This is a genomic window from Thalassospira lucentensis (genome assembly GCF_050516545.1).
Taxonomy (GTDB): domain Bacteria; phylum Pseudomonadota; class Alphaproteobacteria; order Rhodospirillales; family Thalassospiraceae; genus Thalassospira; species Thalassospira lucentensis_C.
This window is the reverse complement of sequence record NZ_CP191544.1, coordinates 4,404,146-4,461,816: the sequence shown is the minus strand read 5'-3', so window position 1 is coordinate 4,461,816 and position 57,671 is coordinate 4,404,146. Positions and strand designations below refer to the sequence as shown.

Sequence of the window (57,671 nt, the reverse complement as noted above, 5' to 3'; positions counted from 1 at the left end):
CATTTGACGCGGTCGTTATAGTCTTTCCAGGTGAATTCCTGCCAAATACCGAATTCCTTTTCGCGCATGGCGGTTTCACCGCCCCAGTTGCGCGCGTTATAGGCAAGGACCTTTGGAAAAGTATCAAGCGACTGAACGTCGGCATATTCCGGGATATTTTTGCTCATGCTCAGGCCACCTGCTCGTCTTCATCCGTCTCGTCGTCTTCTTCGCCGAGATATGCTTTTTTGACGTGTTTGTTGGCCATCACCTCATCGGGAAGGCCTTCGGCAATCTTGCGGCCAAAATCAAGAACCATCACCCGGCTGGAGATATCCATCACCACACCCATGTCGTGTTCGATCATGACAACCGTCATGCCCCATTCTTCATTGAGGTCGATGATGAAGCGCGCCATGTCCTCTTTTTCTTCAAGGTTCATGCCCGCCATCGGTTCATCAAGCAGGATCAGATCAGGACGCAACGCAACAGCGCGTGCAAGCTCAACACGCTTGCGCAAACCATATGACAGGGTGCCTGCTGTCGCCTTGCGGATGTGGGAAATTTCAAGAAAATCGATCACGTCTTCACAGAAACGACGGTGTTCAAGTTCTTCTTTCTGCGCCCCACCGAACCAATAGAGCGGCCCGTTCATGAAGTTGTTCTTCAACAGGTGGTGGCGCCCGACCATGATGTTATCAAGAACATTCATGTGCCCGAACAATGCAAGGTTCTGGAACGTACGGCCGATACCAAGTTCGGCCCGGTCATTCGGCTTAAGCCCGGTAACATCCTGTCCTTTGAAGGATACTGATCCCGTGGTCGGCGAGTAACGCCCGGACACGCAGTTCAGCATGGATGTCTTACCGGCGCCATTTGGCCCGATGATGGAAAAAAGCTCACCCGGCTGAACGGAGAAGCTGACATCACTCAGCGCACGCACACCGCCAAAAACAAGCGAGACGTCGCTAATCTGTAAAATAGGACTCTGTGACGTCATATCGTCGCTTATCCTCCCTGACTTGGGCCGCAAATGCCGCAGAACCGCAATTCCGGTTCTTTATTGGCGAATTATGTAAGCCGCTTTTCAGTTTCCCTGATCATGTGTCGGATTTTTATTCGACCCTGACCTTACGGAAACCGGGCCTGACACATTTAATAAGCATTTAAGTACCAATTTCAGCATATCGCGTCAATGCAATGATCTGCAAGGGGTTGGGACCTTTGTACATATTCGCAATGCACAATTATTTCCGAAATGACCAAGAGACATCTTTCTACCCTTGATTACGTAACGTTATCAGACCACCACTCTAGGGAAATTGCAGCCTGAAAACGCCGCAGTGCAAAATTCATATTCGATCCTGCAGCGCACAATCTTTGCTTGAATATGGGATGGGTTAACCCTGAAACCGCGCATTGAAACGCACAGATCTGCATCGATTCGCCCCGAAAACTGCCGCGTCGGATATCTTTTTGGCGTGGCAATTGCGTTGCCCGCCCACTACTGGGTCGCTTCCAAATGCAGAAGAGAGACTCGGGCCTTGGCATCCACCTATTGAAAGGTGAATAGCTACCGCACATATCGACTAAAGGTTTTTCTTCGCTTGTTGTGATTTGCCAATGTGCTGAGATCAGCGGGTTTTCCCCAATACCCCTTCACTGGGTCTGGACTTTCATAGTGATTTGTGGTGTAACCCCGTTGCTCATGTATATGTAGCCGTGACCCGCGTCACGTAACATAGATAGCCCACCGCTCGGCGCTCCGACGGTCGGGGTGTCTTGTCACGACAAGCCCTTTTAACCACCTTGAGGAGGGTCTGATGTCCATTTGTGGCAAAGACAACCTGAAAACGCGCCGCACGCTGAATGTCGGGGACAAGTCCGTCGATTATTACAGCCTGAAAGTAGCTTCCGAGAAATTCGGCGACGTTTCAAAACTTCCCTTCACGCTGAAAGTCGTTCTTGAGAACCTTCTGCGTTATGAAGATGATTTCACCGTAAAGACCGACGATGTCAAAGCTGTTGTTGATTGGCTCAAAGAGCGCAAAAGCAGCCACGAAATCAACTATCGTCCAGCCCGCGTTCTGATGCAGGACTTCACCGGCGTTCCAGCCGTTGTTGACCTTGCCGCGATGCGCGATGCCGTCGTTAAAATGGGTGGCGACGCCCAGAAGGTGAACCCGCTTTCACCGGTTGATCTCGTCATTGACCACTCGGTCATGATCGACTTCTTTGGCACCGACGACGCACTCGACAAAAACATGGAAGTCGAGTTCGAACGTAACGGCGAGCGTTATGGCTTCCTGCGTTGGGGCCAGAATGCGTTCAACAATTTCCGCATCGTCCCACCGGGAGCAGGCATCTGCCACCAGGTAAACGTCGAACATCTTGCCAAAGTCGTTTGGACCGGCACCGATGAAGACGGGAAAACCGTTGCATATCCTGATACCCTTGTCGGGACCGACTCACACACCACCATGGTTAACGGTCTTGCCGTTCTTGGTTGGGGTGTTGGTGGTCTTGAAGCCGAAGCAGCAATGCTTGGTCAGCCGATCTCGATGCTGATCCCTGAAGTCGTTGGCTTCAAGCTGACCGGCTCCATGAAAGAAGGCATCACCGCAACTGACCTTGTTCTGCGCGTCGTTCAGATGCTGCGTGAAAAAGGCGTTGTTGGCAAATTCGTCGAATTCTATGGCGATGCGCTGGCAAACATGAGCCTGCCGGACCGTGCGACCATTGGTAACATGGCCCCGGAATATGGTGCGACCTGTGGCTTCTTCCCGATTGATGACGAGACGCTTAACTACATGCGTTCGACCGGCCGTGATGAAGACCAGATTGCTCTGGTTGAAGCATATGCCAAAGAACAGGGCATGTGGGGCGACCCGGCACATGAAGCTGAATACACTGCAACGCTTGAGCTGGACATTTCGACCGTCGAGCCTGCCCTTTCAGGTCCGAAGCGTCCGCAGGACCGTGTTCTGCTGAAAGATGCCGTTTCCAGCTTCAACAACACCTTTGCCGACATGGCACCTGGTGTTGATACCAACCGTTCTGTCCCGGTTTCGAATGAAAACTTCGAAATGAAAGACGGTAACGTTGTGATCGCTGCGATCACCTCTTGTACCAACACCTCGAACCCGAGTGTTTTGATTGCGGCAGGTCTTCTGGCGAAAAAAGCTGTTGAACTTGGCCTGACCAGCAAACCGTGGGTGAAAACCTCGCTCGCACCGGGCTCCTTGGTTGTTGCTGATTATCTGCAAAAAGCCGGCCTTCAGGAATACCTGGATAAGCTTGGCTTTAACGTTGCTGGTTTCGGTTGCACCACCTGTATTGGTAACTCCGGTCCGCTTGCAGCCCCGATTGCCGGTGCGATTGAAGACAAAGACATGCTGGTAACGGCTGTTCTGTCTGGTAACCGTAACTTCGAAGGTCGTATCAGCCCGCACGTCAAAGCAAACTATCTTGCTTCGCCGCCGCTGGTTGTTGCCTATGCCCTTGCCGGTAACCTGAAGATCGATCTCAACAACGATCCGCTGGGTACTGACAAAAATGGCAAAGACGTCTTCATGAAAGACATCTGGCCGACCAACAAAGAGATTGCAGACACCATTGCGTCTTCGATCTCTGCCGCGATGTACAAAGATCGTTATGACAACATCTTTGCAGGTCCGAAGCCTTGGCAGGCAATCGAAGTCACCGAAGGCGAAACCTTCCTTTGGGAAGACAAGTCGACCTATGTGCAGAACCCGCCTTACTTCGTCAACATGGCGAAAGAACCGGGTGACTTCACCGATTTCCATGGTGCGCGTCCGCTTCTGATCCTTGGTGACTCTGTCACCACCGACCACATTTCTCCGGCCGGTTCGATCAAGGCAGAAAGCCCGGCAGGTGAATACCTGAAGGAAAACGGTGTTGCTGTTTCTGACTTCAACTCCTACGGCGCACGCCGTGGTAACCACGAAGTCATGATGCGCGGCACATTTGCCAACATTCGTATCCGTAACGAAATGGCACCGGGCACCGAAGGTGGTGTTTCGGTTCATTACCCATCTGGTGAACAGGGCTGGGTTTATGATGTTGCCATGCGTTATCAGGCCGAAGGCACCCCGTTGGTTGTCGTCGCCGGTAAAGAATACGGCACCGGTTCGTCGCGTGACTGGGCAGCAAAAGGCACCAATCTTCTTGGCGTCAAAGCTGTTCTGTCCGAAAGCTTTGAGCGTATCCACCGCACCAACCTTGTCTGTATGGGCGTCTTGCCGTTGCAGTTCAAAAATGGTGAAGGCCGTGCGACCTACAAGCTTGACGGTACCGAAGTCTTCGACGTTATTGGCATCGCCAACGGCATCACGCCGATGCAGGACGTTACCGTTCGCATCACGCGTACAGATGGCAGCACTGAAGAGTGCATTGCTACCTGCCGTATCGATACCGAGAACGAAGTTCTTTATTACCAGAATGGCGGCATTCTGCAGTTCGTTCTGCGTAACATGATGAAAGCTGCCTGATTTCAAACTGAAATCATCAGCTGACTGATATGACACCCTGCCGGTTTCCGGCGGGGTGTTTTTTTGTCTGCAGGAACGATCTTAAAAGTACGGGGAGTTTATCGCGTCCGTCTTTTCCCCTCCCGCCGTTTTCAACGCCTTGTGATTAGCGGGTGATGGTGCTTTTGAGGCATCATGACCGGCATGAAACATACGCGCCCCATCTTATCCGCACTCATATTGGCTGCACTGACCTTTTCCGGCCCGTCACAGGCCGCCGAAGGCATAGTGCCCCGTGCCGTTGTCGAGCTTTATACCTCGCAAGGGTGCAATTCCTGTCCACCTGCTGATCGTGTTCTTTATGAGCTAAATCAGGAAGATCGTGATCTTCTGGTCCTGTCATATCATGTCGATTACTGGAATTATCTGGGCTGGACAGATCCGTTTTCAGATGCCCGTTACAGTGACCGTCAACGCGACTATGCCAACCGCATGCGCGAACGCTATGTCTATACTCCGCAGATCATTATCAATGGCGATAACGTGGTCAGGGCGACGGCAAAGAGCCAAATCGCATCAACAAGTGCGTCGGTTGATCCGCTTTTGGATATGGCTGATATTCAGGTAAATGTTATCGACACCACCCAACCGGCAACAGGGACTGTGTCCCTTCACAATGCCAACGTGGCCTCACGTCATCAGGATGCTCAAATCTGGTTGGTCGGGTTTGACCGCGAACATCAACGCGACGTCCTGTCGGGCGAAAATGCCGGCAAACGTCTGGTCCATGCCAATGTCGTCCGTGAAATGATCAGTCTCGGCGCTTGGGATGGTATGACAAAGCAAATCCCCTTTGCCATGACCGCCGCCTGTGATGGAGGGGTCGCCATTCTTGTTCAAGATGGCCGTGGCGGTCCGATCATTGCGGCATCCATGATCCGGTTCTAACCTATCCCATCCAAACTGCATTCTTATGACATCTGAGTGGTCTGTCACGCGCCAGCCAAGCCGATCACTGTTTGGTGACCCTACCCTATGCAACAGATAAGAATGAGCCCATTGCGCCGTCATCGGTATTGCATGGATTGATTTGAAACAAAGTCAACGCCACCAATGTCGGTTAAAGCATGAATAATAAACCATAACACGTTATAGAATGACCTGAACGCGACTGAGATCGAGACTGGGTTTAAGGCAATTGAACGGGTTACATGGCAGACTTTAAAGGTTCTGATTTGACCTGCCTGCGCGGCGAGCGACTGGTATTTGGCGGCCTTTCCTTTGCTGCCAAATCCGGGGATGCCATCATGCTGCGCGGACGCAATGGTGCGGGTAAATCAAGCCTGCTGCGCGTCATGGCAGGTTTATTGCCCCCCCGTTCGGGGGCCATCCAATGGGACGGTGAAAACATTGCCGATGACAAGATCGCCCATCATGCCCGCTTGCAATATCTTGGCCATCAAGACGCGATCAAACCGGTTTTATCAGTCCGTGATAATTTGCACCTTTGGGGCCAGTTACGTGGCGTTTCCGACCTTGATACTGAAATAGATACCGCCCTTCATGCGCTTGATATCCATCATCTTGCACGGATCACTGGTCGATATCTTTCAAGTGGCCAAAAACGCCGCACCGCCCTTGCCCGCATTCTGATCGGCCAAAGCGATCTTTGGTTGCTTGATGAACCAACTGTTGGCCTTGATCGCGAAAGCTGTGCCGAACTTTCGCGCCTGATTGCAGATTTCCGTGCGACCGGCGGCATCGTGGTTTATTCGACCCATATTGATCTTGATATCGACACCCCCACCATTCTTGATCTTGATGACTTTGCCATCCCGATGGTCGAATGGCTGGCCGAACATTCTGATCAGGAGGAAGACGAACGCAGCCACCACGCCACCTCCCCAAAGGAGGCCGCGCAATGAACGGCTTTGTGGCGATCTTGCAACGTGACTTGCGCCTTGCCATGCGTCAGGGGGCGGATTCCGTGATGGTGGTGGCGTTCTTTATTGTCACGACCACCCTGTTTCCGTTTGGTGTCGGCCCAGAGGCCAACATTCTTTCTCGGATTGCCTCGGGCGTGATTTGGGTTTCTGCATTGCTTGCAGCTATGCTCTCGCTTGAGCGCATTTTTCAAACCGATTATGAAGACGGCACGCTAGAACTTCTTGCACTGTCCCCGGTATCCATGGAAATGCTGGTACTGGGCAAGGTTCTGGCACACTGGCTGACCACCGGCCTTCCGTTAATCATTGCAGCCCCCTTGATGGCGGTGATGCTGAATATGGATCAAAGCGGATTTGTGACCTTAATGATCGCCATGTTGCTGGGCACCCCGGCCCTTAGCCTGATTGGGGCAATCGGGGCCGCCTTGATTTTGGGGGCACGTCGTGGCGGTGTATTGGTATCACTTCTGGTCTTGCCACTTTATATTCCCATTCTGATATTCGGGGCTGGTGCCGTTGAAGCAGCCCTTCTTGGAATGTCGGCAACGCCACATCTGCAAATCATGGGTGCGATCCTTTTACTGACATTGACTGCCACACCGTTTGCGACCGCCCATGCGGTACGATTGGCAATCGAATAACAGACCATAAGATAGAACGACCCACTGCGGTTTACCGCACTACGGACGAGAGAATATGCATCGCTTTGCCAAACCAAGTGTGTTTTTGAAGTTTACCGACCCGGTCCTGCCGTGGCTGGCAGGTGCGACCGCCGCCCTGATCGCAGTGGGTCTTTACTTCGCATTGTTTGCATCCCCGGTTGACTATCAACAGGGCGATACAGTGCGGATCATGTATTTGCATGTTCCGGCCGCCTGGATGGGATTGTTCTGTTATGTCGGGATGGCAATTTGCGGTGCGATGAGTTTGATCTGGAAACATCCACTTGCCGATATCTGTGCCCGCGCAACCGCACCAATTGGCGCGACCTTTACCGCACTTTGCCTGCTTACCGGATCGCTTTGGGGAGCCCCAATGTGGGGAACCTGGTGGGTATGGGATGCGCGCCTGACATCCATGCTGATTTTGCTGTTCCTGTATCTTGGCTATATTGCGCTTGTGAATGCTTTTGATGACCCCGAACGCGGATCAAAAGCCGGGTCAGCACTGGCACTGATCGGGGCGGTCAATGTGCCGATTGTCAAATTCTCGGTCGATTGGTGGAATACACTGCATCAACCCGCATCAATAGTACGTATGGACGGACCAGCGGTTGATCCCAGCATGCAATTGCCGCTGGCGCTGATGATCCTTGGCTTTACCGGCTATTATTTTGTTGTTTTGATCTTGCGGGTACGGTTGGAGCTAAATGAACGGCGTATCCGTGCCTTGCAGCTTTCAGGCATGTTTGATCAAGGCCGTGATCAGGCTGGCAAGCATGATCCAAACTATGACACGGGTCACAACGCGGAGACCAACCAATGAGTGAGTTCTTCTCAATGGGGGGCTATGGCAGCTATATCTGGGGAAGCTATGGGGTCACCGCGATTGCGATGATCGCACTCCTGATTGCAACGCTGCGCGGATTGCGCGCCAGTCGGCTTGAGCGTCAACAGCTTGAAGCCGTTTTGCAATCACACCGCCCACGTAAAAACAAAAAAGCCCCTAAGGCACCCTGACCGGAGACGCATTGTGTCACTTTCCCGTGCAAAAGCCCGTAAACGTCAACGCATGTATATGATAGGGGCTGTTCTTTTGGCCGTTGCCGGTGCTGCAGCCCTGCTTCTAACCGCGTTTGAAGATTCCGTTGTCTTCTTTTTCAGCCCGACAGAGATCGTTGAAAAATCCCCGATAGACCCGGATCAGCGTTTGCGGATTGGCGGGATTGTCGTTGAAGGATCGGTTGCTAAAATGGCGGATGGCCAAACCATTGCCTTTGTCGTGACCGACATGGCGCAATCGGTTCCGGTGTCATTCCGGGGTATCTTGCCTGATCTGTTTCGCGAAGGTCAGGGGGTTGTCGCAGAAGGCCATATGAGTGACGATGGCATCTTTGTTGCGTCAGAAGTTCTAGCCAAGCACGATGAAAATTACATGCCGCCAGAAGTCGCCGAATCCTTGAAGAAAAGTGGCTACTGGGAAGAAATCGAAGCAAAAAACGCCGAACAAATGCGCAATTAAGCCACATTCTGCCGCGATAAAGTCCGGCCATACGCGCAAGAAAACACGGCTGCGACCTTATTCCTGTGATGTAAAATCCAGCAGGTCCATGAGGTCGCCGGGGAACAAATTGGGGAAGCCTTAGACGGAGATGCTTGCAGAGTTCGGACATTTTGCCCTGCTCCTAATTGTGGTGACAGGCCTTGGTCAAGCCGTACTGTTTAGCCCGCTTTGGCTGCGTTCAGCTTTACGCGCGTCTATGCAAAGCACGTCTGTATCTTTGGCGAATGCACCCAACCTGAACAATGATGGCACCGCTTCTCTAACATCTTCTGCAATCGATTTTACCCCACAACCGGCTCACTTCCTGATCCTGCCAATCGGGATCCTTGTTTTGGGTATTGTTGCCGAGGCCGCCCTTTTACATGCCTTTATCGTCAGTGACTTCAGCCTGCCGATTGTTGCCGATGTCAGCCATTCATCCACGCCGCTTTTATTCCGGGTTGGTGCCGCCTTTACCCCAAATGGCGGGGCGATGCTTTTGTGGTTGTTGGCGGTTTCCTTGGCCAATGGGGCACTGGCCGTTCAACTTTTGCGCCAATCAAAACAGATCCCCGCCGTTCAGACCGATGAACAGCTTGCCCATAATGCGCTGTCCATCCTTGGCCTTGTCATCGCGGTTCTTGGCATTGCAACATTGATTGATGCCGATCCATTTGCGCGCATGGCTGTTGCGCCACTTGATGGTCGTGGCATGAACCCGCAAAGTCAGGATGTTTTGCGTGTGTTGCGCGAACCGTTCCTGTATCTCGGCCTCGCCGGACTTGGGGTTATTTATGCCCTTACACTGTCTGGCTTGATTGGTGGCAAGCTTGATCGGCGCACCGCAGAGACCATGCGTTTTTGGACAATTTCATCCTGGCTTGCGCTCAGTGCCGCCATCGCAATCAATGCCTATCGGTCCTATAGCCAACAGGCATGGGGCAATTGGTGGTATTGGGACACAGCAGAAAACAGCCTGCTGTTGCCATGGTTGATCGCAACCGCACTCATCCATTGCCGGGCCGTTCTTGAGAAAACAGAAACCCTTAAATTCTGGACTGCGTTTCTTGGTATATCCGCACTCGCACTTGGTTGGTTCGGTGTGTATCTGACGCGTTCTGATCTTTTCGGCCCCCCGGCTGAAACGCTTGTACAAAGCAGCAACAGCATCGCCCTTTTGCTTGGCTTTTGTGTCTTGTTTGCCGGGGCTTATTACCTGTTCTGGCGACGTACAGAGCAAATGACGGAAACCCGGACATTCGGGCTTGTCTCGCGTGAAAGCGGCATGTTCTTGAACAGTGTCATATTGTCGCTTATTGCTGCTGTTGTTTTGATCGGGACCATCTATCCGCTGGTTCTGCGCTGGGTCAGCGGTGAAAACATTACGGTCGGCGCCCCGTTTTACGTCGAGGTCCTTGTACCCATCGTTGTCCCCATGCTGTTCCTGATGGGATTTGCACCATCCGTACGTTGGCGTCAGGATGAATTGTGGCTGATCGGCGGTCGGATGAAGCTTGCCGCCATCCTGTCCCTGATCATTGTTCTGTTTGTCTCGATCCGCTTTATCGAATTGCCCCCTGCACCGCTGATTGGTATCGGACTGGCGGGCTGGATTTTGACCGCATCGCTAAGCGATCTTTGGGCCCGGCTTTGGCACCAACCCGACCATGGGGAAAGCAAGTACCGCAACCTTCAACTGCTTGGTCCACGCTATATCAGCATGACCTTGGCCCATATCGGTTTGGCTGTTGTGATTGCCGGGGGTGCGGCCAGCAGTCTCTGGGAAGAACAAGTTGTCGTTTCCGCCCGTGCCGGGCAAAGCATTCAGGCTGGTCCCTATAACCTGCAATATGAAGGCGTTTCCCTTCTTGCCGGTGAAAACTACGCCACACGTCAGGCTACTTTTATCCTGTATCGCAATTCTCTGCCTATGACAGAACTTTTCCCTGAAATCCGTTATTACCCGATCCGCGGTGTTGAAACACGCGAAGCAGGCATCTGGCATGGGCGCGATGGGGATTTACACGTCTCGGTCGGGGATCGTGCCGATGATGGTGGTCGGATTGTTTCGGTCCGTTTCCTGCCGATGATGCCATGGGTTTGGACCGGGATGATTTTGATGTTGATCGGTGGCAGCATTAGCATCCTTACACGCATATTCCTGCGCCTTCGGAAGACTGGAGTTTCCACTTCATGAGATTTTCGCTTGCTGTGATCCCACTGGTTCTGTTTGCGGCCCTTGCCGGGGTGTTTTTGCTTAATATCGACAAGGATGCATCTGTCGTCCCATCGGTTCTAATCGACAAACCGGCCCCGGATTTCTCATTACCGCCCCTACCCGGTCGCGAAAATGGTTTGTCGCGCGCTGATCTGATCAAGGGTGAGGTTTCTGTTCTGAATGTTTTTGCCAGTTGGTGCATTCCATGCCGGGCAGAACACCCATTGATCAAACGCCTGTCGCAAGAAGCCGGTGTTTCTGTCTTTGGCCTGAACTATAAGGAAAAAGACCCGCAGGACGGGGCCAAGTGGCTTGATGAGTTAGGCGACCCTTATCAGGCGGTCGGTATGGATCTGTCAGGACGTACCGGGATTGATTTTGGGGTTTACGGCGTTCCTGAAACCTTCATCATCGATGGCACGGGTCAGATCAGATACAAACATGTTGGTCCGGTGACAGCCGATGTGCTTGAAAAGGTTCTCCTGCCCAAAATCGCGGAGTTAAAAGGATGACCAAACGTCTGTTGATATTGATTGCCGGACTTGGGTTATTGCTTCCGGTTTTGGCAACGACACCCGCGTGGGCGGTTAATCCCGATGAAATGCTGACCAACCCCGTTCTTGAACAGCGTGCCCGTGACATCAGTCAGGAGCTGCGCTGTCTGGTCTGTCAAAATCAGTCGATTGATGATTCGGATGCCGAACTTGCCCGCGATCTTCGCATCCTTGTCCGCGAACGCCTGATTGCAGGAGACGAGAACGAAGAAGTCATCGATTATATCGTTGCCCGCTATGGCGACTATGTCTTGCTGAACCCACCGCTGAAACCAGAAACCTATATCCTGTGGGCCAGCCCGGCAGTTCTGACTATTCTGGCTTTGCTCGCAGTATTTGCATTCTATCGCCGTAAACACCGCGAAGCGAGAGGGACAACAGCATCCCTGTCGCGTGACGAACAAGATCGCCTTGACGAAATCCTTGGCACACAGAAAGAAGACGGCAAGTCCTGATGAACGATTTAGCCCCAACATATAAACAATCCATCGGAGGTTTCCGGTGATCTGGATTGGTTTGTCTGTTCTGGCTGTGCTGGCTTCATCTGTCTTGTATGCGAGCTTGCCTAAAAACAACGATCGAACGTTTTCAGTCCGCAGACTGGCATTTGCGACAGCGCCTGTTGTCGCGGCCCTTGGCATTTATATATTGATTGGCAATCCGACCCTTCCCGCCCAGCCATATGCAGATCGCGCCGGTGAACGCAATCTTGCCGCCGCCGCTGCCGTGGCAGGCAATGTAACTGATCCAAACTACAAAACAGATCAACAGATCCGACGCCTGCTTGATCAAATTGTTCTCTCGCTTGAAGTTAATCCACGTAACTTGCAAGGATGGATTGCCCTTGCGCGTGGGTCTTTGCGTCTGGGAAATATCGAACGCGCTGTTGCAGCCTTTGCGCAGGGCTATGCTCTTTCGGGGCATAATCCACTTCTGGCGATTGAATATGCTGATACCCGTATCACCGCACAGAACGGCCAAATTGACAGCACATCGCGCGATCTGGTTTTGCATGCCTTGGGCCAAATGCCAAACCATCTTCTTGCGCGTTACTATTACGGCATGATGCTGAAGCAAGATGACAAACCACAGCAAGCCCTTCGGGTGTTACGGGATCTTTCTCGTGACCTGCCCAAGGATGATCCGTTGGGCAATGCCACCGCAACCGAAATCCAGTCCCTGCAAGCTAAGACAGACGCCCTTACCGACGCGCAATAAGGTCGCACGTCATCAGGCCGCAAACAGATACAAAACACCCAGAAGCCCGGTTACAACCATCAACAATGTGCCGCCCAATGCAATCAGCTTCATAATTGGATGAAGCTGGGCCAGATCACTTTGCTGTTGTGTGGCGTTGTCCCCTGATCGATCTTCTTCAAACCGACGTAAAGCTTCTTCGCCGCTCATTGGTGGCATTTTGATCCGGTCCAGGACCGTTCCCTGATCCGGATTTCGGCCCTGTATCTGATGGGGTTTGGCTTGGAATTTATCGGCGTCTTTGCCTGTCATGTATCAGATGCTTGGACTTAACGCTGCACGGTCAGGCCACGATCAGTATTCTGATCCTGTGGCTGATATGTTGGCCATTGTCCTGCCGCCAAAAGATCAAGCGACGGTGCTTCCTGACCAAACCGTGACCGATACATCCACAGATTGGCCATCACACGTTCGATGAACAAACGGGTTTCACGCGACGGGATGCTTTCAATGAAGTAAAGCGGATCGACGTTATCTTTCAGCGCCTTCTGCCAACGGCCAAGGTTGCCGATGCCGCCATTATAAGCCGCCATCAATTGCAGAACCCCGTTATCAACGCCGTTCTGCTCAAGCAAGTGATCAACATATTTCTGTCCAAGTGACAGGTTGATTTCCGGCTCATACAGTTCAGCCCGTTTGGCCCCACGATAGCGGGTATTGCCGATATAGCTTGCGGTTGCCGGCATCAATTGCATCAGACCACGCGCACCGGCATGGCTGCGGGCATCGGTGTTAAAGCCTGATTCTTGGCGCATGAACGCATAAATCAATGCCCGGTCTACTTCATAGCCGCCTTCTGGTGCCCATGGCGGAACCGGATAAAGCGCATTCACAAACACATCACCGGTCTTCTGCGCGATGTAGCTTCCCAACCGCATGGTAAGGGAGGCAAAGTTTGCGGTATCGGTCAGGGCCAAAACAGCCCGACGCAGGCTATCGTCATCCTTTGCCGCAGCTTTACGCAATTCACGTTCGGCTTCGTCACGCTGACCAATTTGCAGCAACGCAAGCGAGCGGCGACCGTGCGGATCAAGCTTTAACTTGTTCGCGCGATTTTCATCAAGCTCAAGGTTATCCCAGTCAAAGACATCATCGCGACCAAGCGCCCGCATCGCCAATTGACCATAGAACGAGCGCGGATATTCCGTAGCCCTGTTCAACATGGCATCGGCATCTTCAAATCGCCCGGCAACCAAATCAATACGCCCAGCCCAGAACGCACCTGCAGTTCGTGTCCAGCTTGAGGCATATTTATTGGTGCTCAGTGCTGCGAAATGCTGATGCGAGATATCCATTTTGCCCAGACGCCATGCCGTCAATCCGGCAGTCCAATGGGCTTGCGGCAGGTACTTACCCGACCGCTTGGCAGCATCCCCGGCATATTTCAAAGCCAGATCAGGCTTGCCGAAATAATAATACCCTGAGGCAATCGACGTCCGTGCCTGATCCTGCTCATAGGCATCAAACAGGCGTTTTGCTTCCTGGCTTTCAAGAACTTGCAACGCACCGGTCGGCCAGCCATCGCCAATACGTTGACGAATACGACGCTTTAATACCGACAGACGTGAACGTTGCTTCGATGTCAGGCTTTTGGTCGATTTATGATAATAGGGTGTGATGTTTTCATAATCATATCCCGCACCCGAAACGTAATTGCCAACTGGCTTTTTCGGGTAGTTGGCCGAACCGCGACGGGTCAGCGCAAGTTTGTAAATGCGCGACGCCTGCGGATGATCGGCATAGCTTGCCAACCAGTCTTTTAATTCTTTGTAGCGTGACCGATAAGCCGTCGGATGCAGATAACGCTGTGCCATGACATGCCCCATAAGCACTTCATCAGACAGACGCGAAATCAGCCGGTCGGCATCATCCCAGCGGCCCTGCTTCTGAACGGCAAAAATCTGCTCATACAGTTCGGCATCACGATCAGAAAGTGGTTTGGGAATAAGGATCGATAATGCGTCATCCAGCTCAGGATTGCTCAAGGCTGCCTGTTCTTGCGTGTCTGCGACAGCAAGTGACGGCGCAGCCATGAATGCCATGACGCCAAATAGTACGACAAAGAAACCCTGCCTTAGTGTGTTTCTCACACCCGGCAGGTTTGGTCTTATTGCTTCGATCAAAATTCAGTATCCCCAACGAGGCTTTGGTTTTAAGCCGCGTGTTTATCCCGAAGCAGTTTGGTCTCGCAACCCGTTGCCTGCGGTGTTCCCCCCGGTGCAACGACATTGGTTATAACAGCAAGCACCGAAACCGCGAAATGATTTATCTGGAATCAACCACTTGTCATGGTTGACTTTGCCCATGCCAGACGACTGCATATCACCCATGCGTACGCCAAATTTATCGCTAATTTGTTAAAGCTTTTGCGTAACCGCACGCAAATCACGCCAAGCAAGGCGTTTTTGTTCCGGGGTTCGCAGCAAATAAGCCGGATGGAACATCGCCGTCATATAGGCTTTGGCACCGTCGCCAAACACCATTTCCTTCCAAGTGCCACGAAGACGCGTGATCCCGCGGTCTTCTTCCATCAGGGCCTTGGCAGAACTTCCGCCCAGACAAATAACAACCTTGGGGCTGATCAGTTCAAGGTGACGGCGCACGAACGGCTCACACACGGCAATTTCCGCCGTTGTTGGTTGCCTGTTCCCCGGCGGACGCCATGGCAATATATTGGTTATATAGACTTCTTCACGCGAAAGCCCGATGGATCGCAACATCGCATCCAGAAGCTTTCCACTTGGCCCGACAAAAGGCTGCCCTTGGCGGTCTTCTTCTGCACCGGGGGCTTCGCCGACAAGTACGAGCTTGGCTTCGACATTGCCATTGCCAAAGACAGTGTTGCTTGCAGATTTCTTAAGGGCGCAGCCTTCAAACTTCTCGATTGCGTCTTTTAGCTCCTCAAGACTGGTTGCGGCCGCCGCCGCATCGCGGGCCGATTGGCGGGCTTCGTGTGGGGTATCTGAAAGTAAAAAGCCACCATCCGCACCGGGCGGCATCGGCACAGCCCCACTTGCCGGCGCCGCAGCAGGCCGTGCGGCAGGCGCAGGACCATTGCGGCCGGCACGCGGGTTAGGCGCGGCAAAGCCGGGACGGTTGGCTGCATTCCGGCTAAGGCTTTCTGACGCTTTGAAACGGTCAAGTGGCTCGTCGGCAATTGCCTCGTCCACACCCATTTCATATTGCCAAACAAGAGCCTCGAACGGGTCGAGCGTATTTGTATCAAAATCTGTAATTGGTTTGCTCATCTACACAAAGGCGATGTAACTTGCACCGCAATTCGCATCACTGGCGTGTCTTTCAAAGGACCATATACGATTATGGGTCCTTTGCGCCAGAGTACAAACGCGACGCTGATCATGACAATGGATTGTCAATCGATCCCATGATCGGTATAGCTTGATCCAGTGCGATATATTTGAGAAATCAGGGCTTGGGCGAGACTCTGATCGGTGAATAAAGGCCTTTGACCAACGAACGGAAACAGTTCGACAAGGTTAACGGCCCAAGGAGAGAGGCCAAATGGAACGCGAATCCATGGAATTTGACGTGGTCGTCGTCGGTGCCGGTGTATCCGGTCTGTCGGCTGCCATTAAACTGATGCAACTCGCCCAGGAACAGGAAAAAGAAATCACCGTTTGTGTGGTTGAAAAGGGCTCCGAAGTCGGCGCCCATACCCTGTCTGGTGCCGTGATGGAGCCCCGCTCCATGAATGAACTTTTCCCCGACTGGAAAGAACGCGGTGCACCGCTGAACGTTCCGGCCGGCAAGGACGAGTTCATAATATTGAGCGAAACCGGCTCGCAAAAACTCCCCACCCCGCCGCAGATGCATAACAAAGGCAATTACATTGTAAGTCTTGGTAATGTCTGTCGCTGGCTTGGTGAACAGGCCGAAGCGCTTGGCGTTGAAGTCTATCCGGGGTTTGCCGCTGCCGAAGTTCTGTTTAACGACGACGGTTCGGTCAAAGGGATTGCCACAGGCGATATGGGCCTGACGCGTGATGGCACGCCGGGCCCAAACCATGAACCGGGCATGGAACTTCATGCGAAATACACCTTCTTTGCCGAAGGCTGCCGTGGATCGCTGTCTGAACAGTTGATCAAGAAATTTGATCTGCGCAAGAATTCAGACCCGCAAACGTATGGCATCGGCATCAAGGAACTTTGGGAAGTTGATCCCGAAGTTCACAAAGAAGGCCTGATCCAGCATACAACCGGCTGGCCGCTTGATAAGGACACCTATGGCGGGTCGTTCCTGTATCATCTTGATAACAATCAGGTGGTTGTTGGTTTCGTAATTGGTCTGGATTACGAGAACCCGCATCTCAGCCCGTTTGATGAATTCCAGCGTTTCAAAACGCACCCGAAAATCCGCAAGATTTTCGAAAAAGGCCGTCGCATTTCATACGGCGCACGTGCGCTCAACGAAGGCGGGTTCCAGTCGATCCCTGATCTGGTCTTCCCCGGTGGGTGCCTGATCGGTTGTTCGGCAGGCTTTATGAACGTGCCGAAGATCAAAGGATCGCACACCGCGATGAAGACCGGCATGCTTGCCGCTGAAGCCGCGTTCGAGGCCCTGACGGCAGACGAAGTTCCGGCACAGATGGACAGTTACCCGCAGCGTCTAAAAGACAGCTGGGTTTATCCAGAACTGCACAAAGTGCGCAATATCCGCCCAAGCTTTGCCAAATGGGGCTTCTGGGGCGGTATGGCCTACAGTGCGGTTGATACCTATTTGTTGGGCGGCAAGGCACCGTGGACATTTAAAAACCACGCAGATCATTCCTGCCTGAAGCCCGCGTCCGAGATGCCAAAGATCGACTATCCGAAACCGGATGGCGTGGTCAGTTTTGACAAACTGTCATCTGTCTTCCTGTCAAACACCAACCATGGTGAAGACCAGCCTGTGCATCTTACCCTTAAAGATGACAGCGTTCCGGTATCCACCAACCTTGCGGTCTATGACGGGCCAGAAGCCCGTTTCTGCCCGGCCGGGGTTTATGAATTTGTCGAAGATGAAGACAAAGGTGGTCAACGCCTGCAGATCAATGCGCAGAACTGCGTGCATTGTAAAACCTGCGACATCAAGGACCCGACCCAAAACATCGTCTGGGTTGTGCCCGAAGGTGGCGGTGGGCCAAATTACCCGAATATGTAAGACGTTTGGCTTTCCTCATACAAAAAGGCCCGCTATTTGCGGGTCTTTTTCTTTTGGTGTGATGATTGGAATCAACCCATTCACAAATCATATTTCCAAACAAAAGCCGTCTGAAAGTCCTATTCCAATAAATCAGTTTTTCCTTGTGCAAGCTGCAATCTCCGCGTTCAATGCCTTCCCCTTTTAAGCAGCGGTGAAGATGCTATGAAGATTGCAATCGTGACACTCGATGGTTTTAACGAACTTGACAGCTTTGTTGCCCTGTCGATATTAAACCGGGCCAAGGCTGATGGTATCTGCGCTGAAATCACTGCACCGGGCGAAACCGTGACATCGATGAATGGTGTGACTGTTACTGCTCAAAAACCACTGTCATTTGTGAAGGACGCCGATGCGGTGTTACTTGGTAGTGGCATTCATACCCGCGATCATATCAATGACACAGCCATCACACGGGAACTGTTGCTTGATCCGGAACGCCAATTGATTGGTGCGCAATGTTCTGGCGTATTGTTCCTGTATCGTTTGGGGCTTTTGCCTGCGACCATCACCACCGACACCAAAACCCGCCCGACATTGGCCCGGACCGATGCCATCATCGAAGATCGGCCTTTGGTTGCGCAGGGCAATATCGTCACCAGTGGCGGCTGCCTGTCATCAAGCTATCTTGCCGGATGGTTCTTGGCCAAGGCCGTGGGATTGGACAAGGCAATGTCGATCCTTGAAACCGTTGCACCGGTCGGCCAAAGGTCCCAATTTGGCAAACAGGCCCGTGAAATCATTAGCAAACAACTCGATGTTCCGGCAAAGCGCCCGCTTTACTGTTAAGCAGTCCTTCTGCCTCAACCGCCATTTTCTGCGCTTTGGCAAATGTATATCGCATTCCGTCAAATTTGCTATTTGCTGCTTGTTGCAAATGCTTTGCCTTATAATTGCCGACTGAGTAGGCTAAACCCGAAATTCAATGTGGTGTTGATCGATTTGTGACAACACCGAACCCGAATTGCGGACGCAGGACAAGCCTTTGAAACGTCAACTGTTACAATTCATCATTCCGATGACGGCACTTGCTCTTTCGGCCTGTAGCTCTATGCCACAGCAGCCTGAACAAGTTGAATTCCAGTATCCGCAATCTGATGGTTTCTCGGGCAACTTCCTTGCCGGTAAAGCAGCCCAGATCGAAAGCCAGTCGAACTATGCCGCGCAATACTTGTTGCGCGCCCACGAACTTGATCCGGACAACGCAGAATTGCGCCGCCGCGCGTTTCTTGCCCTGATCAGCGATGGTCGCATGGCTGATGCGACGGATATCGCGACACAGCTTCAGGCGGAAAATTCCGAAGACCTGTTTGCCGCTCTGACCGTGATGGATGCAGCCATTGGCGAAAATCGCTATCAGGATGCCATTGATGTCGTCGCAGCCCTTCCACAACGGGGCATTAACGCCCTGATCTCGCCTTTGGCGAAAGCATGGCTTTATGCCGGGTTAAATGCCCCGGAACAGGCCTTAACCGCCCTTGATGAAATGCAGGGAAATGGTTCGCTTACCCCGCTTTCGGAATATCACCGTGGTTTAATTCTTGCCTATTTCGATGATCTGGATGGCGCTGAACGTGCGCTTGCCAGCGCGTATGGCGATCCGGCGGATGCGCCATTACGCGCAGCCGAAGCCCTTGGCGCGGTGTATGAGCGCAAAGGGCAGGTTCAAAAAGCCGCCCTGCTTTATGCAAGCTATATGGACCGCCATCCGCAATCACTTGCCATGCCATTCCATCTTGCCCGTCTTGAACGGGGCGAACCGCCTTTGGCAACCATGCTGCCCCCCGCGGCCGGTCTTGCAGAAGCCTATCTTGATATCGCGACCCTGCTTAGTCAGGAAAATGCGGTTGAACCATCCCTGTTGATGGCGCGCTATTCTCTTTCGCTGCGCCCCTATGACGACATCACCCGCCTTCTGGTTGGCGAAATCATGGAAATTCAGGGCCGGTTTAACACTGCAATTGACGTCTATGGTGCGATTCCCCATGCATCGCCGCACAGCTGGAACGCGCGCCTGCGCATTGCATCCAGCCTTGAGCAGATCGGGGAATCCGATAAAGCGATCAAAATTCTGCAAGACATGGTCGATGAACGCAAAGACCGCCCGGATGCCTTGATCCAGCTTGGCGATATCTTGCGCATTCAGGGTCAATATAGCGAAGCGGCCAGCGCCTATAACAAGGCGATTGAACGATTGGGTGGCGATACGCTGGTTGGCTGGCGATTGCTGTATCGCCGGGGCATTTCTCATGAGCGGGCCGGCGATTGGAAAAAAGCCGAATCCGACTTCCTGCTTGCCCTCGAAATTGAACCAGAACAGCCTTATGTCCTGAATTATCTTGGATATAGCTGGGTTGATATGGGCATGAATTTCGACCAGGCCGAAAACATGCTTAAGCGCGCAGTCGAATTGCAACCTGATGACGGCTATATCGTCGACAGCCTTGGTTGGGTTTATTACAAACTCGGCCGGTTTGATGATGCGGTTGAACAGCTTGAAAAGGCAGTTGAACTGAAACCCGACGATCCGACGATCAATGATCACTTGGGCGACGCCTATTGGCAGATCGGGCGCTATCACGAAGCTCGTTTCCAGTGGCACCGTGCCCTTTCGTTCAATCCGACGACCGAACTGCGGACCACCGTAGAAGCCAAAATCAATGGTCAGGTGCCAAGTGTCGCACCAACTGTCGTGAACTGACCACTTCGGGAAGAAACACCATGTCTGCGACCTATAGCGAACAGGCACCGGCCAAGATCAATCTGTTCCTTCATATCATCGGCAAACGCGACGATGGCTACCATCTTTTGGAAAGCCTCGTCTGCTTTACCGCCGTTGGCGATGTCCTTACCGGTGAGCTTCGCGAAGACGGCATCGTGACCTTGACCATCACGGGGCCAATGGCAACTGGTCTGTCGCTTGATGACACCAATGACAATCTGGTGCTCCGGGCTGCACATCTTCTTCAGCAAGAAACTAAAACCACCCTTGGCGCTGATCTTATCCTTGATAAGCGCCTGCCGATTGCATCGGGCATCGGGGGCGGTTCCGCCGATGCCGCAGCCGCGATCCGGCTTTTGTGCGATATGTGGAAGCTTGATCCTGCCCCCGCAACATTGTCGCGCATTGCGCTATCCTTGGGGGCTGATGTTACGGTTTGCCTTCACGGTCAGACATGCCTGATGTCGGGAATCGGCGATGAGTTAACCGACCTTGCCGATTTGCCACCGATCCCGGTCCTTTTGATCAATCCGGGCAAGGCGGTTTCGACACCCGAAATTTTCAAAGCCCGCGAAGACGAAGATTTCAGCCAAACGGGCCTTTGGAACATCGATCAAGAATTTAACAGTGGCGCGGCCCTTGCCGATGCGCTTTCGGACTGCGGAAATGATCTGACATTGCCTGCCACCGGGATCCTCCCAGAAATTTGTGACGTGCTCAATGCACTGGCCCGCGAGGAAGGCTGCCTTTTGGCAAGAATGTCTGGCAGCGGTGCGACCTGCTTTGGCATTTATGACACCACAGAGCAGGCTGAACGCGCGGCAAATGCTATTGCGCAGGCCAATCCGGACTGGTGGATTTCGCCGACACAAATCCTGTGTCAGGAGGCCCGCACACTGTCAAATATCGGTGCTTCATTCCCAGACTGAACAATGAACAAAAAAACCTTCAAATAGAGGGTTGCGCTCTGGCGAAGGTAACGCTATTTTCCGCGCCACACACGCTGATGGGGCGTGGCCAAGTGGTAAGGCATCGGTTTTTGGTATCGTGTACCGTAGGTTCGAATCCTACCGCCCCAGCCAAGACAAACCGCTTTGAGGTCTTTTCCTCAAAGCGGTTTTCTTTTTTCGGTCTCACGATGTGATTTCTATCACGTCCCGCTTTATCGAAATACCAGTACCATGCGCACAATTGGGCGTTACCTTTCGTCTTCCGAATACATCCGGATGGTATCCCGCCCCGCCTGTTTGGCTTCATACATCGCAACATCCGCGCGCGACACCAACTTATCAATGGTATCATCCGGCCCCGCAATTCCAAGCCCAACACTAAGAGTAAGCTTCACTTCGACATCCTTTGCATGGAAATCGGAATGACGCATACGGTCGGTCAAACGCTCGAGATATTTGAGCGCACCTGCGGCTTTGGTTTCTGGCATCAAAATCAGGAATTCTTCCCCGCCCCAACGTGCAATCACGTCGGTATCACGCATCATTTCAGCCGACACTTTGGCAAAAAGCTTCAACGCATCATCGCCAGTGTCGTGGCCGTAACTATCATTGAGGTCCTTGAAGTTATCGAAATCAAGCAACGCAACAACAAGTGACTTGTTATAACGTTTAACCCGTTCCAATTCAGCCCGCAGACAATCTTCCATGTGACGGCGATTAAATAGGCCCGTCAAAGGATCAAGTGTCGCAAGACGTTCCAATTCTGCGCGGGTTGTCTCCAACTCGCGCCAATCCCGCATACGGGCAATTTCATGCCCCAGCCAGGCTGCGAACAATCGGACAAGCTCGATATCCTGTCCGGTAAATTCCCGTGCCGGGACCGGGCTTGAGAAGTTTAGCGTTCCGTATCGCTCACCATCGGTCACAATCGGTGCGCCAAGATAGGCTTCAAGCCCGAAACTCTTATAACATGGGTGGGTGTGAATTTCACTTTGCGCAACATGGTGAAAGCCCCGAACATCATCTGCTTTGACCACATGACTGCAATAGGTATCACCAAGATCAAAGCTCATGCCTGGAGTTAGGGCGTTTTCAGGATGTATGGCCTGCTGAACTTCGTATTGTTCATTGGTGATTTTGCTGAAAATGCCAATAGGCAGGCCAAAATGTTTAGTCCCAAGCTTCAAAATCGCATCAACGCGCTGTTCAAAATTCAGATCCCGTGACGAGGTTATGTCATGCAGTTGGTTCAGCGCACTTTCCGCAGCCGTCTGGCGCGAAACATTGGTGATCATACCAAAGAAATATACCGTCCCGTCTTCGGCCGTTCGAATAAGCCCCGAGACAGTTGCCCCGTCAAAGACCGAACCGTCTTTGCGGCGATAGCGCACGACAAACCGTTCGCCAAAGCCCTCAGCCACCTCGTTATTGTAGCGGGATTTCCCAAGTTCTTCGAAATCAGCCGGATCGTCAAAAAGGATACGGGTTTCCTGGCCTAACAGCTCACCCTCGTCATAGCCGAAAAAGTCCGATGCCAAGCCGTTGGTCGCAACCACCTTGCGATCCTGATCCACCACCAGTACAGCAGCATCGATATGCTCAAACACCTGGGCCATTTCCAGTCCCAAATTTGCAAAATCAAAATGTTGCTTAGTTTCTAATTCGCTAGACATTTCTACACCCAATCCCTGAAAGGCGGTTTGATCGCGATTGTACGCGCCATAACCACACCTTTATTATCAGCTTCTTAATTAACGATTACTGCAATCGGTCTTTTAAGATTAAACACATCTCATACCATCGCATAGGGCAATTCCACGTTTGCACAATTAATTTAAAGCACCCCGCCTTAACCCCGATGCGATCACCCGGTCATCGCCGCACAAAGTGCCCGAACCCGGCCTGGATCAACCCGCGTTCGGCCTTCGTCTTCCGGTAAAATTCCGTTGGTGAATTTGCATGAAGCGTGCAGTTCGTGGCCACCGGTTGCGCGCAAAATGTCTTGCGCATTGGCCGCATTGATCCCGGCACCGGGTAAAATGCCTATACGTCCCTGCGCCAAGGCCCTCAATTGTGCAAGCTGATGGCGCCCGCTTTGGGCATCTGGCGCACCACCACTGGTCAGGATATGATCGAACCCCATGTCAATCGCCTGCGAAAGTGCTTGTACCTGATCTGCTACCTGATCAAAGGCGCGGTGCAAGGTTGTCTTCAAACCGCGGCATTCTGCCAACAGACTTTGCAAAATATGGACATCAAGCCCACCGGCACCATTACATGCCCCAAACACAACACCTGCCGCACCATGATCGCGCGCGCGCGCAATTTCGCGTTTCATAATCGACACGTCATCGGCGTGATAGCAAAAGTTCCCCGGTCGCGGTCGGATCATGACCATACAGGGTGCCCCAATATCGCCGATACGTTCCATTGCACCGGGTGTCGGCGTTAAGCCACCAAGTGCCAGCGCAGAACAATATTCAATCCGCCCTGCCCCCGCTTTGGTCGCGATCTGGGCGTCCTGAAAACTTTCAACACAGACTTCAAGCAACGGTTGGGATTGCGGTACGGGTTTGTTTTCCGTGGTCATTCTATTTTCCTGCCTCGTGCAAGCGGTAATTGGTCGCCGAATGAAGCATGGCAGCGCCCCGAAGGCCGCCATCACCAGCATAGGCGCCCGGAACAACCAACGGCGCGTCATAGCGTCCCAAAACGCGTTTACGCACCAATGCATCAATCTGTGCAATGATGACATGCTCAGATGCCATCCCGCCGCCGACCGGCACACAATCGGGATCAAGCACATTGACCATCAGGGCAAGTTCACGTGCCACCAGTTCACAATATATCTCGACCGCACGGGCAGCATAGGAATCCCCGGCCCGCCAGGCATCGGTGATGTCAAAGCTGGTAAGTCGGTTACCGCTGATCTGGGCATGAATGTTTTCAAGACCACGCGCACCACCCCATGCATCAAGACATCCGGTCTGCCCGCAACCACAGGCAACCGGCGCAAGACCGGACCGAATGAGGGTTCCGGTAACGTCATTCCCATGACCCCATTCGCCGCGCACACCACTTTTACCGCCAATAAACTGCTTATTGACAACGACCCCGCCACCAACGCCAGTCCCCAATATGATCGCAAAAACCGTCTGGGTATCTTTGGCCGCCCCGCTTAATGCCTCGGCAAGGGCGAAACAATCGGCATCATTTTCCACAAGAATCTTACGGTTCAGAATTTTGGAAAGTTCGGATGCCAGCGACCACCCCATGATAGCAGGGATATTGGCGGAAATAACCGCGCCATTTTGCGGATCAACAGCCCCGGCAAAGCTGATACCGATATCCGGACGCACACCAAATTCACGGTCAGCTTCGTCAAGCACATCAGAAATGACGGCAACAAACGCGTCACGATTGTCTTTTGGCGTCGGTGTTTTACTGTGAAGCAGGATTTCCCCATCATCACTGAAAACGCCGAACTCGATCTTTGATCCGCCGATATCAAAGGCATATTGCATGTTGCTTACCCCATCATCCTGATTGATATGGGGATACACCAGCCTGACCGCTGCCGCAAAAAGAAACGGCACCTGCCCATTTGGACACGTGCCGTTTTCAGATAACTTTCAGACTTGGCTACAATTGGCGCTTATTTGCGCAAACGTGCTGCCAAATCATCATATTCCGGCATTTTATCGACCGGACCAAGGGCGGTGATGGTTGGTTTGCCATCCAACAGCGCCTTGCCTGCACGGCGCACGCTTTCAATGTCGACAGCATCGACCTTGGCAACGATTTCTTCCATGCTTTGCGGGCGACCGAAAATCTGGATCTGACGGGCAAGGGTTTCACAGCGACCGGAATTGCTTTCCATTGCCATGACAACCGATGCTTTAAGCTGTGCACGCGCACGGGTGACTTCTTCTTCGGTCAGATCATCTGTCGCACGCACAAGTTCGTCACACATGACCGGCATCAGTTCACCAATGTCATTAGCCCCCGTACCAGCATAGATCGAAAACAGCCCGCCATCGACATAGTGCGATGAGAAACTATAAACCGAATAAACCAGACCACGCTTTTCGCGGATTTCCTGAAACAGACGCGATGACATGCCGCCCCCCAGCAAAGTGTTAAACACTTGCAGGTCAAAGAAGCTGTCATGCGTATAGGAAACCGTCGGCAAGCCCATAATCACGTGAACCTGTTCAAGTTTACGGTTCTCGATCCGGCTGCCGCCTTCGTATTTCAACGGCTCGATCTCATGATCTTCATGCGCCGGAAGGCTGTCGAACTTTTCCGAAACCATATCGACGACACGCTGATGTTCTACTTTCCCCGATGCAGAAAACACCATGTTTTTCGGGCTGTATCGGCGTGACATGAAATCAAATAAATGATCGCGTGACAGCGAAGATACATTTTCCGGGCTTCCGAGGATAGAACGGCCCAATGCCTGATCTGGCAGGGCGGTTTCCTGGAAATAATCGAAAATGATATCGTCTGGCGTATCGTTGGCCTGACCGATCTCTTGCAAAATCACCTGACGTTCGCGTTCAAGTTCCTTCGCATCCAGGGTGGAGTGCTGAAGGATATCGGCGATCACATCAATTGCCAGTTCCTGATCTTCATGCAGGACCTTGCAGTAATATGCCGTATTCTCGCGCGAGGTATAGGCATTCATCTGCCCACCAACAGACTCGATTTCCTCGGAAATCTGCAATGCCGAACGACGACGCGTGCCTTTAAAGGCCATATGTTCAAGCATATGAGAAATGCCGTTGATATCAGGCGTCTCGTTACGCGCCCCGACTTCAACCCAACTTCCCAAGGCTACAGATTCGACATGGTCAAGACGATCCGTTGCGACCGTCATCCCATTGTCAAGCTTGGTAAGCTCGACTGTCATATAGCAGTACTCCTGTTTTTCATATCATGCCTTTTATCTAATTGGCGTTCAGGCCGCACGCCGATTTTTACGGACATGCGCCATCAATTTCGCCACATCATTGGACATGGGTTCGACCTTTTCTGGTCGGTCATATAGATCAGAAAGACGCGGCGGCAAGTCCGGGTAAATACCCGAAGCCTGCTTTACCGCATCGGGGAATTTTGCTGGATGTGCTGTTGCCAGTGCGACCATCGGAACAGATGTATCACGGTTACATTCACGTCCCGAAACAATCCCGATCACGGAATGCGGATCAACCAGTTCACCACTGGTCTCCAAGATATCCTTGATCGCCGCCCGGGTCTGGTCATCATCAAGACGATAGCCATCGAAATGTTCACGTGCGCGGGCAAACTGCCCTTGCGACATTTCCATAACCCCGGTTTCGCGGAACTTGGTCAGCATGTCGGCAATTGCCAGACCATCACGGTCATACAGATCAAACATCAAACGTTCAAAGTTCGAGCTGACCTGAATGTCCATCGACGGGCTCAGCGACGGTTCAACGCCTTCCATCTTCATCACACCGCTTTCGAAGAAACGGGCAAGGATGTCATTGCGGTTGGCCCCAACCACAAACTGCTTGATCGGAAGGCCCATCTGCATCGCGGCATACCCGGCATAGACATTGCCAAAGTTACCCGACGGAACAGAAAACGAAATTTCGCGATCCGGCGAGCCAAGCTGCGCACCAGCCCAGAAGTAATAGGCGATCTGGCACATGATACGCGCCCAGTTGATCGAGTTTACCGCCGACAGGCCAACTTCATCGCGGAAGCCATGATCATTAAACAGCGCCTTGACCAAATCCTGACAATCGTCAAACGATCCCTCAACAGCAAGGTTATGGACATTGTCTGACAGAATGGTTGTCATCTGGCGACGTTGAACTTCGGAAACCCGACCTTTGGGATGCAGGATAAAGATGTCGATATTTTCCCGGTCACGGCAGGCTTCAATCGCAGCGGAACCTGTATCACCTGACGTCGCACCAACAATCGTGATGCGCTCGCCGCGTTTGGCCAGAACATGGTCAAACAAACGACCAACCACCTGAAGCGCATAATCCTTGAACGCAAGCGTCGGACCATGGAACAGTTCCATGACCCAGTCATTTGCACCAAGCTGTTTTAGCGGTGCGACGGCCTTATGATCAAAGCCCTGATAAGTCTCTTCAAGAATGGCTTTCAGGGCATCGTCATCAACGGTTCCGGCAACAAACGGCTGGATCACTTTGAACGCGACTTCTGCGTAGGTCAGAGTTCGCAGCGCACGGATATCGTCCTTGGAAAAGGTTGGCCAAGTTTCGGGAACATAAAGCCCCCCGTCACGGGCCAGACCGGCAAGAAGAACTTCATCGAACTGCAAAACGGGGGCGCTTCCCCGCGTGCTGACATAGCGCACTAGACCTGCTCCTGAATTAGGCGATTACCAGTTCCGTGCATTCGCGCCTAAAAGGCAGCAAAACACACTCCAACGCCTGAGTTAGTGAGGGGAAGTGCAGACATAGTCAAGGGGCAATCAAACAAGCCTGCCGTGCGATAGGCATTATCGCGCAAGCACATGATCAAGTCGGCGATGATACCGGCCTAATCATCAACAGAAATGCCATGTTCCTTAAGCTTGGCCTCAGCAATCGCCGCGCGACGCACCACAGTGCGATAGTTCCCAAGCAGGATTCGCAAAATTGCTTTGATGAAGCGATCAGAACCCGACATTTTCTTTTCAAATGTCTGTCGGCTGATCGCGATCAGAACCGTCCGTTCGGTTGCACGCGCTGATGCCATCCGCGGTTTGTTATCAACAAGCGCAAGTTCGCCAAACAGGCCTCCGGCTTCGATCGTGCCAAGAATGACCTCTTCTTCACCGTTCAGGGTTTTAAAGACTTCAACCTTGCCTTCTTGCACAACATACGCAGCATTCCCCAGTTTTCCTTCCCGGAAAATAACTTGGTCCACGGCAAAGACCTGCCGGTCCATGACCTTCTTATTACCGTCGGTTATTCCCATATGACTGCAGCGCCTATGAAGATTGAAACGGGAATTTACCCTGTATAACCACTTATCATCGCACGAAAAACCCGGAACCCGAACCCGTTAATGCTAGCAGATTGCTGCGGTCATTCAATTGATTTCACTGCCCGTACCGGCTCAACATATGGGCCTTGAACGCATCAACGCCAAGAACTTTCCCCGTTGCAGCCTGCAAAATTTCATCGGTCGACCGGCTGGAAGCCCGACTGTGAATGTTTGTGCCAAGCCAACCCATCAACGGGCTGAAATCACCGCGTGACAAAGCAGCCGGTATTTCCGGGTTGGCATCCTTGGCAGCGGCATAGATCTGTGCTGCTGCCATTGCCCCCAATGTGTAGGTCGGGAAATAGCCCCAAGCACCAGACGGCCAATGGATATCCTGCATACAGCCATTCCGGTCATCCGATGGCGTAATACCGAGAAGCTTTTCCATCATCTCGTTCCAGGCACCTGGAAGATCAGAAAGCTTCATATCGCCTTCGATCAGGGCGCGCTCCAGCCGATAGCGCAAAATCACATGCGCCGGATAGGTCACTTCATCCGCATCGACACGGATCAAGCCCGGTTCAACGCGGGTATAAAGACGGTGCAGGTTCTTGGCATTCCACGCACCATCATCGCCACCAAATGCCTGTTTGAAGACAGGGCCTGCATAAGTCAGGAATTCTTCGGATCGACAGGCTTGCATTTCAACCAGCAAAGACTGGCTTTCATGCATGGTCATGCCGCGCGCCTTGCCAACCAGTTGGTTCCGCCAGGCTTTTGGCAATCCACGTTCATACATGGCATGCCCTGTTTCGTGCAGAACACCCATGATGGCGGATGTGAAATCATTTTCGTCATAGCGGGTCGTGATGCGCACATCATCGGGAATCCCGCCACAGAACGGATGGTGCGAAATATCCAGACGGCCGTGGTCAAAATCGAACCCGACCGCCTTCATCAAATCAAGCCCTACCTTGTTTTGCGTTTCAATCGGAAACGGCCCAACCGGTGATATCGGCTTATCTTCCGACTTTTGGCGCTCGATGACCTCAGCGGTAAAGTCCGGCAAAAAGCCTTCAAGTTCAGCAAACAGGGTATCGATGCGCTCAGACCGCATCATCGGGTCATATTGATCCAGAAGCGCATCATAAACCGATGTGCCAAGGGCTTCGGCCTTGGCTTGACCTGCTTCAATCGACAGATCAAGAACCACCTGCAATTTTGGCAGCAGACCTTTGAAATCATTATCTGCCCGTGCGGTCCGCCATGCGACTTCGCAACTGGTTTCAGCGCGCGACATTTTTTCAACCAGATCTGCCGGAACGGCGGTGCCATGCACCCAACCACGTTTCATCTCAGACAAATTGGCTTTCTGCCAATCATCAAGACTTTCGCTTTCAGCAGCATCAAGAAGGTCGCCCATCTCAGGGGCATTGACCAGTTCGTTATGCAGGACGCTGAGCGTCGCAAGCTGTTCCGAGCGCGCATCCGCCCCGCCATCTGGCATGATGGCCGCCATGTCCCAATGCAACATCTCGCCGATGTTTGACAGAACGCTCATACGGCGGAAACGGGCTTCGAGCTTTTCATAAGCTTGTGTCATAGCAGCTCCTGCGCGACCGGGATGCCCCATCGCATTTAATCATTCGAACCAAATCATCAGGATAACCTCGTCTGCCAACCATCCTGATGGCTTTTGAACAATGGTGTTTGCGTCTTATGCAGACTTCTTTGAGTGCCCATCATCTGATTTACCGTCATTCGGACGACGATGGTAGAGCACAAACATCACAATCAGCGTCAAGGCGAGGCTGTACCATGTGATGGCATATTCAAGATGACTGTTGGGAAGTTTTACCTTGGCCTGTCCGCCAATTGGCAATCCACCGGGAACGGCGGTGTCATCAAGTTCCAGATAATAAGCGCTTGCAAGTTCAGCACCGCTATCTTCGGCCATATGGTCTACATCGACATAGAACCACTGATTTTTCAGGGGATCATTTTCCGGCTGCGCCCAATGCTTTTCTCGGGGCAGACGCAAAACACCGGTAACATGAACCGAACCTTCAATCAGGCTATCAGGGCGGGTCGCGGGATCACGATAATCAGATGGCACCCAACCACGATTGACCAGAATGATCCGACCATCTTCCTGTTCAAGCGGGGTGATCAATTGAAAACCGACATTGCCGCGTTGTGTGCGCGCCATCAGGTATTTTTCCTGATCGTTCAAATAATGCCCGTCCGCATAAGCTGCGCGAAAGTCGATTTCCGGATCAAGAACGGTGTCTGTTGGCACCGCAATTGGCGGCAACTCCGCCTGTGCCTGACGCTGATCAATCAGGTCCTGCTTCCAGAATAACCTGTCCACCTGCCAAGAGCCGAGCCCCAACAGAATAATCAAAGACAACCCGGCGCAGATTTTCATCGCCAGACTAGGGCGCGTGATGAGAAGTGTCATAAATTGAAATCAGTCCTATTCGGATGTCGATCGATGACGAAATTGCAGCGCCACCATGAGACCTTTTAACGGTCTAAGCAAGATCAGTGTGACACCAACAATCACCGGCCCCCACACCAACGCGTGTAGCCACAGTGGCGGCATATAGGCCATTTCGACCCAAAGTGCCATGGGCACCACAAGAAATCCGAGAATAAAGATAATAAAAACGGCCGGACCGTCACCGGTATCATGCCCGCGTAAATCCAATCCGCAGACATCACAGTTTTCCCGAACCGTCAAATAGCCCGAAAACAGCTTTCCCCCACCGCAGCGGGGGCATTTGCATGCTAACCCGGTACGAATGGGGGAAAGGTTTGGATAAAAATCATCCATGATCTTGGTCCCGAAAAATCGGGTCAGACCGGCTTATTCGCCGCCCCAGATATACACTGCGAAGAACAGGAACAACCAGACAACGTCAACGAAGTGCCAGTACCAAGCTGCCGCCTCAAGACCGAAATGCTGTTTGGCATCGAAGCCATCCTTCATCGCACGAACCAGACAAACAGCGAGGAACACCGTTCCGACAAACACGTGGAAACCGTGGAAACCGGTCGCCATGTAGAAGGTCGAAGAATAGATGTTGTCTGCAAAACCAAACGCAGCATGGCTGTATTCGTACATCTGCAGGAACAGGAAGATGATGCCAAGGCCAACGGTCAGCGCCAGCCCCTGTACCAGATCCTTTTTCTTGCCTTCAAGGCACCCGTGATGCGCCCAGGTCAGGGTACAACCCGACAGCAGCAAGATCAGGGTGTTGAGGAACGGCAGGTCCCACGGATCAAGAACTTCGACCCCTGCAGGCGGCCATTCGGTCACACCCGGGCTAAAGATCACGAACGCGTTGTGGAAGAACGCCCAGAAGAAGGCAACAAAGAACATTACCTCGGATGCGATGAACAACGACATGCCATAACGCAGACCGATCTGAACGACCTTGTTATGGTAAATCTTTGACTCGGCAATAACATTGCCCCACCAACGGAACATCACAAACAGGATGCCCGCAATGCCGATCCCTGCCAGCCAAAAATCAGCCGGCGCACGGTCCGAATGCATGAACATGACCATGCCACCGGTAAACAGACCTGCCGCAGTTGCAGCCACCAACGGCCACGGGCTTGGATCTACCAGGTGGAACGGATGTTTCTGAGCATGATCACTCATTCCTTGTCCCCCTCAATCTTAAAAAAAGAAACTCAAGTACGTTTTATTAAACGGAGTTAACAGACCACCGGATGGTGAACTGTCAGCCTCCCTGATCTTCATTCCCGTCCACAACTTCAACCGATGCCTCGGACTTGAAGAAGGTGTAGGACAGGGTAATTGTCTTTACGTCGTTGGTATTCATGTCTTCGGCAATGGCAGGATCAACATAGAAGCTGACCGGCATGTCGACGCGCTGTCCCGGTTGAAGGGTTTGCTCGTCAAAACAGAAACACGCGATCTTGCTGAAATATTGACCGGCCTTAAGGGGTGTAACGTTATAAACCGCCTGTCCGGTAACCGGACGGACCGACATATTTTCCGCCACATAATGCGCAAGATTATCTTCGCCAAGGCGAACGGTAATCTCGCGTTGTTCTGGTTTAAACTGCCAATTCAGGTCGGAATTCACATCCGCATTGAACCGGATCTTGATCGTTTTTTCAGACACCTCGGCCGGTGCTTCTGTCACGATCTGAGGCGTGCCGCCAAATCCGGTAACCTGACAAAACAGTTTGTAAAGCGGCACAGACGCATAGGCCAAGCCGACCATACCGCCGACAACGACAACACAGCTCAACAAGACACGCTTGTTCTGTGCTTTCATTTTGTCTATGCGCGTCTGGTCAGCCATGGCGTCCTAGCTCATCTTCAAAATTGTGATCGCAAAGAACAGAACGGCCAATCCAGCAAGGATAACCAGAAACACCCTGTTCTTCTTTTTACGTTGGGCAAGAAATGCCGCAAGCTCGGCCTTGTTCTGCTCTGCCTGTTCGCTCATGCCATAAATCCAACCAACCAAACATCCGCAACCATCGCCCCGAACAGGACAAACAGATACAGGATGGAATATCCAAACATCTTGTGCGGTGCGCGTTCTTCAGCATTGCGCAAAACACGAACCGCATGGCGCAAGAACCACAGTCCGGTAAGAACTGCTGTCACACCATAAAAGACACCAAGCAATCCGGTCGCAACCGGCACCAAAGTGACCGGCAAAAGCAGGATGGTATAAATCAGCATCTGCTTTTTGGTTGCCGCTTCACCGGCAACAACCGGCATCATTGGAACCCCGACCTTGGCGTAATCCCCGCAACGGAACAGGGCCAGCGCCCAGAAATGCGGTGGTGTCCACATAAAGATAATCATAAACAGCGCGATTGAATTGATATCAATCCCGCCCGTCACCGACGCCCAGCCGATCATCGGGGGAAACGCCCCGGCGGCACCGCCAATGACGATATTCTGTGGTGTGCTGCGCTTAAGCCACATGGTGTAGACGAAAACGTAGAACGCAATCGAAACAGCCAGCAAAACCGCAGCCGCAATATTGATGGCAACCGCCATCACAGTCACCGACATGATCGACAGGGCAACGCCAAGTGACAGGGCCTCTTCGGCCTGTACGCGCCCTGCCGGAATCGGCCGGTTTTGAGTCCGTTTCATGTGGATGTCGATATCTCGGTCATACCACATATTAATCGACGCAGCCGCGCCACTGGCAACAGCAATACAGGCGATCGCGACGAGTCCCAGGAACGGATGAATTGATCCCGGCGCAATCAACAGACCCACAGCACCGGTAAAGACGACCAAGGTCATCACACCGGGTTTAAGCAGCGCAATATAGTCACGCACCTCCGAAATCGGGAGTTTTGCGATGTCTTCAAGCGCAAGGGTCTGGTTGGCAACCTGCTTGGTCATAGAAATCTGGTCTTCTCTTTTTGGGGCGGTAAGGCGCCCCCCGCAAGACAGTCCTGCGGGGGACTTAAACCAGGATCACTTACTTGATACGCGGCAGTTCGTCAAAGGTATGGAACGGCGGCGGTGAGCTGACGGTCCATTCCAAAGTATCTGCACCTTCACCATATGGGTTTGCTTCGGCCTTCTTGCCACGGATGAAGGCATGCGCCACCACACCAAGGAAGAAGATGGTCGATGCGAACGAAAGATACGCACCGTAAGACGAAACAAGGTTCCAGCCAGCAAACGCATCCGGGTAGTCAGCATAACGACGTGGCATGCCGGCAAGGCCCAAGAAGTGCTGCGGGAAGAAGGTCAGGTTAACGCCGATGAAGAAGAGCCAGAAATGGATCTTCGCACCAAGATCGGAGATCTCGTAACCCGACATTTTGCTGAACCAGTAATAGAAACCAGCAAAGATCGAGAAGATGGCACCAAGTGACAGAACGTAGTGGAAGTGTGCCACAACAAAGTAGGTGTCATGCAACGGCAGATCGAGGCCCGAGTTCGCCAACATCACACCTGTCACACCGCCCACAGTGAACAGGAAGATAAAGCCGATAGCCCAAAGCATCGGTGCACGCAGGGTGATCGAACCACCCCACATGGTCGCAATCCAAGAGAAGATTTTAACCCCGGTCGGAACCGCAATCACCATCGTCGCCGCGGTGAAGTATGCGCGGGTATCAACGTCCATGCCCACCGTATACATGTGGTGCGCCCAAACGATGAAGCCGACAACCCCAATTGCTACCATCGCATATGCCATCCCGAGATAGCCAAAGACCGGCTTGCGCGAGAAGGTAGAGATGATGTGACTGACGATGCCAAAGCCCGGCAGGATCATGATGTAAACTTCAGGATGACCAAAGAACCAGAACAGGTGCTGATACAGGATCGGGTCACCGCCACCGGCCGGATTAAAGAAATCCGTGCCAAAGTTACGGTCGGTCAGAAGCATGGTGATCGCGCCACCAAGAACCGGCACAGCCAGCAGAAGCAGGAATGCAGTTACCAGCATTGCCCACGCAAACAGCGGCATTTTGTGCAGGGTCATACCCGGCGCACGCATGTTAAAGATCGTGGTGATAAAGTTCACCGCGCCAAGGATCGAGCTTGCACCTGCAAGGTGCAGGGCAAAGATCGCCATATCAACGGACGCATCGGGATGCCCGATGATGCCCGAAAGCGGCGGATAAACCGTCCAACCCGTTCCGGCACCGCTGCCAACAACGGCAGATAGCATCAGAAGGATAAAGGCCGGAACAATTAACCAGAACGAAATGTTATTCAAACGCGGGAACGCCATATCAGGCGCGCCAATCATGATCGGGACAAACCAGTTGCCGAACCCGCCAATCATGGCAGGCATAACAACAAAGAACACCATGATCATGCCATGTGCGGTCACAAGCACGTTAAAGAACTGATGATCTTCAATGATCTGCGTTCCCGGATGCGCCAGTTCCATGCGGAACCAGACCGAAAACGCGCCGCCAATAAGGCCGGCAATCACCGAGAAGATAAGATAAAGCGTACCGATGTCTTTATGGTTGGTCGACAGGAACCAACGCGTAAAGAAGCCGGGTGTATGATCATGATCGTGATCATGTGTGTCAGCGTGAGCCATCAATCTCTCCCTCACTCTGCCGATGCCACTGAAACCGAAGTCGGCAAGTCAGCAGATGCGAACTGTTCTTGTGCCTTTGCTACCCAGGCTTCGTATTCTTCCATGGTAACAGCTTTGACTGCGATCGGCATATACGCATGGTTCACACCACACAGCTCCGAACACTGACCATAGAAGGTTGTACCGGCATACTCGCCTGGAATACGGGTCCAGGTTTCGTTCAGTCGGCCCGGCACGGCATCAAGTTTGATAAACAGTGACGGCATTGCCCAGTTATGGATCACGTCATCAGAGGTCATGATCAAACGAATGTTCGCATCCACTGGCAGGACAACGGGATTGTCCACGTCCAGAAGACGGTTTTTACCTTCGGCAACGGCGGTTTCTTCGTCGATCATCAAGGAATCGAACGTGAAGTTGCCGCTATCTGGATATTCGTAAGTCCAGTACCACTGCTTACCTATGATCTTAAGGGTAAGATCGGCATCCTCGATACGGTCTGCAAAATACAGCAGGCGGAACGACGGGATCGCAATGACAAGAAGAATAAGTACCGGAACGACAGTCCAAACCACTTCCAAAAGGGTGTGGTGGGTCGTTTTCGACGGTACCGGGTTACGTTTTGCGCTGAAACGGAAAAGAACATACAGCAGCAAAAACAGGACGATCACGGTAACGATCGTCATTAACCACGTAAGCAAAACAAAGAATTCGTGGCCTTCAACAGCCACTGGCGAAACCGGATGCTGCAACCCAAGCTGCCAAGGCTCGGGCTGACCAACAGCAGCAAGTGCTGAACCATCAAAGCCGGTAATTACCGCCAATCCCAACAGAAAGATGGGAAATAGCTTCTTGATCGACATGCGAATCTGCCCCCTCGCATTACATCTCAAGGCGATATGCCTCAATCGTCTCCACCCCTAACGGCGACATCTTGTCTGAGGATAATGGCCCCTCTCAAGGACAATATCATCTTCTCAACCAAAGATTTACGCACACCATTAGACCGGAGCATTTCCTCTGACATATCTTATTCTTAATAAGCCTGCACCCGAAAGTACATCAGTAAGGCAGGCAAATACCGTATCTTATGCACCTGTTCCAGAAAAAACCTCGCTGCGATGCACAAAAAATGTATTTGCAATCAAATTGAATTATCGCTCTGGTTTTGATCAAAACAGCAGTAAATCCCCACCCTTAGATAGAAAAACCGCCATTCTGCCTAATATATCCAGATCGCCTCCTTGATTGCTGCCCTGCAATATAGACAGAAAAGCCGGTTAAATCCCTTCAACCAATGGCTAAAGCCTTCTGCGCGCGTTGCCCGACACCGAACTCATCAATACTGAGAAGTGCCGTTACGGCATGTTGAGTTTTACGTTGCTATGCACCACATCATCACGCGATTGCCGATAACCACTTGTTCGAACGTGCGATTCGCGCAGATGAATATGATAAATAGTGCATGCTTAAATTAAATTCCGCGATTGAAGCCTTTAATTATGTATGTTTTTCCCCAATATCACGGATATGAATTCGGTTGGCGCGATAAGGTTTGCAGGCTACTCTACCCAAACGTATGCATCCGACTAACCAATCGCTGTAAGCGGCTTTCATAGCCTCTTACAGGATGCCGACAGATAAAAGACAGAGGTTCGTCGATGGCACACCCAGGAAGCAAAAGACTTTTCACCGCCGAAATGCGGTTGCTCAACAAGCTCGAAACCATGAGCGACATGGTCAATCTACCAACCGAAATGCCAATTGATGCGGCTTCATCGGGTGGTGGCGCTGATCTTTCGACACTTCATACTGCGATCGAAGACCTTAAGCTTGAGCTGCTGTCTGATATCCGCATCATGATCGAAGAACAGAAAAAGCTGACGGCACAGCCCGTCGAAAGCGAACAGGGAGACGCGCGCAACGAGCTGCGCATGATGAAAACTGAAATTCGCGCGCTTGCCAATTCCATTCAGGAAACCAAAAAAGAAATCGCCGCCCTGTATACTGCGCCCGAAGACACTTCGGGAACGCGTCTTAACATTGTTAAGGGCGAGCTTGATTCCGTCGTCGCCGCAACAGAGGACGCCACGGCAAACATCCTGGACACCGTCGAAAAGATTGACGCTGTTGCCCACAATATTCGATCTGCTGCCACCGATGATTACACGCAGGGCCTTGCGGACGACATTGTTGAACTGGTCGTCAAAGTCTTTGAATCCTGTAACTTCCAGGATCTGACCGGACAGCGCATCACAAAAGTCGTAAACACCATGAAATACATCGAAGAACGCGTGAACCGCGTGATCGAAATTTGGGGTGATGATGACTTTGGCGACTTTGATCTGCCTGCTGATCCCAAAGGTCTTGATAACCTTGATAAAACGGTTACCAAGGCCCCGCAGAACGCCCAGCGCGTTTCACAGGATGAAGTTGATCAAATCTTCTCGCAGGAAGAAATTGACGCCCTGTTTGACTAACCCGATTGGGCATTAGCCAAAATGCATAAAGCCTGCCAGTCGGCAGGCTTTTTCTTTGGAAAAATTCGGGTCCGAGTGCCCATTGGGTTAGGCGTGACCAGCCTCACCCGAAAGCAATTCCGGTGCAAAGCCAAGTTTGGTAAAGGCCTGCTCCCACTTATCTTCGCAATCGATATCAAACAAAAGATCGGCATCCGCATCAACATGCAGCCAGCCATTGGCAAGGATTTCATTTTCCAGTTGCCCGCTGCGCCATCCGGCATATCCAAGTGCAAGAATACGGCTTTGCGGGCCTTCACCCAGTGCAATCTGCTCCAGAATATCAACTGTCGCCGTTACCGAGACACCCCGGTCAACATGCAAGGTTGCTTCGTTTGAAAAATCCGTCGAATGCAAAACAAACCCGCGGCTGCTTTCAACCGGACCACCGAAATGGACCTGAATGTCTTCAATGGTCGGCGCGGGACGGGCAATACCAAGCTGTTCAAGCAGTTCAGGAAAAGTGATGCTGTCAATGACGCGGTTAATCACCAGCCCCATCGCACCGTCTTCATTATGGGCACAGATATAGACAACACTTTGCGAAAAGCGTGGATCACGCATGCCAGGCATTGCCACCAGCAGCTTTCCACCCAGATATTCGCCAGTGTCTACTTTTTCGCCCATCTCGCAACTCTTTCCGTACTGTTTCATGAAGCCTAGCGCGATTGCCCTTCTTTTACCATCAAGAACCCTGAAAAACGTAATGCAACATCCTTCACGCCAAGTCTTGCCGACTATCTTAGATGTAGTGTTTCCGCCCCGCATACGCCAAGGTCCATGTTCATTTTATTGCATATGCCGCGCGAAGTTATCCAAACCGCGCTGCTTACTGATAACGAGGTCACGCAGTCGTGGCTTGATTTGATTGATCCTTACGATTACGCCTTCAGAAGGTCACAGGCGTTTGTTTTGTGCGACAACTACGACCTGAACGATAAAGATCAATATCACCTGCTAAGGACCAAGACGTGCTCCGCCACCTGATCGCCCGCCTTACAATCGTGCTTACCTTTGCCCTGACAATGATTGGCGCGATGGCTCCTGCCATGGCGGCCTCGGACATGGCATCGGACTGGGTTGACGAAGATTTTGCGTCCCTGCGCCTGATCAGTGCGCAGACCCGCACCACCACGTCTGACACGCTTCGTCTTGGTCTTGAATTTGAACTGCAGCCTGATTGGAAAATCTACTGGCGCAGTGCCGGGGATGCTGGTTTCCCGCCGCAACTAGATTGGAGCGGTTCAGAAAACATCGGCGATGCCGAAATTCTGTGGCCTGCCCCGCACCGGTTTTCGATTTTTGGGCTGGAAACATTTGGCTATAAAAACCACATCATCCTGCCGATTGACGTTGCTGTCCCAAATCCGGATCAACCCGTTTCAATTGCCCTTGATGTTGACTACCTCGTCTGCAGCGATATTTGCATTCCGGCAGTCGCCACCTTCAATCTTGATATTCCGGCCAACGACGCCACAACAGGCACCTCTTCCCCATCGGTTGCCAGCAACCACGCCCATCAGATTGAGAAATTTGTCTCGCGCGTGCCCCTAACGGGTCCCGGTCTTCCGATTTCGGTCAGCCACATTTCCAGCAGCCAGACAGCTGATCAGACAATATTGCATCTTGGGATCCGTGGCCTTTCATCGGCCGGGGTCAATATTGATGACATCCTGGTCGAAAGCGACCGTCGCATTGGGTTCTCCGCCCCTGTCGCCGCACAAACACCAGCAGATGGCGACCTTGATCTGCAATATTTCGACCTTGCTGTCTTTGGCTTGGAAGACGGCCAGAACCTGATTGATGTCCCACTCACCATCACTGTAATTGCCGGGCCGTTATCCGTTGAACAAGACCTTTTGGTCGGCAGCAATAACGATCAAATCGCATCGAACGGCACCGGGTCCCCGAGCGTGCGGGCAGATATCAATATTTGGCTGATCGGGCTGTTTGCGTTGCTTGGCGGGCTGATCCTGAACGTCATGCCTTGCGTCTTGCCGGTTCTTTCGATCAAGGTCATGTCCGTGATCAATGTGCGCGAACAGGATATCGGCAAGGTGCGGTTTGGCTTCCTTGCAAGTGCGGCGGGCATTGTCACATCATTCTGGCTTATTGCAGCGGTCTTGATCGCCATTAAGCTTACTGGCGGATCGATCGGCTGGGGCATTCAGTTCCAACAACCGCTGTTCCTGACGGTCATGACCATTATTCTTGCGCTGTTCGCCCTCAATATGTGGGGCCAGTTTGAAATTGGCGGTTCGGATCAATTGGGCAATGCGGCCAATGATGCCATTACCAAACAGGAAACAAATGGCCGTTACCTGAGTAGCCATTTCTTGACCGGCATGTTTGCAACATTACTCGCAACCCCCTGTTCTGCACCCTTCCTTGGCACGGCTGTTGGCTTTGCCCTTGCCGGTGACAATCTGGATATCTTCTGGATTTTCACCCTGCTTGGGATTGGCCTTGCCTTGCCCTATCTGGCAATTGCCATTCAACCCCGTGTGGCGCATGTCTTGCCCAAACCGGGCCGCTGGATGAATATCGTAAAGGCGGTTCTTGGACTGGCCCTGATCGGGACGGCGGTTTGGCTGTTGGGTATTCTATCGGTTCAAATTGGCATGACGGGCGCCATTTTCGTTGGCGTTGGCCTGGTAATCGGTGGGGTGTTTGTCTGGGCACGTAAACGTGCATCATCCCTACGTCCGCGATTTACCTTTACCGCATTTGCTGTCCTGGGCTTCCTTGTCGCCCTGTTTGCACCGGGCTTCTCCCAACCCCTCGCACCGATGGCGGGCAATACCAAAACAGGCCCGCTTCAATGGCAAAGCTTCGCACCTGAAACCATTGACACCCTTGTCGCAGATGGAAAAACGGTTTTGGTCGATGTCACCGCCGAATGGTGCGTGACCTGTCAGGTCAATAAAAAGCTGGTGCTTGAAACAGCTGAGGTTGCCGATGCGCTTCAAAGCGACAACATCGTTCTGATGCAGGCCGACTGGACCCGCCCGAACCAACAGATTTCTGATTATCTGGCATCGTATGGGCGTTTTGGTATTCCGTTTAATGCGGTCTTTGGTCCCAATGCACCTGACGGAATTTTACTATCGGAATTGCTCAGCACCGATGCTGTTTTGACTGCTTTGCGCAATGCCAATAGCACCAGTGACCTTGCGAAAAACGCACAATGATCACAACTCAAGGGTCGCCCGTAGAGAAAATGCAGCAGGTGTTTTAGGCATCACTCAAAGATCCCTGAAAAGTCTTCCTGATGAAACTTACGAAAAACACCGCTGGATGGCATTGAACATCCAGCAAATTTGTAGTTTGATTCCCAACCATACGATCCACCGCGTAATCAACGGGATTGCGCAACCATACGGAGATACCCATGACCATTTCAGTCGGCAATGAACTCCCGGACGTCACTCTTTTCCGCGCCACCAGCGATGGCCCAGAAGCCGTAAACTCCAAAGAATTCTTTGCAGGCCGCAAAGTCGTTCTGTTTGCTGTTCCTGGTGCTTTTACCCCGACCTGTTCGGCCAAGCACCTTCCGGGATTCGTCGCCAAATCCGACGAGATCAAAGCAAAGGGTGTCGATGAGATTGCATGCCTTGCATCGAACGATGCGTTCGTCATGCAGGCATGGGCCACCAGCGAAAAAGCCACCGACATCACCATGTTGTCTGACGGTGATCTGGCATTCGTCGATGCAACCGGTCTTGAACTTGATCTGACCGGCCGAGGCCTTGGCAAACGTGCCAACCGTTTTGCCATGGTCGTTGAAAACGGCAAAGTTACCCATCTTGCTGTCGAAGAGCCGGGCGCATTTGATGTATCAAGTGCCGAAGCCGTACTTGCAAAGCTCTAAGCTGAATTTTTGCAGGTAAAAACACATAAAGCTCCGCAGACAACTGCGGAGCTTTATTATTATGTTTGAAGCCAAGACGGCGTTGCGTGGTTAGCGCGGCAACAGCACCGGTATCGGGTCTGACTTGCTGTCATAGTCACACTCAAAGGTCGGGTTGGTGTGCTTTGCGATGAAATGCACAACCCCTTCCCGGAAGCTGCCTTTGATCGGCGACCAGCTCATGTAAACACCGCCGCGGCCGTCATATTCGCGAATATCGGGATCACGCATCAGTTCCGAAAAACTGTGCCCAAGATCCTCTGTCGCGCCTGCGACGAGCCAAGATGGCTTTATCCCGCCATGCCACAGCAAATACACACCACCAACTCCATTCAGTTTAAGTTCTGAAATTTCATCGATCATGAAGAGGCGATAGTAGTCACCACGCGGGCTCTTCCGCCACTTAATATCCTGCGCCTTAGGCTGGCGAATAGCACCAAGAGACCAAAATCCCATAGTATCCTCCAAGCACGCTAAAACGCGTGCAACCGAATATCACACGCATCCCAACATCGCTTCTTATTCTTATAGGTATGAACCTACCCCAACATTTGTAAACGTTTAGTTGACGAAAGGCCCTGCTTGGACACCTTCACCCTTTTTCTTTGAAAGGGTTGGGTACGGTCAGTCCCTAAATATAGGCAGAAACCCAAGATTTTTCACCGTTAATCGAACAATTTATCGATATCGTCCTGACTAATCCCCTCACCCTGAAGCTGAGGACCGTTCAGAAGATCGGAATCATCAGGCTCGCTTTCTTTGGCATCGCTTTCCGGAACCGGAAGATCGGCAAAGGCCTCTTCGCCCCAGATCGAGATCATGTTGTGGACACGTTCTTCAACGAATTCCAGTGTCCGGACCACTTTGTTGATACGTTGCCCCGTGATGTCCTGAAAATTGCAGGATTCAAATATCTTTGTAACGATAAAGGCAATCTGTTCAACGTGATCTGCAACAAATTCACTGGGTGCAGAATTTTTCAACGTCATCGCCAGATCATCAATCTGTTCAGCTGATTCCAAAATGGTGTGTGTTGCCATCTCGGTATCTTTGACAATCGCATCCAGTTCCGACGTCGCACTGATGATCCGATCATCGGACGCCTTGGGATGGCGAAGTGATGCAATCTGGACTTTAGCCTTGTGGATATGCTCGTTCATTTCGGCAATCTGGGTGCGGATCAATTCCAGATCATCCCGATCCGGTTCAGCAGCCCCTGGTCGATTGCTATGCGTGAAATTGCTGGAAACCGGCTCAGGCAACACATCAAGCGGGGTGTCATTTGACGCAACAGGTGCAGCAACGTCTGCACTTACGGTGCCGCCAGATGCCACAGCAGCACGCAATTGAGAAACTTCACCCCGCAGCGCACGGATTTCATCCAGGACAGCTTGTGTCAGTTCAGAACCGCCTTCAGATGCACTTGATGATGGCAGTGAAGGCGTCATCGCCTCACCGGCACCAAGTCCGGCCTCTAGCGTCGGATCAAAAAAGGATTCCGACCAATCTTCAACAACCCCACCAGTTCGTTCTTTTAATCGACGTTCGGCAGTGAATACTTTTTGCACGCGACGAGACATGACTGACTTCAAACCTCCGGAACGGGCAATGCCCGAACACATAATCCCCAAACACACCATTTTCTGATGCCGTTCATTTGTACTTCAGACAAGTATAAGGGTTCAGATTGCAACAAGTCCAATGGGTTTCAAGTGCAAGTCATTGAAAAAGAACACCCCAACACAAGGCCGGGGTGTTCTGAAATCGCAAGGCGCGTTGCTTATCAAGCCGTTTCCGGTTTCCAGCGCAACACAGGCTTCCGTGCAGCCGCTGTCTCATCCAGTCGACGACGCGGTGTCAGATAAGGTGCATTCTTAAAGAACTCCGCATCACCCGACTCGGCCTTGGCGACAAGCGACAGGATCGCATCGCAAAACTGATCGATCGATTCCTTGGTTTCGGTCTCTGTCGGCTCGATCAAAAGTGCGCCATGAACAACCAATGGGAAATACATCGTCATCGGGTGGAACCCTTCGTCGATGATTGCCTTTGCAAAGTCCAAGGTCGAGACGTCGGTATCTTTCAGGAAGCTGTCGTCAAACAGGGCTTCATGCATGCAATATCCCGGGAAGGCGACGCTAAGTTTGTCTTTCAGACGTACCAGCAGATAATTGGCATTCAGAACCGCATCCCCGGATGCCTGACGCAAACCGTCCGCACCGTGACTTTTCATATAGGTCAGCGCACGTACGAACATGCCCATTTGACCATGGAACCCTTTCAGACGACCAAGCGGCTTATTGCCATCTTCTTCATCTGCGGTTTCAACCAAATGGAAGCCGTTTTCGGTGCGAACAACATAAGGAATCGGCGCATAGGGTGCCAACGCATCTGAAAACACAACCGGCCCGGAACCCGGTCCACCACCGCCATGCGGGGTCGAAAAGGTCTTGTGCAGATTGATATGCATCGCATCAATGCCAAGATCAGCCGGGCGCACGCGTCCGACAATGGCGTTGAAATTCGCACCATCGCAATAGAAATACCCACCTGCTTCATGCACCAGATCAGCAATCTTGCGCACATCACGTTCAAACAGACCGCATGTGTTCGGGTTGGTCAGCATAATACCGGCGACATCGTCGCCAAGCTTGGCCTCAAACGCGGCAAGATCAACACGACCATCTTCAGTTGCCGGGATCGAATCCACCGTAAATCCACAGGCCGCAGCCGTTGCCGGATTGGTTCCGTGGGCTGATTCAGGCACCAGAACACGACGGCGGTTTTCCCCACGTGCATCAAGAGCCGCACGAATGGCCATCATGCCACACAATTCGCCTTGCGCACCGGCAGCCGGTGACATCGAAACAGCCGGCATTCCGGTCAAAACCAGCAACCAATGTGCACATTGGTCAATCAGTTCCAGCGCCCCCTGTACCGTGCTTTCGGGCTGCATCGGGTGCAAATCGGAAATACCGGGCAAACGGGCGACTTTTTCATTCAGGCGCGGGTTATGCTTCATGGTGCAAGACCCCAGCGGGAAGAAACCGGAATCAATCCCGAAATTCTTCTGCGACATGCGGGTAAAGTGACGCACCACTTGCGGCTCAGACAGGCCCGGAAGACCAACATTGCTTTCGCGATCAAGTCCGCCAAGACGGGTTTTGATGCCTTTGGGTTCTGGCAAATCGACACCGGTTCGACCGGGCTGACCTTGTTCAAAGATCAGTTTTTCTTCCAGAACAAGTCCACGGTTACCGGTATGGGTTGTGAAGGTCATGCCAGCGCCTCCTTCAATGCGTCCACAAGGGCCGCGATATCTTCATCGGTGTTGGTTTCAGTCACCGCGATCAACAGATAATGATCCAGATCAGATCGGTTCGGATACAAACGCGACAGCGGAACACCACCCAGAACGCCCTTGGAAACCAACGTTTCAACGACTTCTGCAGCCGGTTTGCTCAGCTTGACAGTGAATTCGTTGAAGAAGCTGTCATTGACAACCGTAACGCCCGACACCCCATCAAGTGCATCCGCCGTCTTACATGTGTTTTCATGGTTCAACGTCGCCAAACGACGATAGCCATCTTCGCCAAGCAAGCTCATATGCACCGTAAAGGCCAAGGAACACAGACCAGAGTTGGTGCAAATGTTCGATGTCGCCTTTTCACGGCGAATATGCTGCTCACGGGTCGAAAGTGTCAGAACAAAGCCACGCTTGCCATCCTGATCAACCGTTTCACCACACAGGCGGCCCGGCATCTGCCGCACAAGCTTTTGTGTAGTGGCAAACAGACCGACATATGGTCCGCCATAGTTCAGCGCATTCCCAATCGACTGGCCTTCGCCGCACACAATATCGGCACCAAAACTGCCCGGTGATTTGATCGCACCAAAGGCAACGGCCTCGGTAAAGACCACAACCAGAAGCGCACCCTTGGCATGGCATACTTCTGCCAGCTGGGTATGGTCCTGAACACGCCCGAACACATCGGGATACTGAACAACCACACATGCCGTCTGATCATCGATAAGATCATTCAATTCTTCGACAGAGGCCTGCTGTTCAGGATTGCCATCACGGCCGGCAACTTCGGTATCGCTATATTGGCAATAGGTTTCCGTTACCTCGCGGTAATGCGGATGCACCCCACCTGAAAGAACGGCCTTTTTGCGACGGGTTGCACGGCAGGCCATCAGGACAGCTTCAGCACAGGATGTTGCACCATCCCACATCGACGCATTGGCAACATCCATGCCCGTGATCGATGCAACCTGGGTCTGGAATTCAAACAGATATTGCAACGTGCCTTGGGCGATTTCCGGCTGATACGGGGTATAAGCCGTCAGAAATTCGCCACGTTGAATGATGTAATCAACCGTAGCTGGAACATGATGACGATATGCACCTGCACCAAGGAAACTTGGCACGCTTGACGCACCAATATTCTTAGACGCAAGCGCCATCATATCGCGTTCGACCTGCATCTCGCCAAGATGGCTTGGCAGGTCAACCGGTGCATCAAGTAACGCGCCTTCTGGAACGTCACTATAAAGTTCATCGACCGATGACGCCCCGATGGCTTCAAGCATCGCGGCGCGATCAGCGCGTGTCAGTGGGAGATAACGCATGCTTACAGACCTTCGACGAAGTCTTTATAGGCTGCTTCATCCATCAGCTCATCAAGCTGGGATTCGTCAGTCAGAGACATTCTAAAGAACCAGCCATCCGTTTCCGGGGCTTCATTGACCAATGCCGGGTTAACGTCGAGATCTTCGTTGATTTCAACAATCTCACCATCAAGCGGTGCGTAAACATCACTTGCAGCTTTGACCGACTCAACAACAGCCGCATCGCCGTCTTTGGTCAGTTTTTTGCCGATTTCCGGGAGTTCGACATAAACGATATCGCCCAGCGACTGCTGCGCGTAATCGGTGATGCCAACGGTTGCGATACCGTCTTCAAACTCGATCCATTCATGTTCCTGCGAGAATTTTTTAGCCATTGTATCTGTCCCTGTTGATCGATTGTCTGCCAACGCGGCGATCAGCCGCTGATTTTGAAGTATTTCGGCCTTAGCCGCGGAAATAACGATGTGGTGCGAACGGAAGTTCAACAACCTCTGCCGGACGTGCCTTGCCGCGCACCATTAATTCGACCTTGGTACCCGGATCGGAAAATTCAATTGCCACATAGCCCATCGCAATTGGCCCATCGACGGTCGGCCCAAAGCCGCCACTGGTGATTTCACCAATTTCTTCGCCGTCGCTGTTCAAAATTGCGGTGTGTTCACGTGCCGGTGCCTTGCCTTCGGGCTTGATTCCAACGCGTTTGCGATCGGCACCATGTTCCAATTGATCAAGGATGACATCAGCACCCTTGAACCCCCCTTCCGCACGACGGCGTTTGTTAATGATCCAGTTCAGATCACCTTCAACCGGGGTCGTGGTGGTGTCGATATCGTTTCCATACAGGCAAAGACCCGCTTCAAGGCGCAGCGAATCACGTGCGCCAAGGCCAATCGCCTCAACTTCGTCTTCCGCCAGAAGTTTGCGCGCAAGTTCTTCTGCCCCGCTATTGGGAACCGAAATCTCATAGCCATCTTCACCGGTATAGCCTGAGCGGGTGACAAAGCATGGAATGCCTGCAATATCGAGTTCGGCAAAACTCATGAATTTTAGATCGGCGACTTCGGGGGCGAAGCGCGTCAAAACTTTTGCCGCTTCGGGGCCCTGTAACGCCATCAGCGCACGGTCGTAAATTTCTTCAAGGGCAACACCATCGCCAAGATTGGCCCGCATATGAACAATGTCATCATCTTTGCACGCTGCATTGATCACCAAAAACAGGCTGTCGCCCGCATTGGTAATCATCAGATCGTCAAGGATCGTGCCGTCATCATTGGTGAAGGTGGAATAACGTGTCCGGCCGGGTTTAAGGATTGCGATGTCACCTGGCACAAGCTTTTCAAGCTCGGCCACACGGTTTTCGCCGGTCAGGCGGACCTGCCCCATATGTGACACATCAAACAAACCTGCTTTGGCACGGGTATGAAGATGTTCGCCTTTGACCCCCAGCGGATATTGAACTGGCATATCATAGCCAGCAAACGGTACCATTTTGGCGCCAAGTTCTACATGGAGGTCAAAAAGGGCCGTTTTAAGCAGTTCGGTCTGATGATTGGTCATCAAGGACTCCTAGACAGGCGTTGCGAAACATAGCCGACCGATGGCCAACCACATTCCCCCTCTGTCTTGGAGCCTGAAAGAATCACAGCCGACTTATCGTGACGGTCTGCTTACATCTTCGGCGAGACAAGCATCATCAAGATGCCGCCTACTTTCCAGAGTCCCATCTCCCCGCGGTCCGTTTGCCTGAGAGTTTCCGGGGTGGTTGCTCCTTCGGCGTCCGCGCAATCCGTTATGGACCGTGGCACTCTCCCACGGGGATCACTTGGGTATGCGTCCTTATACGGATTTCATCACAGCCCGACCAGCCCCTAATTTCAGGCAATCATCACTAGGGTTTGAACCCTTGGGAATTCAACCGTAATTGATTATTCCAGTCCGAAACGACGGTTATATTCGAGTTGATCGGTGCTGAGCTGGAATCCAAGATAAATCTCGTAATTTGGTCCGGTCCAGACATCATCAAGTGGCACGGAAAGTGTCACCTGCTCATCGCGGAACCGCGCCATGTTCAGGTTCTCGGCAAATGGCATCGTGACATCAAACACTGATTTCTGAACGAAATTGCCGTTCGGATCACGAAGAGCCACAAAATACTTCAACGCAGCGACGCGGCTTTGCGCGGCCGGTCCAAGTTCGGCTGTGATGATCGGGCTGATGATGACATCAAGTGTCTTTTCATCAAGATCATAGCCGCAATCACCAAGGTAACCGGTAAATTCGGCCTCGACGACAACGTCGGTCAAATCCTTGCCTGCACCATTAAACTGAACCAGTTTTGCGGTATCTTTTGGCAAATAGGCCGATGGACAAACAGGAACAGGCTGCTCTTCAAACGGGTTACTGCTGCATGCAGCCAGTAAGCCACCAAGCGAGACCACACCTAATACGCATATGCGTCGAAATCCGTTACCGATCGTCATCCAAGCCTCTATCAAACCAACTTTTTTCTGACCTATGCCTGTTTTGCATGGTCGGGGCGCAGTCTATTCTGTCGCTGTTCTTGGCACAACCCGCTTCGCACGTCGCCACAAAATGAAAACAATGGCAACTTTCAAACATTGCTGAGTCATTGCGCCATACGTTCAGGCGGGTTATGTAACGAGAACGTTTGAATTACTGTGTAAGAACAGCCTTACACAATTTGGAAAGCCGGACCTGTATCATGCCTGATAAAGCCAACCTTCGGATCGTACTTGCCAACCCGCGTGGTTTTTGCGCCGGGGTCGATCGCGCGATTGAGATCGTTGAAAAGGCGCTCGAAAAATACGGTGCGCCGGTATATGTCCGTCACGAAATCGTCCATAACAAGTTTGTTGTTGATCGCCTGCGCGACATGGGTGCGGTTTTCGTCGATGAACTTGATGCGGTTCCAGATGGCGTTCCAGTGATCTTTTCAGCACATGGCGTTCCAAAATCCGTCCCCGAAGCAGCTGATAGTCGCAATCTGGAATATCTCGATGCGACCTGCCCGTTGGTGTCCAAGGTCCATCGCGGGGCTGAACGCCATTATGCCGAAGGAAAACACATCCTTTTGATCGGCCATGCCGGCCATCCTGAGGTTGTTGGTACGATGGGGCAGTTGCCCTTGGGCAGCATGACCCTGATTGAAACCGAAGAAGACGCCGAAAATCTTCAGTTCGCCAATCCGGAAAACCTTGCCTTTGTGACCCAGACGACCTTGTCGCTGGATGACACCGCAAAAATCATCGAAATCCTGCAGCGTCGCTTCCCATGCATTTCGGTGCCCAAAAAAGAAGACATTTGCTATGCGACCACCAATCGTCAGCATGCAGTCAAGCTAATTGCCGAAAAGGCAGAAGCCATTCTGGTTCTGGGCGCACCCAATTCTTCGAATTCCAACCGTCTTGTTGAAGTCGCCAAACGCGAAGGCTGCAACCGTTCGGTTCTGGTCGAACGGGCCAAAGATATCGATTGGAAAAAGCTTGAAGGGATTAAAACCCTTGGCATTACAGCAGGGGCGTCTGCACCGGAAATTCTGGTCGAAGAAGTGATTGATGCTTGTCGCGAACGCTATGATGTGACGGTGGAAACCATCACCCTGACCAATGAAAACGTAACGTTTAAATTGCCGCGTCAGCTTGCAAGTTAAAGCCACGCATCTGCTTATTTCCAAATCAGGACCACGATAAATCCTATGGCCGTCTATACCGACGTTTCAGACGAAGACATCGCTCGTTTTGTCGCCGAATATGATATCGGCGATGTCGTGTCGTTCAAGGGCATCGCAGAAGGTGTCGAAAACACCAATTTTCTGCTGCATACGACCCAGGCCCCTTTTATCCTGACCCTGTATGAAAAGCGCGTGAACCCTGACGACCTGCCATTTTATCTGGGACTGATGGATCATCTTTCGGCCAAGGGATTAAATTGCCCGACCCCGATCCATGGAACGGACGGCGTTGCATTGCGCCGTCTGTGCGGTCGTCCGGCCGCGATTACATCCTTCCTTCAAGGGATGTCACCGCGCCGTATCTTGCCCCATCATTGTGCGGGCCTTGGCACGTCTTTGGCCGAGCTTCATACCGCCGGGCAAGATTTTGAAATCCACCTGCCCAATGCGCTCAGCGTCAAAGGGTGGCGTCCGCTGTTTGAAAGTTGTCAGGACCACGCAGACGATGTCGAACCGGGCCTTGGCAAAATGATCAGTGACGAGCTTGATTATCTTGAAGCCAACTGGCCGCATGCTCTTCCCAAGGGCGTCATTCATGCCGATCTTTTCCCGGACAATGTTTTCTTCTTCCCGGGCAAGGAAGATGTATCTGGCCTGATTGATTTCTATTTCGCCTGTAATGATTTGCTTTGTTACGACATCGCCATTTGCATGAATGCCTGGTGTTTTGAACCTGACAACAGCTTTAACGTTACCAAGGCCAAGAACCTTTTGTCCCAATATGGCAAGGTTCGTGCGCTTTCGGATACCGAATTGGCCGCCCTCCCCATCTTGGCACGCGGTGCCAGCCTGCGCTTTTTACTCACCCGTCTTTATGACTGGGTCAATACGCCAAAAGACGCGCTGGTGACGCCCAAGAATCCCCGTGAATATATCGGCAAGTTGCGCTTCCATCAGAAGGTGGAAAACGCATCGGCCTATGGTCTTGATTAAGGACACGCCTGAATGACTTCGAACACCGGTGATGATAATCACGTCGAGATCTACACCGACGGTGCCTGCAGCGGAAATCCCGGCCCCGGCGGCTGGGGTGCGATCCTTCGGTTTAAGGGCGTTGAAAAAGAATTGTCGGGCGGCGCACCTGAAACCACCAACAATCGAATGGAAATGATGGCGGCAATCAGTGCGTTAGAAGCCCTGAAACGTCCCTGTGTGATCAACATCTATACCGACAGCAGCTATGTCCGCGACGGCATTACCAAGTGGATTTTCGGTTGGCAGAAACGTGGCTGGAAAACCGCGGACAAGAAGCCTGTCAAAAATGTTGAACTGTGGCAGCGTATGCTTGAAGCCCTGAAACCCCATCAGGTTGACTGGCACTGGGTCAAAGGACATGCCGGACACCCCGAGAACGAACGGTGTGATGAATTGGCCCGTCAGGCGATCCCGAAATAAAGTTATTTACATGCAAATTGCCTCAACTGCTTGAAGCTTAAACACTTCATTCCAAAATAGATGGGTCAGGAAGCATGAACTTTTTTATTTATCAGTAAAACAAAATCAAACTTGCGTTTCGACCAACTTCCGGGTTGATTTGAGTCTGACATAGGAGTGTTGGCTCCCATACAAAGGTCGAGTACAGTATATCTGACTAGACTAAGGTTGAGTGCCCAGGAGAGAACGCTTGTCGCGCGGATCGTACGGCTTTTTACAACGGAAGTCCCTAAGCAGCCGGTTGCTATTCATAGCATTGCCGCTGGTTTCTCTGTTCTCGCTCGCGCTGTTTATTGTTTTTGGCTATATCAGCTACAAGGTCCTTCGGGATGACTTGAATGGCAAAGTCGAGCAAACAGCGGATATTAACGCACGCGTTCTTGCCACGCCTTTCTGGTATCTCGACGTTGATAATATCGAGTCTGCATTGAACGCAATGGCGCGTGATCGCGACATTGTTGCCGTGCAGGCCCTTGGTGCCGATGGCACTGAATTTGCCCATACGGGCGTTTCTCAATCCGAATTGAACGACACGCTGCGTCTATCGCGCCGGGTTTATTTTGAACGCAATAATGTCCGCCATGATGTTGGCGAACTGGTGATCTATTTTACAGATGCCCGCGTTCAGGAATTGCTGTTCCGCCGTATCGCGATTGACATGATCCTGTTTGGATTGCTGATTTCGGTTGTCGCTGCCAGCCTTCTGATTGCAAACAAACGGTCGATCAAAGAACCGCTTAATCGACTGCTCCATTCCATTCGAATGACCAAACATGGACGCCTGCGACGTCCTGTCGAATGGAACAGCTCGGACGAGCTTGGCCTTTTGATCCATGAATATAACGAAATGGTCGCCCTGCAAGGTCAGGCACAGGAAGAAGCCCAGCGGAAACAGGCCCTTCTTGAAGCGACCCTTCACAATATTGGCCAAGGTATATGCCTGTTTGACCAAGACCTTAATTTGATGGTCTGGAACGAACGCTATATCGAACTTTTGAACCTGCCCCGTGATCTGGTGAAAGAAGGCACACCACTTTCTGATATCCTGCGCTACAATGGCGAGCGCGGTGAATATGGCGATGTCAGCATTCAGGCCCTGATTTCCGACCGTGTGGCGATTGCCCGACGTCGCGAACCTTATCGCATGGAGCGCACACGTCCGAATGGCCGGGTTATTCAGGTTGACCACAATCCGATGCCCGGTGGTGGCTATGTTGCGACCTATACCGACATTACCGAACGTAAACAGACCGAAGCCCGCATGCGCCATCTTGCCGTGCATGACGTGCTGACCAGCCTGCCGAACCGGACCCTGTTCCTTGACCGTCTGCGTCAGGCATTGCTCTCTGCGCGCCGCTTTCAGCGTGGTGTGACAGTTCTGTTTGTCGATCTTGACCGGTTCAAGGACATCAATGATCACTTTGGTCACGATGTCGGCGATTTGATGATTCAGGAAATGGGCCAGCGCCTGTCGCGTATCATCCGCGATTCCGATACTGCCGCACGGCTTGGTGGTGATGAATTTGCCATTATCCAGACCGACGTTCAAAATATCGAAGACACCATCGTCCTTGCCCAGCGCATCATTGACGAACTGTGCCAGCCATTTGACTGCCGTGGCATTCGCCTGCATTCAACGGCCAGTGTCGGCATCACCCTGTTCCCCGAAGACGGCGAGAACCCGGAACAGCTGGTTAAAAATGCCGATATGGCGATGTATGCCGCCAAGGCCGAAGGCCGCAACAATTATCGCTTCTTCCTGCCGTCGATGCACGAGCGGGTCAAGGAACGCAAAACCATCGAAGAAGATCTGCGCAATGCGCTCGAACAGGATCAGCTTGAACTTTACTATCAACCAAAAATCGACTGCCGCACCGAACGGGTTGTCGGTGCCGAGGCGCTTGTGCGCTGGCACCATCCGGAACGTGGCCTGATCCTTCCGGGCGAATTCATCTCTGTCGCCGAAGAATGCGGCTTGATCAACCGTCTTGGCGCATGGGTTCTTGAAAAGGCCTGCAAACAGACGCAGATCTGGCGCGATACAACGCTGCCGGGATTGCGGATTGCTGTGAACCTGTCCCCGGCCCAGTTCCAGGATGCGGAACTGGTGGCGAGTGTGACCAAAATCGTCAAGGACACGGCCCTTCCGGAAGGCACGCTTGAGCTTGAGATTACTGAATCGATCCTGATGAACAATCCGGAAAAAGCCGTCTCAACTCTCAAAGAACTCAAGGCACTTGGCGTCACGATTGCCATTGATGACTTTGGCACCGGCTATTCATCGCTGAACTATTTGAAACGGTTCCCGGTTGGTTCGATCAAGATCGACAGATCGTTTGTCAACGATATCCATGTGGATTTGGATGACAAGGCGATTGTCGATGCGGTGATCGGCCTTGGGCATAGCCTTAATCTTGAAGTGGTTGCCGAGGGCGTGGAAGAAGTCGAACAGCTTGTCTATCTGCAAGAAAAAGGCTGCGACTTCATTCAGGGGTTCCTGTTCTCAAAACCGCTTCCGGCCAGCACCTTTGAAAGCTGGGTAAGTGAACGCCAGAACAATGAGCCGGCACGGATCGCGGCCAAATCCTGATCGTCCCTAGCTCTCCCCTGATTGGAAACAAAAAACGGGTCCCCCACAAAGGGCGACCCGTCATATTCTATATATCCAGACCGGCTTGATCAGGCATTCATGCCGCTATCAATCGTGAATTCCGAACCGGTGACCACCTTGGCCTCAGGCCCGGCAAGCCATGCGACAAGACCGGCTGTATCATTGGCATCACTATAATCGGGAATGGCCATAACGCTGCGCGCGGCATCGGCGATGTCACTGTCTGACGGGTTCATGTCGGTTTCAGTTGGTCCGGGATGGACAACATTGACGGTAATCTTGCGCGGTCCCAGATCGCGGGCCACCCCACGGGTAAAGCCGATGAGGGCTGATTTTGACAGGGCATACAGGCTAAGCCCCGGCCATGGCACCCGATGTGCAAGGTTACTTCCGGTCGTAATAATCCGACCGCCATCAGGCATGTGGGCCAAAACGGCCTTGGTTGCCACGAAAACCGCCCGCACATTGACATCAACCGTACGGTCGAACTGCTCGATGCTAAATTCGTCAATCGGCGCAAATTCAATAATTCCGGCATTATTGACCAGAATATCGATCTGGCCAAATTGGCTTGCGGCCTGATTGATTGCGGCTTCAATTTCCTCGGCATTGCGGTTGTCGGCCTTTAACGCCACGGCTGTGCCGCCCGCTGCTTTAATTTCACCGACCACATCACGCGCCCGGTCCGGTGCGTTGACATAGGTCAGAACAACTTTGGCGCCGTCACGCGCCAGACGTTTTGCGATGGCCGCCCCAATGCCACGGCTGCCGCCGGTGACGAAAGCAACTTTTTCTGCAAGGTTCTGCATGATGAACTCCATTTATGTAATGATCACTACATAATTAATGGCAGCCTTGATTTTTCCCGTCAATTAATTTATTTAGTGATCATTACATAAATGGAAAAACAGATCATGGCGACACGCGGAAGACCACGCGCATATGACCGGGACGACGCACTGGATAAGGCCTTGGCTCTGTTCTGGGAACGGGGATATGACAATACGTCGATGGCCGACCTCAGCACGGCCATGAAGCTGAGCCCCCCCAGTATCTATGCCGCCTTTGGCAGCAAGGAAGCGCTGTTTGATGACGTGATCGCCCATTACAACAAACTTCACGGCACCATGATCTGGGCTGATCTCGACCGCTTTAAGCATCCAAAAGACGCAACCAAGCATGTGCTGATCGCGTCTGCCAATGCCTATACCCGCGAAGATACGCCACATGGCTGTCTGGTGGTGCTGGCCGCACCACAGGAAAATTCAACCCACGCCACCGTCAATCAGACCTTGCGCGGCTATCGCCGCTCAGTGACCAAAAACTTGCGCAATCTTTATGCCGAAGGCCAACGGCGCGGCCATATCCCGAGTACGGCAAACATCGACACCATGGCGACCTATTACGCCACCGTGCAGACCGGCATGTCGATACAGGCCCGCGATGGCGCAACCCGTAACGAGCTGATCAGCGTCGCCGAAGCTGCCATGATGACATGGCCAAGCCTGATCAGCACATCGCTTGTCAAAGGTTAGGCCCATAACCCGCATCGCCCGAGATCAATAAATGGTCGCCCGCGTCGCGTCCGGTTTACCTTTGACGGACCCGGCATCGGAGTTATCGGTTGATGTGCGGTCGACCAGTTCGACGATTTCGGAAATGACACGCACCAGTTGGTAATCCTTGGGCGTGTAAACCTGCGCAACCCCCATTTGGCGCAAAACCAGCATATCGGCTTCGGGGATGATCCCGCCGACGACAACCGGGATATGTCCGGCCCCTTGCGCACGCAGGTTATTGACCACTTCACGCACCAGCGGCACGTGGGATCCTGACAGGATCGAAAGACCGATCACATGCGCCCCTTCGTCGATGGCGTTGCGCACAAGTTCCTCTGGCGTCCAGCGGATCCCTTCATAAAGCACTTCGATCCCGGCATCGCCTGCTTTGACGGCGATCTGTTCTGCCCCGTTTGAATGGCCGTCCAGTCCCGGTTTCCCAACCAGCATCTTCATCCGTTCACCCAGCTTGTCGGAAACTTCATCGACCCGCTGGCGGAGCTTTTGAATGTTTTCGTCATCCCCGGTCACGATCAGGGATGTAATGCCGGTTGGCGCGCGATATTCACCAAACACATCGCGAAGCGTTTCCGACCATTCGCCGGTTGTCACACCGGCATGGGCACAGGCGATTGAACTTTCCATGATGTTGCGGCCTTCGCTGGCAGCCGATTTCAGATCATCAAGGGATTTTCTAACCGTGACCTGATCCCGATCAGACCGCCAAGCTTTCAGCTTTTCGATTTGTTCCTGTTCGGCCATATCATCCACCGTTAAAATCGACTTTTCACCAGACGTTAATGGCGATGGTTCGGTTTCGGTAAAGGCATTCACACCGATCACTTTGGTAAGACCCGATTCGATATCGGCCAGTCGCCGTGCGTTGGACCGGACCAGTTCCTGCTTCATATAGCCGCTATCAACGGCTGTGATTGCACCGCCCATGGCATCGATTTTGGCAAGTTCTTCGCGTGCCCCTTCTTTAAGGGCGCCGACTTTGCGTTCAATCGCCGGGTTGCCGTCAAACAGGTCTTCATATTCCAGAAGATCGGTTTCATAGGCCATGATCTGTTGCAAACGCAGCGACCATTGCTGATCCCAGGACCGCGGCAGGCCAAGTGCTTCGTTCCATGCCGGAAGCTGCACCGCGCGGGCACGGGCATTTTTCGACAGGACCACCGACAGCATCTCGATCAGAATGCGGTAAACGTTGTTTTCAGGCTGCTGTTCGGTCAGTCCCAATGAATTGACCTGCACCCCATAGCGGAACCGACGATATTTGGCATTTTCGATGCCATATCGATCACGGGTGATTTCATCCCATAGTTCGCAGAAAGCCCGCATCTTGCAAATCTCGGTGACAAAGCGAATACCGGCATTCACAAAGAACGAAATCCGCCCGACCACTTCGGCAAAGTCTTCTTCTGGAACCTGTCCCGAATCGCGCACCGAATCCAAAACGGCAATCGCAGTCGCCAAGGCATAGGCCAGTTCCTGTTCTGCTGTCGCACCGGCTTCCTGCAAATGGTAGGAGCAGACATTCATCGGGTTCCATTTTGGAACCTCGCGATAGGTAAAGGCCGCAACATCGGTAATCAGCTTTAAGCTTGGGGCAGGCGGAAAGATATACGTGCCGCGCGACAGATATTCTTTGATGATGTCATTCTGGGTCGTGCCCTGC

53 protein-coding genes, 1 tRNA gene and 2 riboswitches (2 of these 56 running past the window's edge) are annotated in these 57,671 nt (G+C 52.4%); of the genes, 24 read left to right on the top strand and 30 right to left on the bottom strand.

The genetic code is table 11. The features are described 5' to 3' along the window. Together ACQ0MK_RS20365 and ACQ0MK_RS20360 are read right to left on the bottom strand one after the other, a co-directional pair. On the bottom strand, positions 1–167 hold the beginning of the coding sequence (locus ACQ0MK_RS20365) for a long-chain fatty acid--CoA ligase (protein ID WP_430474173.1). 1,783 nt of this gene lie to the left of the window's left edge; the window shows 167 of its 1,950 coding nt (coding positions 1–167); the start codon lies at positions 165–167; its stop codon lies off the left edge, out of view. Between the two features lie 2 nt (positions 168–169). Beyond that, positions 170–979 (bottom strand): ABC transporter ATP-binding protein, encoded by an 810-nt coding sequence (locus ACQ0MK_RS20360; RefSeq protein WP_430474172.1) that lies wholly within the window; start codon positions 977–979, stop codon positions 170–172. An 823-nt stretch (positions 980–1,802) separates the two neighbouring features. Here ACQ0MK_RS20360 and acnA point away from each other — a divergent pair. The 11 genes from acnA (at position 1,803) to ACQ0MK_RS20305 (ending at position 12,607) form a co-directional block, all read left to right on the top strand. Beyond that, positions 1,803–4,490, top strand: coding sequence for an aconitate hydratase AcnA (gene acnA, locus ACQ0MK_RS20355; protein WP_430474171.1), 2,688 nt, complete (start codon positions 1,803–1,805; stop codon positions 4,488–4,490). A 174-nt stretch (positions 4,491–4,664) separates the two neighbouring features. Beyond that, on the top strand, positions 4,665–5,417 hold the full coding sequence (locus ACQ0MK_RS20350; RefSeq protein ID WP_430474170.1) for a DUF1223 domain-containing protein: 753 nt from the start codon (positions 4,665–4,667) through the stop codon (positions 5,415–5,417). A gap of 263 nt (positions 5,418–5,680) precedes the next feature. Next, complete coding sequence (ccmA, locus tag ACQ0MK_RS20345; RefSeq protein WP_430474169.1) at positions 5,681–6,394, top strand: heme ABC exporter ATP-binding protein CcmA; 714 nt, start codon at positions 5,681–5,683, stop codon at positions 6,392–6,394. Further along, positions 6,391–7,056 carry a heme exporter protein CcmB gene (gene ccmB, locus ACQ0MK_RS20340; RefSeq protein WP_430474168.1) on the top strand — a complete coding sequence of 222 codons (666 nt, stop codon included), beginning with the start codon at positions 6,391–6,393 and terminating at the stop codon, positions 7,054–7,056. The genes ccmA and ccmB overlap by 4 nt, the downstream gene beginning before the upstream one ends. A gap of 55 nt (positions 7,057–7,111) precedes the next feature. After that, positions 7,112–7,900, top strand: a complete 789-nt coding sequence (locus tag ACQ0MK_RS20335; protein WP_430474167.1) for a heme ABC transporter permease — start codon at positions 7,112–7,114, stop codon at positions 7,898–7,900. Continuing rightward, positions 7,897–8,094, top strand: coding sequence for a heme exporter protein CcmD (gene ccmD, locus ACQ0MK_RS20330; protein ID WP_430474166.1), 198 nt, complete (start codon positions 7,897–7,899; stop codon positions 8,092–8,094). The genes ACQ0MK_RS20335 and ccmD overlap by 4 nt, the downstream gene beginning before the upstream one ends. Before the next feature lie 13 nt (positions 8,095–8,107). Then, on the top strand, positions 8,108–8,596 hold the full coding sequence (gene ccmE / locus ACQ0MK_RS20325; protein ID WP_430474165.1) for a cytochrome c maturation protein CcmE: 489 nt from the start codon (positions 8,108–8,110) through the stop codon (positions 8,594–8,596). A 130-nt stretch (positions 8,597–8,726) separates the two neighbouring features. Beyond that, positions 8,727–10,814 carry a heme lyase CcmF/NrfE family subunit gene (locus ACQ0MK_RS20320; RefSeq protein WP_430474164.1) on the top strand — a complete coding sequence of 696 codons (2,088 nt, stop codon included), beginning with the start codon at positions 8,727–8,729 and terminating at the stop codon, positions 10,812–10,814. After that, on the top strand, positions 10,811–11,347 hold the full coding sequence (locus tag ACQ0MK_RS20315; protein WP_430474163.1) for a DsbE family thiol:disulfide interchange protein: 537 nt from the start codon (positions 10,811–10,813) through the stop codon (positions 11,345–11,347). The genes ACQ0MK_RS20320 and ACQ0MK_RS20315 overlap by 4 nt, the downstream gene beginning before the upstream one ends. Then, complete coding sequence (locus ACQ0MK_RS20310; RefSeq protein WP_430474162.1) at positions 11,344–11,844, top strand: cytochrome c-type biogenesis protein; 501 nt, start codon at positions 11,344–11,346, stop codon at positions 11,842–11,844. The genes ACQ0MK_RS20315 and ACQ0MK_RS20310 overlap by 4 nt, the downstream gene beginning before the upstream one ends. A gap of 46 nt (positions 11,845–11,890) precedes the next feature. Beyond that, on the top strand, positions 11,891–12,607 hold the full coding sequence (locus ACQ0MK_RS20305; RefSeq protein WP_430474161.1) for a tetratricopeptide repeat protein: 717 nt from the start codon (positions 11,891–11,893) through the stop codon (positions 12,605–12,607). A gap of 12 nt (positions 12,608–12,619) precedes the next feature. On the opposite strand, the gene ACQ0MK_RS20300 is transcribed toward ACQ0MK_RS20305, so the two are convergent. From ACQ0MK_RS20300 to ACQ0MK_RS20290, 3 genes are all read right to left on the bottom strand, one after another. After that, complete coding sequence (locus tag ACQ0MK_RS20300) at positions 12,620–12,898, bottom strand: hypothetical protein (protein WP_430474160.1); 279 nt, start codon at positions 12,896–12,898, stop codon at positions 12,620–12,622. Between the two features lie 17 nt (positions 12,899–12,915). Next, positions 12,916–14,679 (bottom strand): lytic transglycosylase domain-containing protein, encoded by a 1,764-nt coding sequence (locus tag ACQ0MK_RS20295; RefSeq protein ID WP_430474159.1) that lies wholly within the window; start codon positions 14,677–14,679, stop codon positions 12,916–12,918. A gap of 324 nt (positions 14,680–15,003) precedes the next feature. Continuing rightward, complete coding sequence (locus ACQ0MK_RS20290; protein WP_430474158.1) at positions 15,004–15,894, bottom strand: uracil-DNA glycosylase; 891 nt, start codon at positions 15,892–15,894, stop codon at positions 15,004–15,006. Positions 15,895–16,168: 274 nt separating this feature from the next. Here ACQ0MK_RS20290 and ACQ0MK_RS20285 point away from each other — a divergent pair, with 274 nt between their 5' ends. The 5 genes from ACQ0MK_RS20285 to ACQ0MK_RS20265 all read left to right on the top strand — a co-directional run bounded on the left by ACQ0MK_RS20285 (position 16,169) and on the right by ACQ0MK_RS20265 (position 21,649). Next, on the top strand, positions 16,169–17,806 hold the full coding sequence (locus ACQ0MK_RS20285) for an electron transfer flavoprotein-ubiquinone oxidoreductase (RefSeq protein WP_430474157.1): 1,638 nt from the start codon (positions 16,169–16,171) through the stop codon (positions 17,804–17,806). 204 nt (positions 17,807–18,010) lie between these two features. Beyond that, positions 18,011–18,634 carry a DJ-1/PfpI family protein gene (locus tag ACQ0MK_RS20280; RefSeq protein ID WP_430474156.1) on the top strand — a complete coding sequence of 208 codons (624 nt, stop codon included), beginning with the start codon at positions 18,011–18,013 and terminating at the stop codon, positions 18,632–18,634. A 196-nt stretch (positions 18,635–18,830) separates the two neighbouring features. Further along, the gene (locus tag ACQ0MK_RS20275; RefSeq protein WP_430474155.1) at positions 18,831–20,546 is read left to right on the top strand and encodes a tetratricopeptide repeat protein; all 1,716 of its coding nucleotides are present in this window, start codon (positions 18,831–18,833) and stop codon (positions 20,544–20,546) included. Positions 20,547–20,566: 20 nt separating this feature from the next. Then, entirely contained in the window at positions 20,567–21,496 is a 930-nt protein-coding gene (locus ACQ0MK_RS20270; protein ID WP_430474154.1) for a 4-(cytidine 5'-diphospho)-2-C-methyl-D-erythritol kinase, read from the top strand. Positions 21,497–21,574: 78 nt separating this feature from the next. Next, positions 21,575–21,649 (top strand) — tRNA-Gln (locus ACQ0MK_RS20265). A 116-nt stretch (positions 21,650–21,765) separates the two neighbouring features. On the opposite strand, the gene ACQ0MK_RS20260 is transcribed toward ACQ0MK_RS20265, so the two are convergent. From ACQ0MK_RS20260 to coxB, 15 genes are all read right to left on the bottom strand, one after another. After that, positions 21,766–23,133, bottom strand: coding sequence for a diguanylate cyclase (locus ACQ0MK_RS20260; RefSeq protein WP_430474153.1), 1,368 nt, complete (start codon positions 23,131–23,133; stop codon positions 21,766–21,768). A gap of 248 nt (positions 23,134–23,381) precedes the next feature. Continuing rightward, positions 23,382–24,107 carry a copper homeostasis protein CutC gene (locus ACQ0MK_RS20255; RefSeq protein ID WP_430474152.1) on the bottom strand — a complete coding sequence of 242 codons (726 nt, stop codon included), beginning with the start codon at positions 24,105–24,107 and terminating at the stop codon, positions 23,382–23,384. Between the two features lies 1 nt (position 24,108). After that, complete coding sequence (locus ACQ0MK_RS20250) at positions 24,109–25,041, bottom strand: ROK family protein (protein WP_430474151.1); 933 nt, start codon at positions 25,039–25,041, stop codon at positions 24,109–24,111. A 131-nt stretch (positions 25,042–25,172) separates the two neighbouring features. Further along, positions 25,173–26,432, bottom strand: coding sequence for a M16 family metallopeptidase (locus tag ACQ0MK_RS20245; protein WP_430474150.1), 1,260 nt, complete (start codon positions 26,430–26,432; stop codon positions 25,173–25,175). A gap of 48 nt (positions 26,433–26,480) precedes the next feature. Further along, positions 26,481–27,878, bottom strand: coding sequence for a threonine synthase (gene thrC, locus ACQ0MK_RS20240; RefSeq protein WP_430474149.1), 1,398 nt, complete (start codon positions 27,876–27,878; stop codon positions 26,481–26,483). A 185-nt stretch (positions 27,879–28,063) separates the two neighbouring features. After that, a complete protein-coding gene (locus tag ACQ0MK_RS20235; protein WP_430474148.1) occupies positions 28,064–28,483 on the bottom strand; it encodes a cyclic nucleotide-binding domain-containing protein in 420 nt (139 codons plus the stop codon). A 124-nt stretch (positions 28,484–28,607) separates the two neighbouring features. Continuing rightward, complete coding sequence (locus ACQ0MK_RS20230) at positions 28,608–30,095, bottom strand: carboxypeptidase M32 (protein WP_430474147.1); 1,488 nt, start codon at positions 30,093–30,095, stop codon at positions 28,608–28,610. Between the two features lie 114 nt (positions 30,096–30,209). Beyond that, positions 30,210–30,953 (bottom strand): SURF1 family protein, encoded by a 744-nt coding sequence (locus ACQ0MK_RS20225; RefSeq protein ID WP_430474146.1) that lies wholly within the window; start codon positions 30,951–30,953, stop codon positions 30,210–30,212. Between the two features lie 15 nt (positions 30,954–30,968). Next, the gene (locus ACQ0MK_RS20220; protein ID WP_350040906.1) at positions 30,969–31,328 is read right to left on the bottom strand and encodes a DUF983 domain-containing protein; all 360 of its coding nucleotides are present in this window, start codon (positions 31,326–31,328) and stop codon (positions 30,969–30,971) included. Between the two features lie 33 nt (positions 31,329–31,361). Beyond that, positions 31,362–32,162: a cytochrome c oxidase subunit 3 gene (locus ACQ0MK_RS20215; protein ID WP_350040907.1), complete on the bottom strand. Its 801-nt coding sequence runs from the start codon at positions 32,160–32,162 to the stop codon at positions 31,362–31,364. Between the two features lie 82 nt (positions 32,163–32,244). After that, positions 32,245–32,835, bottom strand: coding sequence for a cytochrome c oxidase assembly protein (locus ACQ0MK_RS20210; protein ID WP_430474145.1), 591 nt, complete (start codon positions 32,833–32,835; stop codon positions 32,245–32,247). Between the two features lie 6 nt (positions 32,836–32,841). Further along, entirely contained in the window at positions 32,842–32,982 is a 141-nt protein-coding gene (locus tag ACQ0MK_RS20205; RefSeq protein WP_430474144.1) for a hypothetical protein, read from the bottom strand. After that, the gene (locus tag ACQ0MK_RS20200; RefSeq protein WP_350160729.1) at positions 32,979–33,905 is read right to left on the bottom strand and encodes a heme o synthase; all 927 of its coding nucleotides are present in this window, start codon (positions 33,903–33,905) and stop codon (positions 32,979–32,981) included. Before ACQ0MK_RS20200 ends, ACQ0MK_RS20205 begins: the two co-directional genes overlap by 4 nt. A 79-nt stretch (positions 33,906–33,984) precedes the next feature. Then, a complete protein-coding gene (gene ctaD / locus ACQ0MK_RS20195; RefSeq protein ID WP_430474143.1) occupies positions 33,985–35,574 on the bottom strand; it encodes a cytochrome c oxidase subunit I in 1,590 nt (529 codons plus the stop codon). An 11-nt stretch (positions 35,575–35,585) separates the two neighbouring features. Then, positions 35,586–36,437, bottom strand: a complete 852-nt coding sequence (gene coxB / locus ACQ0MK_RS20190) for a cytochrome c oxidase subunit II (RefSeq protein ID WP_430474142.1) — start codon at positions 36,435–36,437, stop codon at positions 35,586–35,588. A gap of 798 nt (positions 36,438–37,235) precedes the next feature. Here coxB and ACQ0MK_RS20185 point away from each other — a divergent pair. After that, a complete protein-coding gene (locus ACQ0MK_RS20185; protein WP_430474141.1) occupies positions 37,236–38,054 on the top strand; it encodes a hypothetical protein in 819 nt (272 codons plus the stop codon). 87 nt (positions 38,055–38,141) lie between these two features. Here ACQ0MK_RS20185 and ACQ0MK_RS20180 read toward each other — a convergent pair whose 3' ends face one another. After that, positions 38,142–38,720 carry a YqgE/AlgH family protein gene (locus tag ACQ0MK_RS20180; protein ID WP_430474140.1) on the bottom strand — a complete coding sequence of 193 codons (579 nt, stop codon included), beginning with the start codon at positions 38,718–38,720 and terminating at the stop codon, positions 38,142–38,144. A 344-nt stretch (positions 38,721–39,064) separates the two neighbouring features. On the opposite strand from ACQ0MK_RS20180, the gene ACQ0MK_RS20175 reads away from it, so the two are divergent. Further along, complete coding sequence (locus tag ACQ0MK_RS20175; protein WP_430474139.1) at positions 39,065–41,284, top strand: protein-disulfide reductase DsbD family protein; 2,220 nt, start codon at positions 39,065–39,067, stop codon at positions 41,282–41,284. Between the two features lie 200 nt (positions 41,285–41,484). Next, on the top strand, positions 41,485–41,964 hold the full coding sequence (locus tag ACQ0MK_RS20170; RefSeq protein WP_430474138.1) for a peroxiredoxin: 480 nt from the start codon (positions 41,485–41,487) through the stop codon (positions 41,962–41,964). A gap of 90 nt (positions 41,965–42,054) precedes the next feature. On the opposite strand, the gene ACQ0MK_RS20165 is transcribed toward ACQ0MK_RS20170, so the two are convergent. The 7 genes from ACQ0MK_RS20165 to ACQ0MK_RS20135 form a co-directional block, all read right to left on the bottom strand. Beyond that, entirely contained in the window at positions 42,055–42,459 is a 405-nt protein-coding gene (locus ACQ0MK_RS20165) for a hypothetical protein (RefSeq protein ID WP_430474137.1), read from the bottom strand. A 209-nt stretch (positions 42,460–42,668) separates the two neighbouring features. Further along, positions 42,669–43,583: a protein phosphatase CheZ gene (locus ACQ0MK_RS20160; protein ID WP_430474136.1), complete on the bottom strand. Its 915-nt coding sequence runs from the start codon at positions 43,581–43,583 to the stop codon at positions 42,669–42,671. A gap of 203 nt (positions 43,584–43,786) precedes the next feature. Then, positions 43,787–45,283 (bottom strand): aminomethyl-transferring glycine dehydrogenase subunit GcvPB, encoded by a 1,497-nt coding sequence (gene gcvPB, locus ACQ0MK_RS20155; protein ID WP_430474135.1) that lies wholly within the window; start codon positions 45,281–45,283, stop codon positions 43,787–43,789. Beyond that, positions 45,280–46,635 (bottom strand): aminomethyl-transferring glycine dehydrogenase subunit GcvPA, encoded by a 1,356-nt coding sequence (gcvPA, locus tag ACQ0MK_RS20150; RefSeq protein WP_430474134.1) that lies wholly within the window; start codon positions 46,633–46,635, stop codon positions 45,280–45,282. The genes gcvPB and gcvPA overlap by 4 nt, the downstream gene beginning before the upstream one ends. Before the next feature lie 2 nt (positions 46,636–46,637). After that, positions 46,638–47,009, bottom strand: a complete 372-nt coding sequence (gene gcvH / locus ACQ0MK_RS20145; protein WP_430474133.1) for a glycine cleavage system protein GcvH — start codon at positions 47,007–47,009, stop codon at positions 46,638–46,640. 70 nt (positions 47,010–47,079) lie between these two features. Next, positions 47,080–48,192, bottom strand: a complete 1,113-nt coding sequence (gcvT, locus tag ACQ0MK_RS20140; RefSeq protein ID WP_430474132.1) for a glycine cleavage system aminomethyltransferase GcvT — start codon at positions 48,190–48,192, stop codon at positions 47,080–47,082. Positions 48,193–48,251: 59 nt separating this feature from the next. Beyond that, positions 48,252–48,353: riboswitch (glycine riboswitch) on the bottom strand. Positions 48,354–48,356: 3 nt separating this feature from the next. Beyond that, positions 48,357–48,457, bottom strand: a riboswitch (glycine riboswitch). Between the two features lie 103 nt (positions 48,458–48,560). Then, entirely contained in the window at positions 48,561–49,115 is a 555-nt protein-coding gene (locus ACQ0MK_RS20135; RefSeq protein WP_430474131.1) for a hypothetical protein, read from the bottom strand. Positions 49,116–49,357: 242 nt separating this feature from the next. On the opposite strand from ACQ0MK_RS20135, the gene ispH reads away from it, so the two are divergent. From ispH to ACQ0MK_RS20115, 4 genes are all read left to right on the top strand, one after another. Continuing rightward, positions 49,358–50,305, top strand: coding sequence for a 4-hydroxy-3-methylbut-2-enyl diphosphate reductase (gene ispH / locus ACQ0MK_RS20130; RefSeq protein ID WP_430474130.1), 948 nt, complete (start codon positions 49,358–49,360; stop codon positions 50,303–50,305). Positions 50,306–50,350: 45 nt separating this feature from the next. After that, on the top strand, positions 50,351–51,319 hold the full coding sequence (locus ACQ0MK_RS20125; protein WP_430474129.1) for a homoserine kinase: 969 nt from the start codon (positions 50,351–50,353) through the stop codon (positions 51,317–51,319). A gap of 12 nt (positions 51,320–51,331) precedes the next feature. Then, positions 51,332–51,781 carry a ribonuclease HI gene (rnhA, locus tag ACQ0MK_RS20120; RefSeq protein WP_350040926.1) on the top strand — a complete coding sequence of 150 codons (450 nt, stop codon included), beginning with the start codon at positions 51,332–51,334 and terminating at the stop codon, positions 51,779–51,781. A 229-nt stretch (positions 51,782–52,010) separates the two neighbouring features. After that, entirely contained in the window at positions 52,011–54,410 is a 2,400-nt protein-coding gene (locus ACQ0MK_RS20115; RefSeq protein WP_430474128.1) for a putative bifunctional diguanylate cyclase/phosphodiesterase, read from the top strand. Between the two features lie 89 nt (positions 54,411–54,499). Here ACQ0MK_RS20115 and ACQ0MK_RS20110 read toward each other — a convergent pair whose 3' ends face one another. Further along, complete coding sequence (locus ACQ0MK_RS20110; protein ID WP_430474127.1) at positions 54,500–55,240, bottom strand: SDR family NAD(P)-dependent oxidoreductase; 741 nt, start codon at positions 55,238–55,240, stop codon at positions 54,500–54,502. A 90-nt stretch (positions 55,241–55,330) separates the two neighbouring features. On the opposite strand from ACQ0MK_RS20110, the gene ACQ0MK_RS20105 reads away from it, so the two are divergent. Continuing rightward, on the top strand, positions 55,331–55,966 hold the full coding sequence (locus ACQ0MK_RS20105) for a TetR/AcrR family transcriptional regulator (RefSeq protein WP_430474126.1): 636 nt from the start codon (positions 55,331–55,333) through the stop codon (positions 55,964–55,966). A 24-nt stretch (positions 55,967–55,990) separates the two neighbouring features. On the opposite strand, the gene ACQ0MK_RS20100 is transcribed toward ACQ0MK_RS20105, so the two are convergent. Further along, positions 55,991–57,671: the 3' portion of a methylmalonyl-CoA mutase family protein gene (locus ACQ0MK_RS20100; RefSeq protein ID WP_430474125.1), read on the bottom strand. 377 nt of this gene lie beyond the right edge of the window; only the last 1,681 of its 2,058 coding nucleotides appear in the window; its start codon lies off the right edge, out of view — the gene reads right to left on this strand; its stop codon occupies positions 55,991–55,993.

What these genes read in the sequence shown, in the direction of transcription:
- ACQ0MK_RS20360 (WP_430474172.1), bottom strand. Translation starts at nt 979, where the DNA reads ATGACGTCACAGAGTCCTATTTTACAGATTAGCGACGTCTCGCTTGTT.
- acnA (WP_430474171.1), top strand. Translation starts at nt 1,803, where the DNA reads ATGTCCATTTGTGGCAAAGACAACCTGAAAACGCGCCGCACGCTGAAT.
- ACQ0MK_RS20350 (WP_430474170.1), top strand. Translation starts at nt 4,665, where the DNA reads ATGACCGGCATGAAACATACGCGCCCCATCTTATCCGCACTCATATTG.
- ccmA (WP_430474169.1), top strand. Translation starts at nt 5,681, where the DNA reads ATGGCAGACTTTAAAGGTTCTGATTTGACCTGCCTGCGCGGCGAGCGA.
- ccmB (WP_430474168.1), top strand. Translation starts at nt 6,391, where the DNA reads ATGAACGGCTTTGTGGCGATCTTGCAACGTGACTTGCGCCTTGCCATG.
- ACQ0MK_RS20335 (WP_430474167.1), top strand. Translation starts at nt 7,112, where the DNA reads ATGCATCGCTTTGCCAAACCAAGTGTGTTTTTGAAGTTTACCGACCCG.
- ccmD (WP_430474166.1), top strand. Translation starts at nt 7,897, where the DNA reads ATGAGTGAGTTCTTCTCAATGGGGGGCTATGGCAGCTATATCTGGGGA.
- ACQ0MK_RS20320 (WP_430474164.1), top strand. Translation starts at nt 8,727, where the DNA reads ATGCTTGCAGAGTTCGGACATTTTGCCCTGCTCCTAATTGTGGTGACA.
- ACQ0MK_RS20315 (WP_430474163.1), top strand. Translation starts at nt 10,811, where the DNA reads ATGAGATTTTCGCTTGCTGTGATCCCACTGGTTCTGTTTGCGGCCCTT.
- ACQ0MK_RS20310 (WP_430474162.1), top strand. Translation starts at nt 11,344, where the DNA reads ATGACCAAACGTCTGTTGATATTGATTGCCGGACTTGGGTTATTGCTT.
- ACQ0MK_RS20300 (WP_430474160.1), bottom strand. Translation starts at nt 12,898, where the DNA reads ATGACAGGCAAAGACGCCGATAAATTCCAAGCCAAACCCCATCAGATA.
- ACQ0MK_RS20295 (WP_430474159.1), bottom strand. Translation starts at nt 14,679, where the DNA reads ATGGCTGCGCCGTCACTTGCTGTCGCAGACACGCAAGAACAGGCAGCC.
- ACQ0MK_RS20290 (WP_430474158.1), bottom strand. Translation starts at nt 15,894, where the DNA reads ATGAGCAAACCAATTACAGATTTTGATACAAATACGCTCGACCCGTTC.
- ACQ0MK_RS20285 (WP_430474157.1), top strand. Translation starts at nt 16,169, where the DNA reads ATGGAACGCGAATCCATGGAATTTGACGTGGTCGTCGTCGGTGCCGGT.
- ACQ0MK_RS20280 (WP_430474156.1), top strand. Translation starts at nt 18,011, where the DNA reads ATGAAGATTGCAATCGTGACACTCGATGGTTTTAACGAACTTGACAGC.
- ACQ0MK_RS20270 (WP_430474154.1), top strand. Translation starts at nt 20,567, where the DNA reads ATGTCTGCGACCTATAGCGAACAGGCACCGGCCAAGATCAATCTGTTC.
- ACQ0MK_RS20260 (WP_430474153.1), bottom strand. Translation starts at nt 23,133, where the DNA reads ATGGCCCAGGTGTTTGAGCATATCGATGCTGCTGTACTGGTGGTGGAT.
- ACQ0MK_RS20255 (WP_430474152.1), bottom strand. Translation starts at nt 24,107, where the DNA reads ATGACCACGGAAAACAAACCCGTACCGCAATCCCAACCGTTGCTTGAA.
- ACQ0MK_RS20250 (WP_430474151.1), bottom strand. Translation starts at nt 25,041, where the DNA reads ATGCAATATGCCTTTGATATCGGCGGATCAAAGATCGAGTTCGGCGTT.
- ACQ0MK_RS20245 (WP_430474150.1), bottom strand. Translation starts at nt 26,432, where the DNA reads ATGACAGTCGAGCTTACCAAGCTTGACAATGGGATGACGGTCGCAACG.
- ACQ0MK_RS20235 (WP_430474148.1), bottom strand. Translation starts at nt 28,483, where the DNA reads ATGGGAATAACCGACGGTAATAAGAAGGTCATGGACCGGCAGGTCTTT.
- ACQ0MK_RS20230 (WP_430474147.1), bottom strand. Translation starts at nt 30,095, where the DNA reads ATGACACAAGCTTATGAAAAGCTCGAAGCCCGTTTCCGCCGTATGAGC.
- ACQ0MK_RS20225 (WP_430474146.1), bottom strand. Translation starts at nt 30,953, where the DNA reads ATGACACTTCTCATCACGCGCCCTAGTCTGGCGATGAAAATCTGCGCC.
- ACQ0MK_RS20220 (WP_350040906.1), bottom strand. Translation starts at nt 31,328, where the DNA reads ATGGATGATTTTTATCCAAACCTTTCCCCCATTCGTACCGGGTTAGCA.
- ACQ0MK_RS20215 (WP_350040907.1), bottom strand. Translation starts at nt 32,162, where the DNA reads ATGAGTGATCATGCTCAGAAACATCCGTTCCACCTGGTAGATCCAAGC.
- ACQ0MK_RS20210 (WP_430474145.1), bottom strand. Translation starts at nt 32,835, where the DNA reads ATGGCTGACCAGACGCGCATAGACAAAATGAAAGCACAGAACAAGCGT.
- ACQ0MK_RS20205 (WP_430474144.1), bottom strand. Translation starts at nt 32,982, where the DNA reads ATGAGCGAACAGGCAGAGCAGAACAAGGCCGAGCTTGCGGCATTTCTT.
- ACQ0MK_RS20200 (WP_350160729.1), bottom strand. Translation starts at nt 33,905, where the DNA reads ATGACCAAGCAGGTTGCCAACCAGACCCTTGCGCTTGAAGACATCGCA.
- ctaD (WP_430474143.1), bottom strand. Translation starts at nt 35,574, where the DNA reads ATGGCTCACGCTGACACACATGATCACGATCATGATCATACACCCGGC.
- coxB (WP_430474142.1), bottom strand. Translation starts at nt 36,437, where the DNA reads ATGTCGATCAAGAAGCTATTTCCCATCTTTCTGTTGGGATTGGCGGTA.
- ACQ0MK_RS20185 (WP_430474141.1), top strand. Translation starts at nt 37,236, where the DNA reads ATGGCACACCCAGGAAGCAAAAGACTTTTCACCGCCGAAATGCGGTTG.
- ACQ0MK_RS20180 (WP_430474140.1), bottom strand. Translation starts at nt 38,720, where the DNA reads ATGGGCGAAAAAGTAGACACTGGCGAATATCTGGGTGGAAAGCTGCTG.
- ACQ0MK_RS20170 (WP_430474138.1), top strand. Translation starts at nt 41,485, where the DNA reads ATGACCATTTCAGTCGGCAATGAACTCCCGGACGTCACTCTTTTCCGC.
- ACQ0MK_RS20165 (WP_430474137.1), bottom strand. Translation starts at nt 42,459, where the DNA reads ATGGGATTTTGGTCTCTTGGTGCTATTCGCCAGCCTAAGGCGCAGGAT.
- ACQ0MK_RS20160 (WP_430474136.1), bottom strand. Translation starts at nt 43,583, where the DNA reads ATGTCTCGTCGCGTGCAAAAAGTATTCACTGCCGAACGTCGATTAAAA.
- gcvPB (WP_430474135.1), bottom strand. Translation starts at nt 45,283, where the DNA reads ATGACCTTCACAACCCATACCGGTAACCGTGGACTTGTTCTGGAAGAA.
- gcvPA (WP_430474134.1), bottom strand. Translation starts at nt 46,635, where the DNA reads ATGCGTTATCTCCCACTGACACGCGCTGATCGCGCCGCGATGCTTGAA.
- gcvH (WP_430474133.1), bottom strand. Translation starts at nt 47,009, where the DNA reads ATGGCTAAAAAATTCTCGCAGGAACATGAATGGATCGAGTTTGAAGAC.
- gcvT (WP_430474132.1), bottom strand. Translation starts at nt 48,192, where the DNA reads ATGACCAATCATCAGACCGAACTGCTTAAAACGGCCCTTTTTGACCTC.
- ACQ0MK_RS20135 (WP_430474131.1), bottom strand. Translation starts at nt 49,115, where the DNA reads ATGACGATCGGTAACGGATTTCGACGCATATGCGTATTAGGTGTGGTC.
- ispH (WP_430474130.1), top strand. Translation starts at nt 49,358, where the DNA reads ATGCCTGATAAAGCCAACCTTCGGATCGTACTTGCCAACCCGCGTGGT.
- ACQ0MK_RS20125 (WP_430474129.1), top strand. Translation starts at nt 50,351, where the DNA reads ATGGCCGTCTATACCGACGTTTCAGACGAAGACATCGCTCGTTTTGTC.
- rnhA (WP_350040926.1), top strand. Translation starts at nt 51,332, where the DNA reads ATGACTTCGAACACCGGTGATGATAATCACGTCGAGATCTACACCGAC.
- ACQ0MK_RS20110 (WP_430474127.1), bottom strand. Translation starts at nt 55,240, where the DNA reads ATGCAGAACCTTGCAGAAAAAGTTGCTTTCGTCACCGGCGGCAGCCGT.
- ACQ0MK_RS20105 (WP_430474126.1), top strand. Translation starts at nt 55,331, where the DNA reads ATGGAAAAACAGATCATGGCGACACGCGGAAGACCACGCGCATATGAC.